Source organism: Acinetobacter sp. AOR01_HL (genome assembly GCF_027855455.1).
In the GTDB taxonomy this organism is placed as follows: domain Bacteria; phylum Pseudomonadota; class Gammaproteobacteria; order Pseudomonadales; family Moraxellaceae; genus Acinetobacter; species Acinetobacter baumannii.
Genome location: NZ_JAKTIM010000057.1, coordinates 57,672 through 115,342 on the forward strand (window position 1 = coordinate 57,672; position 57,671 = coordinate 115,342).

Here is a 57,671-nt window from a genome sequence, read left to right on the forward strand (position 1 = left end):
ATAAAATACGACCTGTGCCGTGACGGTCTAACAACTCATGAATCGCTCTGAAACGTTGCTCAGGTTGGTCTTCAATTGAATGCCCCAACAAACCTTCTAAAGCAGTTAAATGCTCTTGAGTTAAAGGCTCATCCGACATAAGCACTTCTGCAACTTGCGCAGTTTGCTGATATTGAGCTTCTTCATCCAAGAAACGCTCTAAACTGCTAAAGCGCTGTGGATCTAACAAACGTAAGCGCGCAAAGTGACTTTCCACACCCAGCTGTTCAGGCGTTGCAGTAAGCAACAATACACCTGCCGTATTTTCAGCAAGCTCTTCAACCAAGTCGTAACGATCGTTACCACCCTCTTCTTCGCTCCACATCAAGTGATGTGCTTCGTCGACGACGAGTAAATCGAAACCAGCTTCTAATGCTTGCTCACGCAAATCGTCATGGTCCACCATCAAGTCGACGCTGGCAATAATGCATTGCTCAGTTAAGAACGGGTTAAGTTCTGGATCATGCTCTTTGATAGATGCAGTACGGGTTAAATCAAACAGAGAAAATTGCAAATTGAAACGGCGTCGCATTTCAATCATCCACTGATACTGAAGAGAATCAGGGACTAAAATCAGGATACGTTCAGAACGGCCGGTTTTAAGCTGTTGGTGGATAATTAAACCAGCTTCAATTGTTTTACCTAAACCTACTTCATCAGCAAGTAAAACACGCGGTGCGAAACGTTTACCGACTTCATGTGCAATATAGAGCTGATGTGGAATTAAACCCACACGCGCCCCAACCAAGCCGCGTAATGGACTGGTTTGCATTTGCGCCTGCATCAGCATTGCTTCAATGCGTAGGTCATACCACTCTTTATAATCAATCTGGCTTGCGAGCAAACGATCTAAAGGTTTTGATAATTGAATTTGTGCACCAATACGTGTTTCGTTTAGCGCTTTACGTTCTTGCTCGCCATTTTCTAAAGTACGAACCACGTTATAACGCAAAACACCATGACGGTCTTCAACCGACTCAACAATCCACTTCTGGCCTTCTTGGTCTTGAACCTCATCATTTGTGTTAAAGATGATGCGAGAAAGCGGTGCATTGTTGCGTGCATAAACACGCGTTTCATCACTTTTGGGGAATAAAATGCTGACAGATCTTTCATCTACATCAATAAGAACGCCTAAACCGAGCTCAGTCTCTGTATCTGATAGCCAACGTTGACCAATAGCATACTGCTGCAATTTTTCCACCTTTTTCTCAAGTTCGCACTACATATTGTACGATGCAAAGTAGCTTATTTTTGCATCTTTTTATGTAGTCTTTAAAGCAAAATTTTGCAGCAAAAACTAATTAAATTGTTTTGCTACAAAATTACTCATCGAAAGTTTTTACATTAAAACGGTACAGGACAGTTAAAAGTTAATGATTCCCCTGTGACAGGATGATTAAAGCTTAACTGTTTAGCATGCAAGCACAGACGAGGAACAAGTAATTGTTCCGGTGCTGCATACAATGTATCACCTACAATCGGATGTCCCAGATATTGCATGTGTACACGGAGTTGATGAGAACGTCCGGTAATTGGTGTTAATTTGACACGCGTAACCGGTTGTCCCTGAATCTGGAAATGTTCAATCGCCTGCCAATGTGTTAAAGCAGGTTTGTTATGAGAAGCATCGACAATATGTAAAGGTGGTCGACTCGGATCATAGACGACAGGGATATCCACTGTCCCTTCACCCTCTAAATGACCAGCAACTAGCGCTTCATATATTTTCGAAGTTTGACGGTCTTGAAATTGGCGTGCAATCGCACTCTGTCCACGCTTAGATAACCCAAAAACCAAAATACCCGAAGTATCACGGTCAAGGCGGTGAATGAGCAAAGTTCGTGGTTCAATTGCCACCAGTCTTGTCAAAACGCTGTCATGTAAATCACCTTTCCCTGGCACACTCAAGATGTCCGAAGGTTTATGAATCACCATAAAATCATCATCACGATAGATCAGATGTTCACTTAGAAAATCACTCAAAGTTGTATTCCCAAGGCAAGATGAAAAACAAGCGGGCAATAATAAAAAGCTTACGTCCGAATTACAATGCCGTTCGGGTAAATTAACGACAGAATTTGCAAATATTATGAATCACGTTACGGCTAAAGCCGATTAGCGCTTCAATAACTGCATAATATGTTGCAATGTAGGAGTTTGCATCAACTCATCAACAGTTAGGCTCGCACCATTAGCACGCCATAATTCCACCAAATAATTGACTCCCGAAGCGTCTAGACCATAGTTTCTTAAATCTATTTCGGGATGAATTTCCATTGGATGTCGCCCTATCTGTTCAGCAACTGCCAATAAAATTCCTTTATCGGACAAGACCTGTAATGACGGTGCACTTAAAGACCATAAGCGCATTAAAGTCTGCGTGTTTATATGTTGAATATGGTCAAAACTTATTTTTTCAATCCATTGTATATGCTGCTCTAAACTACTCGCCAATATTGCATCATTTACAACAGCTACATAATCGGTAATGGATAAAACAAGCTGCATGACTTGCTTAAATAGCGGTGATAAATTCCCCGCCATAATTACCTGTGCCTGAGTGTTTGATGACAAGTGCTGCCCAAGCTGTAACATGGCCTGTTGAAGTTGAGATGACTGAATCATCATGACCGGAATTTCGAGTGCTTGTGCTCTTTTACTTAATATTTCTAAATGATCGGCTAATTGCTGATGCGCCCAATCAGATATATTTTCAAGATCATCTAGCCCGACTAGGAGCAATATGCTTTGCGTAGATTCAATAGGCCAATTTGAAGTACTTGCGGCTAACTGGATTTTTCGAGGTAAGGGATAAAACATTGTTCTCTACAAATAAAAAATAGCTCAAATTAAAAAGCCCGTTTAAAACGGGCTTTTTTGCTTACTTCATTTCGGCGAAGGTTTCTTTTGCAGCCTGAATGGTAAACTCGATATCTTCATCAGAATGAGCAGATGAAATAAAGCCTGCTTCAAATGCAGACGGCGCCAAGTTTACGCCACGTTTTAACATGCCATGGAAGAACTTTTTGAAAGCTTCAATATCACATGCCAACATAGAGTCAAAGCTTGTGATGTCTTCTTGATCGGTAAAGTAAAGCCCAAACATTGCGCCAGCTTGCTGAGTTTTAAATGGAATACCCGCTTCATCTGCTGCTGCTTGTAAGCCTGCAAGTAACTTTTCAAGTTGAGCAGATAATTTGCTGTAAAAGTCCGGTTGACGTAAATGTTTAAACATTTCAATACCAGCACGCATAGCAAGTGGGTTACCAGATAAAGTCCCCGCTTGGTATACACCCCCTAAAGGTGCGATGCATTCCATGATTTCACGCTTACCGCCAAATGCACCTACAGGTAAACCAGCACCAATAATTTTACCTAAAGTCGTTAAGTCAGGTTTAACGTTATAAACTGACTGAGCACCGCCCAATGCAACGCGGAAACCTGTCATTACTTCGTCAATAATAAATACAGATTTGTATTCATCACACACATCACGAATCGCTTGTAAGAAACCATCAATTGGTTTCACCATATTCATGTTACCTGCGACAGGTTCAATAATGACGCCTGCAATTTCATGACCAAATTTAGCAAAGCATTCTTTTAATGCTGCAATATCATTATATGGCAGCGTTAAAGTGTGTTTAGCGAAGTCAGCTGGTACACCTTTTGATGTTGGTTCGCCCTCACCTTTAGTTAATAAACCAGAACCTGCTTTTACTAACAATGAGTCAGAGTGCCCGTGGTAACAACCTTCAAACTTCACGATCTTGTCACGGCCAGTATAACCACGCGCTAAACGAATAGCAGTCATAGTCGCTTCTGTACCAGAATTGGTCATACGTACCAATTCAATAGATGGCATGATTTCACAAATGATATCTGCCAATGTTGTTTCATGTACGGTCGGTGCACCAAAACTTAAGCCATCTTCTGCTGCTGATTGCACAGCCTTAATAATATCCGGATGAGCATGGCCCAAAATCATTGGTCCCCAAGAGCCAACATAATCTACATAGCGCTTACCATCTACATCCCACAAATACGCACCTTTGGCTTTCTCAATGAAAACCGGTGTGCCTCCAACGCCATTAAAGGCACGTACCGGAGAGTTCACACCACCTGGAATGTGTTTGCTGGCTTGTTTAAATAACTGTTCTTGCTTTGGAGATAAACTCATGGAAATGCTCGTCTTAAATATCTAAAAAATAATTTTGAAAGCTTAAGAAAATAATTGTGCCCACGCTTGTACACGGGCAGGAATTTCAGCAGTTGATCGACCTAATATATCACTAATGACTGCACAGAGGTCAGCTCCGGCCTCAATCACAGGTTTTGAATTTTCAACAGTCAAACCACCAATTGCACAAATAGGTAAATCATATTGAGCCTCTGCTTGCTTAATGACTTCAATACCGACATTGCCTGCTTCTGGTTTTGTGGCAGTTGCATACACAGCACCAAAGGCAATATAAGTTGCGCCATCGGCAATTGCTTTTTGGGCAAGTTCTAATGAGTTTAGGCAAGTACGGCCAATAATCACACCTTCTGGTAACTGTGATTTTGCATCGGTAATTTCACCGTCACTTTGGCCTAAATGCACACCTAAACCAAACTGTGCAGCCAGTTTTAGGTCATCATTAATGACAAAAGGAACCTGATATTTTTCACATAACTGTTTAATCTGTTCAACTTCAGCAGGCTGTTCGGCTTTGTCTATTTTTTTACGGCGGTACTGTAAAATTGCGATTTGACGGGTTGCGAGCGCGGCGTCTAATTTTTCTAATAATAATTGGATTGGGTCATCATTGGTAATGAGGTATAAACCGCGCATACTCTACTCTCGCTTTTTAAAAACTTCGCTAGTATAACGGATTTATAAGTCATCATAAGTACCGATTGATATAGGCTTATCAGTACCAATCGGTATATTAAAAATAGAAATAAAAATTAACTTGGAATTTTATCGTGCTTGCGATCAATTAAACTTAATCGACCAGTCGCAACATCAGAGAGCATTCGCCAATCAGAAATAAAGCTATAAAGTGGCTGTTTAAAGCTCGCAGGTTTATTTTTCTCAAACATAAAATGTCCAACCCATGCACATGCATAGCCAGAAACTAAACCATAGAGTGCGTATTTGGCCTGTTTCTTACGAATAGCTTTTGAAAAAAAGTATAGACCAATGCTACTGCCCACCGCATGTAAGCGCCTACTCATAATGTTACGGTGTTCAGTTAAATAAAAACGATAAAATTCCTGATAGTTTTTAATAGGTAATTCAAACTCTGGCTGAGTTTCATGATTAAAATTTACGGGTGCATTCACGATCATCTTCCTGATTTTTATTTGATCAAAACATCACCTGATTATACACCTAAATAAAAGTGTAGCGTCATATGTTTGATTGTAACTTTCTCTATCAAAAACATTATTTTTAGCGCTAAGCTATTATACTTATTCAAGATAGTTTAAATACCTGATTCAGGGAGATCTGTTATGGTTGAAGTTGAGCTTAAGTTTCAGTTACCTGAATCGAAGAAAAAAACCGTCCAGCAATATTTAAAAAAACATAAAGCACAGTATATTCATTTACAGGCCAAGTATTACGATACGCCAGACCGCCTACTTGCAAAAAATGGTATGGCCTTACGCTTACGTAAAGAAAATGATCTGTGGGTACAAACCTTTAAGGCTGCCGGCCAAAGTCATTTACATCGTGTCGAAGAAGAAGTTTTTTTAGGAAAATGCGAACAAGAACCTGACTTAAACCTTGAGTTATATAAAGACAATAAAGCCGTCACAGATTTGATTACTCAAGCTTTAGGCTCTGAAGTCGAAAAGCTAAGCTTACAGTTTGAGACTGATGTACAACGTACCTATCATGTTTTTGAAGCAGATGACACGGCAATTGAAGTCTGTCTCGATGACGGCGTCGTAAAAACAGCAACAGCACAAAGCAAAATTTGCGAAGTTGAGTTCGAACTTAAACAAGGTGCAGTTAAAACACTTATTCAATTTGCTCAGCAATGGATTAATCGTTATGAACTTTGGCTCGATGTTAGAAGTAAAGCCGAGCGCGGTAATTTACTCGCATTGGGGCAAGCTGCTTCACCGGCTGTTCACGCAAAAAAACTGAACTTAGATAAAAACATTTCAGCAGAACAGGCACTCAAAAAGATTGTAGAAAACTGTTTGGGACAATTCTTGCCTAACATGGCCGCAATTGCCGATGGAGTTGCCGAGGCTGAGCACATTCATCAGGCACGCGTAAGCTTACGCCGTTTACGTAGTGCACTAAAACATTTTTCAGCATGGTCAGACGAGTTAAACCCTGTGTGGGAAGAGCAAATTGCCGAACTATTCCGTCAGCTTGGGGACACGCGAGACGAAGATGCCATTCGTACCGAAATTTTACCTATGATTGTACAGCATGGTTCACCTGAGCTTTTACTTCCGATCTCTGAACAGCCATTAAAAGACCTTGCCACACTGTTTAAATCAGCAGACACCATTAAGCTTATACTTGCCTTATTAGCATTTGCCTATTCAGAAGAAGACAATCAAAATGCCAAAGGAAAATTGAAAAAACAGATAGGAAAAAGCTTAGATAAGTTACATCATCAAGTGGTGAGTAATGCCGATCATTTCACTGAGCTTGAAGTCACCGAACAGCACAGAACGCGCAAGAAAGCCAAACAGCTTCGTTACTGCATTGAGTTTATATCGAGCTTATATCCTCGTAAAAATGTTCAGCAGTTTTTAAAACAATTACAGCCTGTGCAAAATACTTTAGGACTTTATAACGACTTATTTATTGCCAAAGATCTATTTAATAAAGCGGTTGAACACGACCCACATTTTTGGTTTGCATTAGGATGGGTTAAAGCCAAACAACCTTATTTACAAAATCAATCTGCCGAAGCTTTGCAAAAATTTAAACAGGCAAAAACATTTTGGTAAGAATCTTGAAGTCGCGGCAAATATGCCGCGACTTTTTATCTATATTTACCAAATACTTTCCATACACCGTTATCTGCTAATGGATCGCTATAGCTATCACTACGCTGTTTTCTTGGCTTATCACGAGCATCGACGAGTTTAAAGTGTGGCTCTACCCCTAACACAATACCATTGGTATAAAACCGTGAACGCGTATATTCACTTTGACCATATTGAAACACATAAGTCCTTAAATCGATAAATTCACGGTGTGCAACTAGCGCTGCTGTATCATCACTTTGCAACCATTCTTGCATGGTAAATATCTGATCTGTTTCAAACTGCCCACATTTTTCAATAAGACTTGCAACACCTCGGAAAGTTTTTGATTCTTTTGCGCGTGTTTTATTAATCCGAATTCGGTCCACATGAAAAAAGAATAAGGGTAAGTTTAGATGGCTTGGTAAATGAATTGCATCTGGTAATTCATCTTCCATAAAAGGTTGAAAAAGCTCTTGTGCCCTTTCTATTAAATCTTTCCATTGTTGGTAATAGGCCAAAACTTCTTCTTGCAAACCATAATAAATTGGCAACCCTTCTACATGCTCCAAATATTGGGGTGGAAAAATATGCTGGCGTAATAAAGCAATGTCTGTTTTTAGACTTTGAACGGCAATTGCATCTTGCATATTATAACTCCCAATACTTAGGCTATTTACAGACTAAGGCAAAGGTTTTGTTTCCGCAAGGCTTTGCCTATAATAAGCAGCTCTATTTTTGCGGGAATAAGTCATGTCTCAAAAGATTAATGCAACAGATATTACTGAAGAAGAAGCGTTAAATGCTGTTTTCTTTGAGCGTGCGGATGAATTCATTAAACAAGCAAATGATTTTTGTCGCCCGCCAAAAGGCCAAAAGCCAGACCCGGCCGAGCTTCGTGGTCAAGTGAGCGCAGCCATGTTATTTGCAACTGCTCGTTTTAATACATGGGTGGCTGCCAATAATTTTAAAGATGGTAATGAAATGCGTGATGCAAAAGATCAGGTGATGTCTTACCTTCTTCAACAGTTCCAAATGATGCTTGAAGATAACTTTGATGAGTATTGTGAACAGTTCGATAACTACTTACGTTTCCGTAAGAATGAAGATTTTCATACTCACAAACACGACCATTAAAATATTTTACCACTCAAATAAAAAGCCACTTCATGTGGCTTTTTATTTGGCAATTATTTACTGCTTTTGTGCTTGACCATACTGGTCAGCCATAACTTCAACAAGATTTGAAGGTTTAATATATTTTTTAATAACTGCGTTCACATCAGCAACCGTTAACTTTGTTAACTCTTGGTCATGTTTAACACGGTCAAGTAATGTTTTACCTGACTCAAGCTCTAGATTTAACATGCCGTGGATATTACGTTCATCTTCTAAGGCAGTAACACGTTTCTTCATGATATCCGCCTTCGCTGCTGCAAGCTCCTGCTCTGTAATACCATGAGTAATTAAGTCATTTAGAACCTTATGAACTGAAGCAGAAACTTGTGCCGAGCGACCAGCCGTATAATTTGCACTAATGCTTAACGCACCTACATTCGTGTCTCGATCTAATTGCAAACCAGTACCAAAACCATATACCAATGCATTTTTTTCACGAAGCTCTTGAGCCAAACGTGATGAAATTTGAGATTCACCCAAAATGTAATTCATTAAAATTAATGCAGAAGCATCAGGATGGTTTTTCCCAACTGGTAAGGCAAGTACGCTTTGATAACTACCAAACTCACGCTGCTCAGATAAGACATGTACTTGCTGAGCAGGGAAATCAACGTGCTGAATCAAGATTTTTTCATACGGTTGTTTGCTATTCCAGCTTCCGAACTCTTGATTCAATAGCTTTTTCATTTTTTGGGCATCAAATGCACCTGTAATCGCAATTTGCGCATGATTCATGGCAAAGAAATGCTGATAAAGCTCTTTGACTTGCTCTTGAGTCACATTCTTTAATTGTTTTTTAGCCAGCTCCGGTTCAAAGTGATAACGCAAATCACCCGGCTGATATTCTTCTACCAAGCGAGATAATGTTAGACCTGCTACCACATCCGGTTCCGTATAAGGACGATCAAGACTAGATAAGCTTTGAGATTTAATTAAATCAAATTGAGATTGTTCAAATTTAGGATTTTTCATGACCTCTAGAACAAACTTGAAAAACTCATCGAACTTTTCAGTTTTAGATTGAATATTAATGGTCATGCCATTGCCATCGGCACTCGCATAAGCTGCGCCACCTGCATCAATCGATTTATCGGCAATATCTTGCAAGCTATATTTATCAGAACCGCGAAGTAATAAATATGAAGTTAAATCAACAACCGTACCTTTATCGAATAAAGATTTTTCAGTACCAAAATCCATAGTAATGGTGGCATAGGTACGATCATCACGGGTTTCTACAGGGAATAAAGCATACTTCATTCCATTTTTAAGTTTTCCGCGAATGATCTTTTTCTCATTACTCTCGGCATATTGCTTAGACGTTTTTAAAAACTCGGCAACTTCTTGTTGATAAACTTTCGGATCTTTTAAAGGCTCTGCTTTAACATCTGTTTGATCTAATGTTTTAGGCTTATCTTTTGTGTCAAGTTGTAATGCTTTCTTTTGGTCTTCTGGTGTTGGCAAAATATCGCCATCAATACGATGACCTGCAACAAGGAACTGTTTTAAGGTTTGATTTACCTCATTGAGCTTCACTTTATCAATTGAATCTAAATCTTTAAAATATTGGTCCCATTGCCCATCCGCTACAGTGTAATCACTTAAACGGGAACCCAAAGCAACGGCATCTTTATTGACTAACTCACCTTGCGTTTTCATTAAGCTTTTTACACGATTTAGCTCAGTCTCTGTAAAAGGTTTACCCTTTTCAATTCCAGAGAGCAAAGCGCTTTCAACTTTTTTAGGGTCATTTTTTGGTGAATAAATAGCACCTAAAAATACGACGTTAAAATCTTGATCTAGCCATGTTGACGCCTGAACGTCTGTACTAACACCTGTTTCAACCATATTTTGGTACAAATGACCACTTGGCTGCATGGTATACAACATAGGTGCGAAAGCCAGTTCCGGTTGAATTTTTGTGTTTTTACCATCCATATAGATATGGAATTTGGCCAAATCACTGCCCTTTTTCACCACAAACTCACGGTTTTTGAGTTTTGTAGAATCTAACACAGGCACTTGAACAAGCTTAGGCACAGCTCGCGCAGGAATTGGGCTAAAATATTGGTCTATCGTTTTCAAAACATCAGTTTTATCAAACTTGCCTGAAATCACCATGACCGCATTATTAGGCGCATACCAACTGCGATAGAACTGGTTCAACTCAGGCATTTTAATTGACTTAAGCTCAGGTAAATCACCAATCGGTAATCGACCTAGATATTGATTACCATAAGCCGACTTCCACATTTGATCCATCAAGACAGCAAAAGGCTGATCCATACGGACTTCACGTTCACGCTTTACGATTTCAATTTCAGAAGGCACAAATTTTTCTTGTAGAACTAATTTGTCCATGCGCTCAGATTCAAGGTACAGTACTTGATCGAGTGCTGTTTTTTCTGGACGGACAATATTGGTGTATTTGGTTGAATAGTAATCCGTGCTCGCATTCGTCATTAACGTATATTGATCTAAACGGCGTTGGAATTCTTCACCTTTTACATTTTGCGTGCCTTTAAATGCTAAATGTTCGAGTAAATGTGCTAAACCACTTTTACCCTGTGGATCATTTAAAGAACCCGTTAAATAAATGGTATTAATAAAGATTTTATTTTCTTTGTCATTCGGCGCAAGCACTACCCGAAAACCATTATCTAATTTATATTCCTCAACATTTTGCTTACTTTTTACTAATGTTGTTTGTGCAAAAGAGGCAGCACTTAAACCAAAAATACATAGGGAGAGAGTCAGTTGTTTAAACTGCATAAACATATAAATACCAATTAATTTGAATAATAAAAAATCAATAGTTGTGTGACTATAGTAGGAAATTTGAGCTGACTTTCATAGTAAAGATTTGAAAAAAAAGCCGTTTATTTAAACGGCCTTATATTTTAAGGAAAAATTTCGGCTTGCATATAAAGTTTGCCATATCCCGAAATTTCAATACGTTCCTGATTTAAGACATTACAATACAATATGCCTCCACGGCTAGAAGCCTGATAGGCCACAATATTATTTTTAGCGAGTTTCTCTGCCCATAGTGGCGCTATTGCGGTATGAATTGAACCGGTAACCGGGTCTTCATCAATGCCTGCGACAGGTGCAAAATAACGAGAAACACAGTCATATTGATGGTCAGCTTTTGAAGTTATTGCAACATCCATTGCTGTAGTTGTAATTGCAGTCCGTTTACCTAAGGCTTTAAGTAAGTTCATGTCAGGTTGCTCATCTAACACATCTTGCACTGACTCATATTCAACAATGTAGGCTTGAACATTTTGATAAACCGCTTTAAACGGTTTTGTTAATGCTTGACGTAAAATAGCCGGATAATCTTCAACTTGCTGAGCTTTACGAATTGGGAAATCCATTCTGATTTTGCCATCTTCATCTTGATGAACTACAAACAAACCTAAGTTTCGTACATGAAAATTAAGAGTCTTTTTCTCAGTAAAATCTTTAAATAATACGAAAGCACTCGCAAGAGTCGCATGCCCGCAAAAATCCACCTCAACCGTTGGAGTAAACCAGCGTATTTCATAATTTTCAGAGTCTATAATCTTTACAAAAGCAGTCTCGGATAAGTTATTTTCAAGTGCTATCTTTTGCATTAAATCTGCATCTGGCCATTCTTTTTCAACAATCACAGCAGCCGGATTTCCACGAAATAACTCTTTGGTAAAAGCATCGACTTGATACATTTTCATGTTAGTGCTCTCTTTCTTAATAGGCTCATTTTCGAAAATTATCTAAAAGAAAAACAGATACAGTTTTTTAAAAATTAACATCACAGTCACAAGTTACATATATAAAAAAACGGCTCATCCAGAGTGAAGAGCCGTTTAATATTAACTCTTAATGATGTTGAGTTAATTCAATTTCATCTTCGCTATTCATTATAGCTTTGTCGGTCTGCCCCATAAATTGGCTTGTAACTACACCAGCAGTCATCGAACCATTTACGTTTAACGCAGTACGTCCCATATCAATGAGTGGTTCAATTGAAATAAGAAGAGCAACCAATGTTACAGGTAAGCCCATAGCAGGAAGTACGATCAATGCTGCGAAAGTTGCACCACCACCAACACCAGCTACGCCAATTGAACTTAAAGTCACAATACCCACTAACGAAGCAATCCACATTGGGTCTAGGGTGTTAATACCCATAGTTGGCGCAACCATGACTGCGAGCATGGCTGGATATAAACCCGCACAACCATTTTGTCCAATAGTGGCACCAAAAGAAGCAGAGAAACTTGCAATAGACTCAGGCACGCCCAAACGACGAGTTTGCGCTTCAATGCTCAGTGGAATACTTGCAGCACTTGAACGACTCGTAAACGCGAATGTTAGAACCGGAGCAACTTTCTTGAAGAACTTAAGTGGAGAAACACCGGTCAGAGTCAAAATAATGGCATGCACGACGAACATAATCGCCAAACCTAAATAAGACGCCACCAAGAAACCACCTAGGTTTAAGATATCTGCGACATTTGAACTTGCCACAACTTTCGTCATTAGGGCAAAAACACCATATGGTGTAAGCGTCATCACTAAACGAACAAGCTTCATTACCCAAGACTGTAATGTCTGAATAGCCGTCAGAATACGTTGACCTTTTTCTGCGTCATCTTTCATTAGGTTGAGTGCTGCTATTCCTAAAAAGACAGCAAAGATAACCACGCTAATAATTGAAGTCGGATTTGCACCCGTTAACTCAGCAAAAGGGTTACTCGGAATAAAAGAAAGAATAAATTGCGGTACACTTAAGTCTGTTACTTTACCCACATAGTCGGTCTGAATTGCAGTAAGTCGAGCTGTTTCAGCCGCCCCTTGTACCAAACCTTTGGCAGTTAAACCAAACAAGTTCGTCACAAATACCCCAACCAGCGCAGCGATGAGTGTGGTAAATAACAAAGTCCCGATGGTGTAGAAGCTGATTTTTCCTAAAGAAGAAGCTTGGTGTAGCTTCGCTACCGCACCTAAAATCGAAACAAAGACCAAAGGCATCACGACCATTTGTAAAAGTTTTACATAGCCGTTACCAACAATATTAAACCAACTAATAGATTCAGCAAGAATCGGATGGCCACCGCCATAAATCAAATGTAGTCCTAAACCAAACACTACACCTAAAATTAAGCCAGCTAGAACTTTTTTAGATAAGCTCCAGTCCGTTTTACGTGTTTGGGCGAGTAAAAATATTAACCCGACAAAAACCACAATATTGATGATTAAGGGTATATTCATTCCCAAACTCCAAATTATTGCTTGTGTCATCTTTTAAGGGGGCATATTTGACCATAGCCGGCCTATATAAACTACCCTTTTCAACAATTTTCTAGCATGCAGATCATTACCGATCTGAATGAGAATATAAAATGACTTTTAAATACATATATATCACTTTTAAAACATAAGTTACGTTAGATATTTATGTATAAAAATTAAGCGCATTTCTGTATAAATTGTTGCTCAATAAAACAAATAAACTGCTTTAGATTACTGCCCCATGTTTCAGGAGGCTGAGCGACCAAATAAGTAGTGAAATGTGCAGATTCAGTGTTAATTTCAAAACAACTTAATGAGACTTTATCGGCTACTTTATTCAGATATGACTTTGGCAATAAAGCAAAACCGACACCTAATTCCACACAGCTTACAATGCCATCCAGACTGCCCATTTCCATAATTTGCGAAGGTGGCACACTGTGATCATTTAAAAACAACTCAATTGCATGCCGATAGGAACATCCTTGTCGAAATGCAATAAATCGAGTCTTTGCGAGGGTGGCAATGTCGGGAAAATCAATTTGTTGTTTTGGGCAAACCAAAACCAGTTGTTCTTGCCAAACCGGAAAACTATATAGCTCTGGAATCACATATTTAGAAGCGACAAAAGCACAATCGACTTCTCCTTGTTGCACAGCATTTAACAAATATCCTGTCGGGTGAGTTTGAAGTTCAAGCGGCAAATTCGGATGTTGCTGCATACATTCATCAAGCAATTGCGGAAGTCGTATTGCTGCTGTCGTTTCCATACTGCCCAAACGAATAGTTTCATTCGGGTCAATATCACCTTCTCGGAAGATTGTCTTCGCTTTATTATGCAGTGCGATCATTTGCACAGCATAACTATGTAGCTGGTGTCCTGCGTTGGTTAATGTAACGGGGTTATGACGATTTAATAAAATCACACCTAATTCTTCTTCAAGCTTTTTCACGTGGCTCGTGATATTGGATTGAACCGTACACATTTTTTGTGCAGCCAATGAAAAACTTCCACTCTCTGCAACCGCTAAAAAAAACTCTAAAGACTTAAGCAACATGCCACTATCTCAAAACAAGATAATTAATATCATATTAAATCATTTCTAATGATAAATAAACTCGCTTTTAATAATAAAAAAAATTGAGAGATTTCTCATGTCTACGTTCTATCGAATGAGCCTGCTTGTCTTTTTAGCGACTTGCCTAGGAATTGGTATTTTTAGATTTTCCTATACCGCACTCATGCCTATTATGATTGTGCAATATGGATGGACTCATGATTTTGCAAGCTATTTAGGAAGTGCAAATTTATTGGGCTATCTGGTTGGCGCACTATTGGCCCTGTTTAGCATTAAAGAAAAATCTATCCCCGCTTTGATTATAACTTCGGCGGTTTTAGGCAGCTTAAGCCTAATTTGCTGTTCTTTTATACACATGCCTTTGGCTTGGTTTGTTCTCTGGCGCACCATTTCAGGTATCGCAGGTGGCCTACTCATGATTTTGGCACCTAGCTTTGCCATGAAAAATATTGCAATTAGCCAAAGGCTCAAAGTCAATTTTTTAGGGTTTAGTGGTATTGGCGCAGGCGTGTTATCTGCCACCCTCATTATTTCTGCACTTAAAAATATGCCTGTTCAATATGTCTGGGAAATTTTTGCCGCCATTTCCATTATTGGCAGTTTGGTACTTTTTCAGTTATTAAGGCACCCACCTACCGAGTCCGTTCAAACGGCCAATCACGCTCCTCAAAACTTCAAACATTCACGTTTAGGACTGGTCATTATTATTGCTTATATGTGCAGTGCTTTTGCATATATCCCACATTCTTTGTTTTGGATGGACTATTTATCGGGGACGCTACATTTTCCATTGCAACAACGAAACTTATTTTGGGTTCTTTATGGGGTCGGAAGTTGTGTTGGCGCCTTTGTGGCGTATTGTTTAAGCCGCCTTATTGGATATTTGCAGGCAATTAAATGTCTATACGGTGTCTATTGCTTGGCAGTTGCCCTACCATTTTTTTCACATGCTACTGCTTTGCTCACTTTATCGTCCTTTCTTACAGGTTTACTCACACCTGCCACCGTATTTATTAGCTCTTACAGCCTGCTACAGATTTATGAACAGCGTTATCAAAAAATCTGGAGCCTTGCCACCATTGGGTTTGCCAGCACTCAGTTATTAGGTGGCGTTGTTATTAGTACTTTACATCACTTGCATTGGTCTTATGCCCATCTGTTTTTAATGGGTGGCATTGTTTTGTTATTTGCATTGAGCCTTTTAATTCCTATCCGTTCTTCCCTGCCGAACACTCTCGGAGAAACCAAATCGTGAAAACTTTATTCTTTCCTCTCTTTTTGATTATTTTCGTACTCATTATTCAGGCTTTAGACCAAAGCTATCAAAAGAAAATTGGTATCTCTAAGCCCCAGAAGCATCCGGAATTTATGCAATAAAAAAAGGCCCTATATATAAGGGGCTTTTCCATTGAATAATCGTATATTGTCAAAATAAAAATTAATAAATAGATCAGTAGAACAAAACGCATAACAGCTATTTTAGTACGCTTATTAAAAACGCTTAACTGACAAAAAATGTCATATTATGTCAATGTAGAGAGCTATTTTCTGATCTATATTCAGTCAAAATTTATAATTTTTAATACTTAAAATTGAGCAAAACATGAGCAATAACAATTATATTGATGAGCTTTTAAAGCTCTTGGCGATGTTCGCTTTTATCGGTGTTTTATTACTGGCATTTAAATGTCAGACCATCTTTGCACTGGATATGACCACATCATACGAAGTCTCGGTAAGGATTGTTATCTATATTGTCACAGCAGCTATTTTGGGCTTTTTAACACGCAATCATATTGAGTTTACAACACAATTTTTAATTGCCGTTCCATTTGCCTACTTTTGGCTAGAGCCAATTCTTGACTACAAGGCCATTCAAACTATCCCAGATGTTCCGTTTTATCTCTCAGGTCATGGTCAAAGTTTAGGGCTACTCATCGTGATCATATTTTGTTTTGCCCTATGGGTATTTAAAGAAACAAGCTCAAACTCGCTTGAGTCTCAAAATGTCTAAATGAGGATTTTTAGGGAGTTTTATAAAGTTAAAAATCGTCACTGTACTCTATATTTTTATAATATATATTTTAAGCAAATTAATTTATATCAATTAAAAACTCTAAAAATGTTCAATGTATCAAACCCAGCAAATGCCGTTGTTGTAGGTATTATCGCAATAATTGCTACAGTTAGTCTTCTGATATGGAAGTTTAATTTTTATCTCGGTATAGATATATACACCAGTGGAGAGGTGCTATTTAAAACATTATTGTATGCCGCCCTAATAGGACTATTTAGTTACTATTTTCGCCATACAATTAAAATTAGTAATACAGTGATTTTATCATTACCGCTTTTTTTCTTTTGTATTCGGCCTATTCTAAACTACAAAATGACGCATACCATTGGAAATGTACCACTGTATGCAACACATCATGGGCAAGGCTTAATATTGCTGAGTTTAACGATATTAGCATGTATATTGTGGGCCTATACGGCTAATTCTTAGCTAAAATTTTAACGTTTAATATTCATATTTTTTATTATTTTTCAAAATTATAAATCTAAAGACTTTAAAAGCCCTCAATTGAGGGCTTTTCTATGAAAGTTTAATCTTCCATGTGCTGAATTATGGCATCGCCAAATTCTGAGCAACGTAACAAGGTCGCTCCCGGCATTAAACGCTCAAAATCGTAAGTTACGGTTTTAGCTGCAATCGCTCCTGAAATACCTTTAATAATCAGGTCCGCTGCTTCTGTCCACCCCATATCACGGAGCATCATTTCAGCAGAGAGAATAATTGAACCCGGGTTGACTTTATCTTGCCCAGCATATTTAGGTGCAGTGCCATGCGTTGCTTCATACACTGCAATAGCTCCACCAATATTCGCACCTGGCGCAATCCCGATTCCCCCTACTTCTGCTGCTAAAGCATCTGAAATATAGTCACCATTTAAATTAAGAGTTGCAATTACAGAGTAGTCAGCAGGACGCATCAAGATTTGTTGCAAGAAAGCATCTGCAATCACGTCTTTAATAATGATGTCTTTACCATTTTTAGGGTTCTTAATTTTAACCCATGGGCCACCATCGATTAATTCACCACCGAAACGATCTAACGCTAACTCATACCCCCATTCTTTAAAGGCACCTTCGGTATATTTCATAATGTTGCCTTTATGAACAAGAGTCACCGAAGGTTTGTCATTATCTATTGCAAACTGAATAGCCTTACGGACTAAGCGCTGTGTTCCTTCTTTAGAAACAGGTTTAATACCAATACCACATCCTTCAGGGAAACGAATTTTTGTGACCCCCATTTCTTCTTGAAGGAATTTAATGACTTTTTTAGCTTCTTCAGAATCTGCTTTCCATTCAATACCTGCATAAATATCTTCCGAGTTTTCACGGAAAATTACCATGTCAGTTAACTCAGGATGTTGAACGGGTGAAGGGACGCCTTGGAACCAACGCACAGGACGTACACATACATACAAATCCAGTTCTTGGCGTAGTGCAACATTAAGTGAACGAATACCACCACCGACTGGTGTAGTTAAAGGGCCTTTAATAGAAACTACAAATTCACGCAGTGCCTCAAAGGTTTCTTCCGGCATATAAGTACCGTAAATTTTATTGGCCTTTTCACCGCAATACACTTCCATCCATTCAATAGAGCGTTTGCCGCCATAGGCTTTTAAAATTGCCGCATCAACAACTTTTTTCATTGCTGGTGTAATATCTACACCAATACCGTCACCCTCAATGAAAGGAATAATTGGATGATTTGGTACATTCAGTGACAGGTCTGCTTTTACTGTAATTTTATCACCGTCGGCAGGAACCACGATCTTCTGATAACCCATTATGTAGATTCTCCCTTTTATAATATTTAACTAACCAAACAAAAATAATTATCGATAAACAATACTTTCAACTTTTATTAACGCATAATAGCTTAATCGAATTTAACCCTTTTTGAGATTTATGTGGGAAATAAGCAAATTTCGCACTTAAATATAGCTCAATGTTTTTACCGCTTATTTGAAAGAAGAAGTCATTTTTTATGAAAATCGTCATTCTCAACAAACCATATGACGTTCTCTCCCAGTTTCGTAAAGACGAAGCACACATGACGGTCTCTGACTTTGTAGATGACCCGACTTTGCGCATAGCAGGGCGTCTTGATATGGACTCTGAGGGTTTAGTTTTCTTAACTGATCATGGTGGTTTGAATCAGTTCATTACCAACCCGGCGAATAAAAAATACAAAACGTATTTAGTTCAAGTTGATGGCGATGTAACCGAAGAAGCGCTCGAGCAGCTTCGTAAGGGTGTAGAGCTTAATGATGGTATGACTTTACCAGCTAAAGCAATTAAGGTAAGTGAGCCTGAATGGTTATGGGACCGCGATCCTCCTGTACGTTACCGTGCCAGCATTCCAACATCTTGGATTGAAATCTCTATTTGTGAAGGTCGTAACCGCCAAGTCCGTCGCATGACCTCTGCGGTAGGTTTTCCGACTTTACGTCTCATTCGTACAAAAATTGGTACGATTGACTTAGTTCAATTGGGATTACAACCGGGCGAAACCAAAGAAATTGAGCCTCTACTCTACCCAGACTTTAAAGATGTTCCGGCTGAACAACCTTATCGTTCACGTTCATATGTGAAAAAACCAGGTGGCACTGGCGGTAAGCCAATGGTTCGCAAGAACAAAGATGGTTCTGCGAAAAAATCTGGTACAAAGCGTATTTGGCAAATGGATGAAAGTGAAAAACCGCGTCGTAAGACTAACGGTACAACGCGTCCAAATACCAAAGCACCACGTGGTCGTAGCCGCAATAGCCGATAAAAATATTTAAGTTTTAAAGCTCACGTTAGTGGGCTTTTTTTAATGACTTTTATTTTATAAAAATAAAAAGCCGGTGCTTATGCACCGGCTTTTAGCTATGTACTAATGAATTAGTAATTAAGCCTGAACAGTTGAAAGCGCTGCATTAAATGTAGCACTTGGACGCATTACAGCGCTTACTTTCGCTGGGTCAACTGCATAGTAACCACCGATATCAGCTGGTTTACCTTGTACTTGAGCAAGCTCAGCAACGATCTTCTGTTCATTTTCAGCTAATGCTTTTGCAAGTGGAGCAAATTTAGCTTTCAACTCAGCATCTTCGTTCTGTGCAGCAAGTGCTTCTGCCCAGTAAAGTGACAAGTAGAAGTGACTGCCACGGTTGTCAAGTTCGCCTGTACGACGTGATGGAGACTTGTCATTGTCAAGCAATTTACCAGTCGCTTCATCAAGTGTCTTCGCAAGTAACTTCGCACGAGCATTATTTTCTTTAATACCCATTTCTTCTAGAGAAACTGCAAGCGCAAGGAACTCACCAAGCGAATCCCAACGTAAGTGGTTTTCTTCAACAAGTTGTTGTACGTGTTTAGGTGCTGAACCACCCGCACCAGTTTCGTACATGCCACCACCCGCCATAAGCGGAACGATAGACAACATTTTCGCAGAAGTACCAAGTTCCATAATTGGGAACAAGTCAGTTAAGTAGTCGCGTAAGATGTTACCGGTTACAGAAATTGTATCGAGGCCACGAACTACACGCTCAAGTGTGTAACGCATTGCACGTACTTGAGACATGATCTGGATATCAAGACCAGTCGTATCGTGATCTTTTAAGTACTTCTGTACTTTCTTGATCAATTCATTTTCGTGTGGACGATATGGGTCAAGCCAGAAGATCGCAGGCATGCCTGAGTTACGTGCACGAGTTACTGCAAGTTTTACCCAGTCACGAATCGGAGCGTCTTTCACCTGACACATACGCCAGATATCGCCTTCTTCAACATTTTGAGTCAATAACACTTCACCAGTGTCAAGATCAGTAATGTTTGCAATACCTGCTTCAGGAATTTCAAAAGTCTTGTCGTGAGAACCGTATTCTTCAGCTTTTTGAGCCATCAAACCAACGTTTGGTACTGTACCCATTGTTTTTGGATCAAAGTTACCATGCCATTTACAGAAATTGATCATTTCTTGGTAAATACGGGCAAATGTTGATTCTGGCATTACTGCTTTAGCATCGTATTGCTTACCATCAGCACCCCACATTTTACCACCAGCACGGATCATTGCAGGCATAGAAGCATCTACGATGATGTCATTAGGTGAATGGAAGTTAGTGATACCTTTTGCTGAGTCAACCATCGCAAGTGCAGGACGGTGTTCTTGGCAAGCATGTAAATCTTCAATGATTTCTTCACGTAATGAGGTTGGAAGAGTTTCGATTTTCTCGTATAACCCAGCCATACCGTTATTTACGTTAATACCTAATTCGTCAAACAACTTACCGTGTTTTTCGAAAGCTTCTTTATAGTAGATTTTCACACAGTGACCGAAAACGATCGGGTGTGAAACTTTCATCATTGTCGCTTTTACGTGTAATGAGAATAAAATTCCTGCTTCGCGGCAGTCATCAAGTTGTTTCTCGTAGAAGTCGCAAAGCGCTTTTTTGCTCATGAACATTGAGTCAATGATTTCGCCTTCTTGAAGCGCAACTTTTGGCTTAAGAACAATGCTTTTACCACTGTTTGTGATAAGTTCCATTTTTACATTGCGTGGACGGTCAAGTGTCATTGACTTTTCACCGTGGTAGAAGTCACCTTCTTCCATGTGTGAAACGTGAGTTTGCGACCATTGTTTCCACTCGCTCATTGAGTGAGGGTGTTTCTTAGCGTAATTTTTAACGGCAGCAGGAGCACGACGGTCAGAGTTACCTTCACGAAGAACAGGGTTTACTGCTGAACCTAGGCATTTGCCATAACGAGCTTTGATTGTTTTTTCTTCTTCAGTCGCTGGGTTTTCCGGATAGTCAGGAATTGCATAACCTTTAGATTGAAGTTCTTTAATACATGCTGTCAATTGCGCAACAGAGGCACTAATATTTGGGAGTTTGATAATGTTAGTATCTGGATCTTGTGTAAGACGACCTAGCTCAGCAAGGTTGTCGGATACCTTTTGCTCTTCACTTAGGTAGTCAGCGAATTCTGCGAGCACACGTGCAGCTACAGAGATGTCACTTTTAACAATCTCGATACCAGCTGGCTTAGTAAAGGTCTCAATGATCGGCAGTAGCGAATAAGTCGCCAATAATGGCGCCTCGTCAGTCAGTGTGTAAATGATGGTTGACTTTTCACCAGCCATATATAGCCCCTTCCGTTGAATTGAGTTTTGAGGACCGAGCTTTTGGCCCAGTGCCTACGAACCGATATGCTTAAATAAAACCCTGAGAGTATCGGCTCTCATTGGCTTTCAGTCAACGAAATATCCAGTGATAACGACATTTCGCAGCGAAATAATACATAATTTAAATCTATCGATAATAATCTTATACCTAACTTATGGTAATAAATGCGCTTTTACCAACTTTTAGGTATAGAACAGTCTTAAATTACATGAGATATCTTTCAGAGTTCTGACAATTATTATACTTTTCATTCAAAACAAACTCAAAGATAAAGACTCTTTCTATGTTTTGAAGTTAGGAAAAAATAAAAACCGATGCACGAAACATCGGTTTTTTATAAATTAATTAACGGTTATTTAGGCTTTTAACCATTTGTCAGCTTTGCTTTGATCTTCAATAATAAGTTCAACTTCAGTTAAGTTTATGCTGTCACTTGTAACTTCAAACGACAATAACTCATCACGGCGGAAAGCCAAGACTGAGTAATTACCCTTTTGTTTAGCATATTTCTCAATAAGTTTTGTGGTCGCTTTTAGTCCATCAATTGCAATAATGACATCATTAGCAGAAATACCCGCTTTAGCACCAGCTCCCTCACGGTGAGCATTTTGTACTAACACACCTTCAGGCTTATCAGCTAGCTTTAAACCATAAGCTAAAGTCTTATCATTTTTAAGCGTATAACTTAAACCAAACTCAGGAAATAACTGATCAAGTGGTAACTCTTCAGTAGTATTAATCAAATGATTGATTTGCTCTACCCAACTATCGCCTGTTAGCTCTTCACATAAATCAAAAATTGTACGCTCATTAACCTGAACACCGTTTTGCGTATTTTCATACAATCGACGCATTAAGGCATCAAGGCTAGAACCACGTAAACGTAAGCCTAAGTCCAAACACAAGGCAACTAATGCACCTTTGTTATAATAGCTCGTGCCTGCATTATTCGAATTTTCATCTTGACGATAAAATTTAATCCAAGCATCAAAACTTGATTCTGCTACTGTTTGAACAAAACGTCCCGGGTTTTGCAAATAGCGATCAATCTGTGACTTCAACAAATCTAAATAAGACTTTTGGGAAATCACGCCACTACGTAATAAAATTAAATCATCGTAATACGAAGTAAACCCTTCAAAAATCCACAGTAGCGAAGTATAGCCTTCTTGATGCAGGTTGTAGTTCGCAAAATTTTCTGGACGGATAAACTTTACTAACCAAGAATGAAAATATTCATGACTGCATAAACCTAAGAAACGTTGATAATCTTTCGAAGGTTCAGTAGGTTCATTCGATTTCGGCAAATCATCTCGTGGAGTAATCAGACTTGTGCTATTGCAATGCTCTAGCCCACCGTAACTATTCCCTGTTGCCATAGTCATGAAGGTATAGTTTTTAAACGGTGCCGAACCAAACAGATCAATTTCGGCTGCACAAATTTTTTCAATATCCGTTTTTAAACGATCAACATTCGTAGCGTGAGTACCTGAAATTACAAACTCATGTTCAATTCCATGTGTTTCGAAGCTAAAACGCGTTTGATCAGCCAGTTCAAATGGACTATCAATGAGTTGATCATAATGATCAGCTTTTAAAGTAAAACGTCCTTTTACTAAACTTTTTGAAGCTAATCCTGTTGCTAACTGAAAGTGTTTTAATTCATCCGGCAAAAAGACTTCTAATTCACAGGCAGATTGTTCTTGGCCTTCTAAGCCTAAACACACACAGGCAGGGTTAATATATAAACGCGTTTGATCTACATAAGCGCCACGTACTGATAAATCATATGCATAAACATCATATTCAACAGTAATTAACTCGTGATCGGTGTTAAATAAACGCCAGCGATTTTTTTCAGTCTTTTTAATATTGAGCATGCGTCCAGCTTCATCATATGCCTTTACTGCCTCGATGTGCTTAGAAAACTCTCGAATGAGATAACTGCCCGGAATCCACGTTGGTAACCATAGTTCCTGATTTGGATTCGCTAAAAAGCGAATTGTCACGTGAACAAGGTGTTGTTTGTAATCATCGAACTCAATTTGATAATGCAACATAAATTCTTCAATTTAAAAATAAGAACGGTTTCACATTAGATTATCACTTTTTTGTATCGACTTGCGTAGATGTATTTTTTGGCAACAATTCACACTAGCCTTCTACAAAAAAAAGGCATAGCATGCTGGGCATCTGTGTTCCGTATTTGCCAGTAAACGTCAAGGTCACCTAGTGAAATTCTTCCTATCTCTTTTTACGCTGTTTAGTATTTTCTGTACTACTCTTACCAATGCTGCTCTACTTAATATTGCTCCTGAAAGTGTTGAAGCCGCTGCATGGACAATTGTAGATACCCAATCTGGTCAAATTATTGCTGAGCATAATAGTCATGTACAACGTGCGCCAGCCTCTTTAACCAAAATGATGGTGGCCTACATTGCATTAAAAGAGATTAAGGCTGGAAAGTTAAAACTGAACGAAGTCATTACTGCAACACCAGTCGTAAGCGTGGTGCAGTGGGATGAATCACAAATGTACCTCAAAGCGGGCGAGCAAATTTCAGTTGATCAGCTCTTGGCTGGTTTAATTGTTATGTCTGCAAATGATGCAGCTGTGACTTTGGCTGAAAAAATTTCTGGTGATGTGCCTCATTTCGTACAGCGTATGAATCAAGAAGCACAAGCGCTGGGTATGAAAGACACGCACTTTAGTAACCCTGCTGGCATTACAATGCCGGATCATTACACGACAGCTCATGATTTGAGCTTATTAAGTCAGGCAGTGATTCACCAGACCCCTGAATATTTACATTATTCGAAAATGCCGAGCTTTAGCTACAATCAACGTTTTCATCACGCGACGAACCTTGCGCTCAAATACGATCCATCTGTAGATGGCTTAAAAACTGGCTATACCAAAGCAGCAGGTTATAACTTGGCTCTAACAGCTTCACGCCCTTCATTTTCACCGAACTTACCGCAAAGACGTTTACTGGTAATTGTCTTAGGTACACCAAGTGCTGTGAAACGTGCTGAAATTGCAGATAAATTAATGAATCTTGCTTATGCTTATACACGTGATGAAGTAGTTATTCCTGAGCAAAAATTAATTGCTGAATTGCCTGTTATTAAATCAACTTTAAAAATGTTTAAAGTAGAAACTAAGCAGCCAACCATTGTTACGACTTCTTTATATGCTGAGCCAACACCAATTGATTTAAATACGTTTGATTATGCTACACAGCGTATTCAAGTTCTTGATAGCAATCAACAACCTAAAGTTATTGCTCCACTTGAAACAACTCAAACACGTGTAAATATTCAGTTAAATGAGCAAAAGTTAACAGCACCGTTAATGAAAGCGATGAATTTGGCAACAGTTTCAATTTATCAAAACAACCAGCTCATTCGCAGTCTTCAAATTGAAAATGATGTACACATTGAAGAAGCAAATATTTTCCAAAGAATTATGATGTGGTTCTCAAGCCTATTCTCAATCTTTTCATCAAGTGAGCACAGTGCAGCAAAACTCTACCCTATAGATTCGCACTAAAAACATCAAATTGTGCACAGATGCACAATAAATTTTATAAAGAAAAGATGGCATAATTCAGCCATCTTTTTTTATAGAAAAATAATTAGGTGATAAAAATGACCCAAAACTTACATCATATTGTTATTGTCGGTGGTGGTGCTGGTGGTTTAGAACTCGCCACACAACTTGGTGAAACTTTTGGGAAAAATGGTAAAGCCAAAATTACATTGGTTGACCAAAATTTAACTCATATCTGGAAACCATTACTTCATGAAATTGCGGCGGGTTCTTTAAATCCTCACGAAGAGCAAACCAATTATTTTGCCCATGCAGAGAAACACCACTATGAATTTGTGTTGGGAACATTAACAGCAGTAAATAAAGATAAGAAAATAATTGATTTAATTCCCCCTCAAGTCTCTAAAGAACAAAATATCCATATTCAACAACTCAGTTACGATACGCTTGTTTTAGCGCTTGGTTCAGTATCAAATGATTTCAATACACCCGGTGTTCGTGAAAACTGCCATTTCCTCGATAGCCGTAAACAGGCGGATATTTTCCAGCAAGATCTTTTACACCTATATATCGAAGCGCAAAATCAACCCGATCAACGTACATTAAATATTGGAATTATTGGTGCGGGGGCAACAGGTGTCGAACTTGCGGCTGAACTGATTGAAACGACCAAAAACTTTTATCGCTATGGTTTAAAAAAGATCCATCCGAATCAAGTCAAAATTACACTCATTGAGGCCTCAGAACGCATCCTCCCTGCTCTAAGTGAAAAAACAGCTGAACATAGCGCAAAACAGCTTCAAAAAATGGGTGTTGAAATTTTAACTAAACACCGGGTTGAAAAAATTGATGAACACTGTATCTATTTTAGTAATGGTAACCAACTCAACAGTGATATTACGGTATGGGCAGCTGGGGTAAAAGCACCAAAAGTACTTGAAAGTCTTAGCGATTTCGAACGTGATAATATTAACCGCTTAATGGTCTATGCAACGCTGCAGACCTATTCCGATCCTAATGTATTTGCATTTGGTGATTGTGCGCATTGCCAACTTGATGCAAGACACCCGCCTCTCGGACCACGTGCTCAAGTTGCTAGTCAACAAGCGAGCTTTTTAGTCGATGCTATGGCTGCTAGGCTAAATGGCCGATCACAACCGATGTTTACTTTTAATGACAAAGGTTCACTTGTGTCTTTAAGTCGTAATAAAGCGGTTGGAGAATTACTAGGGGATGTCAGTGTCCAAGGATATATTGCTAAAACGATGTATGTATCTTTATACCGTTTACATCAAGCAACAATTCACGGATACACTCAAGCTGGACTACTCACAATGAAAGATTTACTTACAAGACGAGTACGACCAAAAATTAAGCTGTATTGAGTTGAATTTTTTAAGTTCATCCCTATTTAGATAAAAACGCATTAGAAAAAGTGTTAAAGATTGAGATTTTGTAGTCTACAAAATTTATTTTTCACTTTATGATGTACGCTTTAATTGATTGAATGGATCAAAAACATGACTGCAATTGCAAATAACCACGTGGTTTCATTCCACTATAAATTAACAAACGCTGAGGGTGAAACACTTGATCAATCTCAAGGTGAACCACTTGCCTATTTGCATGGCGCAGGCAACATCATTCCTGGTTTAGAAAATGCATTAACTGGTAAGACTGTTGGTGATAAATTCACTGTTAACGTACCAGCTGCTGAAGGTTATGGCGAATATAACCCAGACCTAGTACAAGAAGTTCCTGCTCAAATGTTCCAAGGCGTTGATAACATTCAACCAGGTATGCAATTCCAAGCTCAAACAGATGACGGCGTTCAAATCGTTACTGTTAAAGCTGTTGAAGGCGACAACGTTATCGTTGATGCAAACTTCCCACTTGCTGGTCAAGATTTAACTTTTGAAGTTGAAATCGTAGAAATCCGTGAAGCTTCTCAAGAAGAATTAGATCATGGTCACGTACACGGTGCGGGTGGTCACCACCACTAAGTCTTCTTTTAGAAGATAATAAAAAGCAAAGCTTCGGCTTTGCTTTTTTTATGTCTTTAATTTATATAATATTCATAGAGTTAATTTATTTTTAGGGACTTGCATGTCAAATGCTTATCAGCTCATTTGGTTTCGCCAAGATTTGCGTATACATGATCATGCAGCTTTATGGCACGCCAGCCAGCAAGGACCTTCACTCGGTTTAGTCATCTTATCGCCAGAGCAATGGAAACAACACGCCGATGCTCCAATAAAAATAAGTTTTTATTTACGACAACTCAGAACGCTTCAGAAAGAGTTAGCAGCACTGCATATTCCTCTAGTTATTCAAGTCATTCCCGATTGGAAAGAGATCGCAAACTTTATTTCTGATTTCAGCAAGAAATATAATATTGAAAATGTGTATGCCAATATCGAAATAGGCGTAAATGAATTAAAAAGAGATAAAACGGTACAAGACTATTTAAATCGGCATGGCAAAGAACTATTTTTATTCCATGACCGTACTATTTTTCCTTTACGTTCAATCCGTAACCAATCACAACAACCATATCAAGTATTTAGTGCATTCAAAAAAGCTTGTTATACAAAGCTCGACACAAGCGGTTTACCTCAATGTTATCCGGTCCCTAATAAACAAAATGAAGTACCACTAGATTTTTTACAGGGGAAAAATATTGATTTAGACGAAATTGAAAAACTATTTTGCTCATCTCTCTCAAAAGAACAGCAAGATTTATGGCCTGTTGGCGAACAATACGCATTAGAACAATTAGATCAATTTATTGAAGAATCGGTTTATCACTATAAAGTCGAGCGCGATTTTCCTCATATACAAGGTACAAGTAAGCTTTCGCCTTATTTAAATATTGGTATTTTATCTATTCGACAGTGTTTACAAGCACTCTTTCGTAATCAACATGGCAACTTTCACTTAGTCAATGAAGGCCAACAAACATGGTTAGACGAACTTCTTTGGAGAGAGTTCTACCAACATATTTTATTTGATTTTCCGCATGTTTCTAAACACATCCCGTTTAAAAAAGATACTCAGAAGATTAAATGGAACCATAATCCAGAACATTTAACCGCATGGCAAACGGGTCAAACCGGTATTCCTATTGTTGATGCTGGGATGCGACAACTTTTACAAACAGGCTGGATGCATAATCGAGTACGTATGATTACGGCCATGTTTTTATGTAAAAATCTTTTGATTGATTGGCGCATTGGTGAACAATGGTTTATGCAACATTTAATTGATGGTGACCTCGCCGCAAATAATGGCGGTTGGCAATGGTGTGCCTCAACAGGAACAGATGCCGTACCTTATTTTCGGATTTTCAACCCAATCGCTCAATCAAAGAAGTTTGATCCGGAGGGTGAATATATTCGCCAATGGGTGAAAGAATTGGCTCATTTGGACAATAAAACGATTCATGAACCCTACTCAAGCAAAACCGATCTTGGTTTAAATTATCCAAAACCCATAGTAGATTTAAAAGAAACACGTCTTAAAGCAATTAAAACTTTCAAGAATATTTAGATAACAATTGAGTCTGCTCTGTTTATTTTTGATGAAAAATTAATAACAAGGTTTGACTATACAGTGGCTTTAATCTACAAATAAACATAATAGATACCTAAAAAGGACAGAAACAACAACTACTTCGCAAATCAACACCTTTCATTATAAAAGTATAAAAAAATTAACATTACAAAAAAGGTAGCATAGGCCACATGCAACAAAAACACCCTGGTAGAACACTCGTCTTATGGATTATCGCAGCTCATCTATTTATGGGAATGGTTGCATACGAGTGGCTGCCTGTGAGTTTTAGAGGAAGTTGGATTTTTATTCTTCTTCTTTTAATTTCAGGTGCTTTTTTAGAAGTCGGTTTGTCTTTAATTGTAGGTTTAGTGGCTTTTATTGGAGTTGCCGTATACTTTTTACTCGACTTAGGCGCACAAACACATATTGAACGTCAGTTACTTTTACTATTCATTATTCCCCTAATACCGCTCTTTCTAAGTGCTGTACGCCACAATATTGAAATTAATGTACAGAAATACCGTGATATTCAAAGCTATGACCGAAATTATCGCCGCGATATTTTCCCGCTAAGTGCTTTAAAATACTTTCAGCGTAGTTTTTTTAAATTACTTGATCACCACAATGTACAAGATTATGAAGTATTCGAAATTCGAATTCTTAATCGCAGTCTGATTAAAGAAATGTTAGGCGATGATGTCTGGAAAACAACTCAAAATGAAATGATTAAAATTTTGAGCCAACATGAACCCAACGAAATTGTTTTCCAGTTTGCAGATGATGATCTGGAAAATATTTACAGTATTATGATTCGCCAGCAGAAAACAGAAGGAGACCCTGTATTCTTAAAAAAATTAAAAGAAATTACGACTTTGCGTCTTGAGGTGGAATACAAAATTGTTCCTATTCCACCTGAGGAGATGAGCTAATGTCTAATCTTCTCAATATTTGTGGAATTGTAATCGCCTCTAGCCAATATCCAGATGCCACATTACAACAGTTCTATCGACAATATTATCATTGCGAAATTAAAGCTGAGCAAATAAAAGCCGAGGTTCAAAGTCCTAGTGATCTTTCCATGTTTTTCCCTTACCAAGATACGTGGTGGCCTGTCTTTACAATTGATCAGATCAGCTCTGAAAGTTTCCAAAAGTTTATCCATAACGGAATTAGACCCGGCATTATCTTGCCAGACGAAGTATTCGGTTTTCCTCACTATTTCTTGTTAAAAGAAGCAGTAAGCCAAGGTGCTATTCCTATTGTGCTTTTTAAAACTGAACAACCTCAATATTTTGCCGCAAAAGCAACTTTTTCGACCGCTATTGGTTTACGCCCAATGGCTGCTTTTGTGAGTACGGGATGGGATGAAAATTTAATTTCTCAACCAGCGGGTAGTTATATTATCCAGCTAAATTCAGCAAATTTACCATTACCCTCAAGAGAAGTCAGACAAGGCCAACATTTATTTTACTCGGCCAAGAGTTTTAACGGCCATGTATCAGGTTATGAAATTATTATTAATCCTCCTGCCGACTTACCCCTATCTAATATTCGTTATCCTCAACTCGGTATTTCATGGAAATTTAATAATATTGATTATGAGAGTACTCCTGAACATGTAAGTACGAATCTTATAGGTTATATATTTATTGTTTTAAGTATTGTTGTTGTTCCACTTGACCTGATTTTAACAACAACGTATCCGGATCTACTCGGCACATTTGGTAGCTATATTTCATGGATCTCCTTAGTGGTCGGGGCAATTTTATTATTGCTGCTCATCTCTTCTATTATTAGGAGGGTCCGTAAAAATGGCTCCAATTGATATTCTGTTTTTATTTGGCTTTTTAGGTATTTGGATTCCACAAGCATTTTGGGCATGGTTAAGCTATCAAGCGTGGAAGTATTCCAAAACGGCTGAAAAAGAGCTGCAAAACTTACCAATACCAGAAAGATGGCCAGTCTTAAGTGTTTTGATCCCTGCTTATAATGAAGGCGTTGTGATTGAGGACATTTTGCATGCCATTGCTCAACAGGATTATCCGGCAGAGTCTTATGAAGTCTTACTGATCAATGATGGCTCCAAAGACAACACCCTTGAAATCGCAGAAAACCTCGCAAAAATTTATCCTTGCATAAAAATTGTCAATGTACCCAAAGGTATGGGTGGTAAAGGTAAATCAAGAACGCTTAATAATGGCCTTCCCCATGCCAAAGGTGAGTTAATTGTTGTTTACGACGCCGATAGTACCCCTGAACCCGATTGCGTCCGATTACTTGCCCAAACCTTGTTAGCCGATAAAAAGCTAGTCGCGGTAAATGGCAAAGTCAGAACCCGTAACTGGCAGGATAGTATTTTGACTCGTTTTATTGCGATTGAATTCATCTTTTTCCAATGGATCTTTCAAGGTGGACGCTGGCAACGTTTTGAACTATCAACATTAATGGGAACAAATTATGTCATCTGGCGCGATGCTCTAGAGACTTTGGGCGGTTTTGATGAAAAATCGTTAGTGGATGATACAGAAATGAGTTTCCGAATTTTTATCGGACAAAAACGAATTAAATGGGTTCCCTATGCAATTGGTTGGCAACAGGACCCTCCTTCGTTAAGCGTATTCGTTAAACAGCGCTCACGCTGGACTCAAGGTAATTTTTATGTGACACGCAAATATTTACCCGTAGCACTGAGAACCCCATTCCCAATCGGAATTGAAATTCTAAATAACATTATGTGCTATATCCTTTTTGTACCGGCTTTATTCTGGAGTCATATTACCTTAACGCTTGGCTTACTTGATATTGCAGGTATTTCAGTTCCTGGTCCATTTACACTACTGTGGGGACTCTCATTTTGTCTCTATGTAGCACAAATGTGGTTTACGCTTTCTTTAGAAAAAGTTAAACCAGAACTCTATTTTTATTCTGTCTTATCTTACGTAAGTTACTCACAAATCTTCTTATTTATTGTGTTTAAAGCCGCATTCGACATGCTAAAAAATAAAATACAGGGCAACTCCCTTCAATGGTACAAAACGGAACGTAGCAAGGAGAAAAAATAAATGAAAAAGACTTTTGATCTTTACCAAACAGCTCAAGTGCTCCTTGCCAGCACCAGTTTTTTGCTTGCCATGTCTACTCATGCTTATACATGGAAACTCGACGATATTAGTACCTCGACTAAATATACAGTCGAGCCTCACTTTTTCTATATTGGAAAAGGTGCTGAATGGCAAAACATTCAGTTTTCGAGTGACTACTCAACTGAAAATGACACAACAGTACTCGTCAAATATGACGATAAGCTCATTTATAACACTACGCTTAATGGTGATGGCCAATTCAAATTTAATATTCCTGCCAGCCAGAGCGGTTTTCACCGTTTAGATTTTATTATTCAACAATATGCAAAACCAACGACGCTTAACCAAACAAAAGAAACATTCTGTACAGAAGATATTGATCACTTAACTTATTTGAGTAATTCTCAACTCGACTTTACGCCTGTTCGAAATGAGTACCGTTTAAAAGATCTACCAGACGCTTTATTTAACCCTCAGGCTAGACGACCTACACCTTTTGTCGGGATCTTAAAATATAACCGTAAAGAAATTACCGAAGCCTCTATGTTGGGCCGATTAGTAAGTTCGTGGAGCTCCGTAACGCCAATTGAATGGGTTGATTCAGGCCAAACCAATCTAAATCCTGAAACGAACTTTATTATTGAAGTGATTCGTTCGGCAAGCCCACTCAAAGGAGGAGCCTTAGTACAAATTGCTAAACCGGCTGAAGGTGTACCGACGCTATCTATTACTTATCACACACCACAAGAGCTTACCGCTGCCATTAACGGGCTAATTAATCCAACTTATGTGCAACAGCTTGATACGGGTAGCGCTATTTTTCCAACTACAATTTCAGCACCAGCTTGGGCGCAATTTAAAAAAATTGATACGCTTGCAGATCTAGGTATTCAGGATTTTCGACTAAATCATGCCGAAAAGAATTTATTTCTTGATTTTCCGGCAGTATGGCAACCTACTGATATTCTGCAAGGGCAAATCGCACTTCGTATTCAAAGTGGACTATTACAAGGTTCAAACATTACAGCATGGATTGATGGAGGACTTGCAGGAAGTATGAAAACGGCGGATCTCGCATCCGACCCTGTAAACCGACAGTTCAACATCTTTGCCAAGGAAATTTCAAATACAACCAACTTTAGCTTAAAACTTGAAAACTCGGTTATTGCTAATTCTCAATGTTTACCCAATGCTCACGGCTCACTCTGGGTTGATACCGCCAAATCAACCGTCAAACTTCCCCATAAACTAAAAAATGGTGTTGCCGCTCTTTCAATGACCTTAGCCACCAAGCCAACAATCGCAATTGATGACCAATCCGGGGCATTAAATATTGCCATTATTTTAGGACAAGTCGCTAAAAACATGCTGCTGACACAGGCACCAATGCCAGTGAACCTAGTACGCTTCTCTCCGACCTCCCCACAAGCAGTGAATGTGAGAGTGAACAAAGAGATTTATCAGCAACAAGTCTTAATGCATCAAAATATTATTTATGCACCCGCAGCAGCGAATGGCTTTATCGTAAGTTATAACAATAACCGCTTCGATGTAATTACAGACTCTGAAAACGGTGCACAAACCTTTATGCATTTATGGGGAAAAATACAGCATAAAATCCCAAATAATGTGACCAAAATGCTGGTTTCTGAAAACGGCAATATGTATGTTCTTCAAAAATTAATTGTGGGTAATCAAAAAGCGCCATTAGTTCAGCAATCATCATTCTTTTTATTAGTTGTGATTATCTCTGCAATTATGATAATAGTGATCTTCTTGTGGTATTGGTTACGACGTAATAATGAAAAAACAGATACCAATTAAAATAACTGCTTTTATTATTTTAATTATATGTAGTGTAGTGGGTTATGCGGGGTTGTTCAAAAATCATGGGCAACCTCCCATTATTGAGGGTATTTTCTGGCAACCTGACAATGATACTACTCCTCCTAAAGGAAACTGGCATTACTTAGGAATAAATACTTTTGTTCCCCAATGGTCAGTCGTTGAATCTAAATCTTGGTGGAAAAACTCCAATCTTCCTCAATGGGAAAAAGCCATTGATTTACAAAAAATTAAACAGCAACCTTGGGCCAAAAATCTTATATTGGGGTTAGCAGGTGAATATAATGAACACGAAGCGCGTGCTAATGTCGTTGCTTTGGGTGAAAAATCTGCACAAATTATTCAAGAACAAAATGATACATCTTTAAAAGGCTATTATTTTCCAGTAGAAGCCGACCCAACATGGCTAAGAGTAAGTACCTTAGGACATGTTTTGGAAAAATTACCCTCTCCTATTTGGGTTAGTGTTTATAGTGGTGAAAGTGAACCTGAAAACTACGATTTATGGGTTAAAAGCTGGCTTCCTCAACAAGCAGGCGTTTTTTTCCAAGATGGTGTAGGTGTCGGAGTACGAACTCCCGAACAAGCTAGACGTATTTTAGATCAACTTGAACAGACACTTGGAAAAGATAAAACAGTTATTGTTTTAGAAGCATTTCGAACCAAGAAAAATGGTCAATTTCGTGCAGCCTATCCTTGGGAAATTATCTCTCAAATTAAGGCGTATGAAGGGAAAAAAATTTATATTTTTGATGGTCCCCACTATATGGGCCGATGGTCCGTTTATATTGTCGGTCTATGGTATCGACTCGTTTATGGCAGCACACCCGCCACCATAAACGAACCAGAAAACTCAAAATAAATGATCTCTAGTTATAAGTTCTGGCAATTTCATCTAATATTCGCTGGGCAGCACATCCATCACCAAACGGATTTTCAACATGAGCCATTTTTTGGTAATGCTGCGAATCCGTTAAAAGTTTCTCAGCCTCTTCAATAATTTTCTGCTGATTTGTTCCAACCAATACCCCTGCTCCCACCTCTACCACTTCTGGGCGTTCAGTCGTGTCTCTTAAAATTAAGACAGGCTTATTAAATGATGGGCTTTCTTCTTGCAAACCACCAGAGTCCGTTAAAATAAAGGTGGAGCGGTCGATAACGGCCAATAAACTCGGATAATCGAGTGGCTTCACAAGATGAATTTGAGCATGATTTTTAAATTTATCGTGCACTACATTATGTACAGCAGGATTTAAATGTACAGGCCAAATAAAATGTAAATCAGGATGCTGTTTTGCTAAATACTCAACAGCATTACAAATATTCTGAATTCCTTCGCCAAAATTCTCACGGCGGTGAGCAGTTATAAGTACAACTTTATCATTTTGTTTTAATTCAATTCCGTAAGGCTCAAGTTGATTTTTCAAACCTGTCTTTTCAGCTATGAGTTTCCTTCCTAAATACACAGCATCGACTACCGTATTCCCTGTCACTGTAATCAACGAAGGTGGAATCTGCTCATTTAACAAGTTACGCTTTGATTGTTCTGTAGGGGCAAAATGCCATTTGGTAATACGAGAAACTAACTGGCGGTTACCTTCTTCAGGAAATGGATGATCTAAATCATAAGAACGTAAACCCGCTTCGACATGGGCAACAGGAATCTTCATTGAAAATGCAACTAGCCCAGCGGCTAACACGGTTGTAGTATCACCTTGAATAACAATTGCATCTCTTTTTTGACCATCTGTATAGATATTTTCAAGTTGCGTTAAGCCATGAATTAAAAGCTGATTCAGGCTTTGTCCAGCATTCATAATTTTAAGACGATGATCAATTTCAACCCCAAAGAAATCTATCGCATCTCGAACTAATTCATCATGTTGTCCTGTAAAAATAACTTCTACCTGAAATCGTGCATCTTGTTTTGCTAATAAAATTACCGGAGCCAACTTTATGAGCTCTGGACGAGTACCAAATACAATTGAAATAAAAATTTTCTTCATTATTAGAAATCCTTATAAAAAACAAGTTCTACACGAGTATTGTTGTAATGATCTTTTGTATTAACCGGTACGTCTTTAAAATAATTGCCATATAGACGTTCAACCCGTAGTTTTATCGGTTGATAATTAAAAGGCTGCCATGAAATGCCTGGGCCATATTCAAATAAATTATTGTAATATTCATCTTCGCTATCCGCTAAGCCATGCAATTTCACATAAGCCTGCACAGTCCCACTCTCACCCTTATAGAGATTTAAACCTGTGCGTAAGCGTAAGTCCCCAATAACGTTATAATCCTCTCTCGAATAAGTCGCGACATTGCCATATAAGTCAGTAAAATAATTATCTAAACAAAGTGAATGATCGCAGTTTGATTGTGAATACCATTCTTGATAACCCGTTACACCGCCTACAACACTCTCACGAAATCGCTTTCTATTTCTATCAATCAAGTCATAACTTCCACCAACTTCGACATAGGCTCGCACAGGAATGGAAGTCCACGGTTGATAATTTGCCCCCACCCCTAAAGTGGCTGCATTTTCATCAATAATTTCAGGTCGGACCCCACCTTGTGATTGAGTATCGCGGTTTAAATTAAGAAAGCCATATACTTGGGCTCGCCCGTTATCGATGTTTTTGCCATACCTCATTTTTAAAGGAAAAATAACATCGTCATACCGTGACTCATAAGACGGTGCAAAATAAATATCTCTAAAATATGGTTTAACTTCTCCCCCACTTAAATTTTTAACTGCCTGAGTTGCTTTAGCAGCAATTTCAGGGTCTGAAGAGGAACTTAACTCTTTAAATAAAACCAATGCTTCACGATCTTTTTTCTGCTGATTCAGCAAATAAGCTTCTTGTAATTTTAAGGTGTCATCTTGAGGAGCTAAATTTCTTGCTTGCCTTAAGCTTTGTAAAGCTTCTTTCCTTTTTTCAAGCCGAATCTGTAAATAAGTAAGACTTTTCCAGACTTTAATATCGGTTGGTGTCAGTTTACTAAGCTCAACTAATATTTTTTCTGCTTCTTGCGGTTGAGACTGTTCAATTTTATAAAATCTATCCCATTTATCATAAATAGGGTTACCGGGCTTATATGCAGGGTCGACTTGCTCTTGTGCATAAACTGAGCTTATACCGATCATTCCCAAAGAAGAGATCACTGCTCCCATCAGTAATATTGAATGTGTTATAGAGTTTATTGTTTTGATATTTTTCATTTTCACCTCTACAGTAAATTAGACTTATTAAGGAGGGCAAGTCTTTGGAATGATCAATAAATATTATAATTAAAAATAATAAGTTACATCGTTAAGTTAGGTTAAGGATGTTTTAAAATAATTGTTTAATCTCCATTTTTATTATTGATCTATTCTGTCTTATCCCTAAATTTCCTATAATAATGACATATTTTTTGACCAATAAATTGTAAAATTTCATAGCATTTATAAAACATTAATAAGGAAAAACACATGGCTTTTCCACATCATACAGAGCATCATGCCATTCAACGCTCAGGTTGGCTAAGAGCCTCAGTATTAGGCGCTAATGATGGCATTATTTCAGTGACTAGCTTAATTATGGGGATGGCTGCAAGTGGGGCAAGCTCACATACTCTATTTATCACTTGTATTGCTGGACTCATTTCAGGCGCAACCTCAATGGCTGCCGGAGAATATATTTCGGTTAAATCTCAAGAAGATATTGAAAAATCAGATTTAGCTATTGAGGCAAAAGAATTAAAAAAATACCCTCAAAAAGAATTGGATGAATTAACTCAAATCTATATTTCTAGGGGACTTTCAAAAGAACTAGCAAAGGAGGTGGCTATTCAGCTTACGACTCATGATGCTTTGGGTGCACATGCCCGAGATGAAATCGGTATTCATGAAAATACGGCGGCAAACCCAATTCAAGCAGCACTCTCCTCAGCAGCATCATTTTCATTTGGGGCATTTTTCCCCATGCTTGCCATTTTGTTTAGCCCAGAGCATTTAATTATGCCAAGTGTGCTTATTACAGGTATCGCGGCATTAGCAATTTTAGGTGCCCTTTCGAGTTATTTTGCAGGCACGTCTAAAATCAAAGGTAGTTTACGTATTACCTTATGGGGTATTTTAGCGATGGCTTTTTCAAGCTGGATTGGTTCTTTATTTAATGTCACTCCTTTATAAGAGAGTTTTTTTAAATAAGACTCTTAATATTTAAAAATTAAATAGCCAATATTATTTGCTCTTCATTCTATTTTCACGTTATGGTGAAGAGAAAGAATTGAGGTGAATAAAATGAGCCTATTACAACAACTTGCAATCAAACATCCAATTTTTCTGGCTCCAATGGCGGGCGTCTCTACTCCTGAATTAGCAGCCGAGGTTTCAAATCAAGGAGGCCTTGGATCATTAGGCTTAGGAGCAAACACACCGCAAAGTGCACGTGAACAAATTTTAAAAACTCAAGCGCTCACGGAAAACCCATTTCAAGTTAATTTTTTCTGTCATCAATCGACTGAGCTTAATGTAGAAAAAGCAAAACAATGGCTTGAGTACCTACGTCCTCATTTTGAAAAATTCGGTGCTCAACCGCCCCAAGAATTACACTGTATCTATCCAAGTTTTTTAGACAATGATGATTTTTTAAATGTTGTTTTAGAAACTAAGCCAAAAGCAGTAAGTTTTCACTTTGGTATTCCGCATCCGCATCAAATTAAAGCTTTAAAAGAGGCTGGTATTTTGACTATGGTTTCGGCAACTAATTTGATCGAAGCTCAAGCTATTGAGGCTGCGGGTATCGATATTATTATTGCCCAAGGGATTGAGGCAGGCGGACATAGAGGGATTTTCAACCAAACTTTTGATGGGGCAATTAAAACTAGTGACTTGGTTCAACTAATTGTACAGCACTGTACACTTCCGGTTGTCGCCGCAGGTGGCATAATGACTGGCTTACAAGCCAAACATATGTTGGGCTTAGGTGCAGCCGCAGTCCAATTAGGGACAGCATTTGTTCAATGCCAAACTTCAAATGCTTCTGCCGAATATCGCAAAGCCCTATTTAGTAAACCTGTAACACAGATTAGTGCTAGTCTTTCTGGGCGCCCTGCTCGGGGGATACTCAACCATTGGCATACAAAAATTGATTCACCTACCCGCCCTGTACAACCTGAATATCCTTATACCTATGATTTAGCAAAGCAACTAAATGCTCTTGCAAGCAAACACCAAGATTACGGTTTTGGTGCTTTTTGGGCAGGAAGTAACGTTGCACAAATACGTGAACTTGAAGCACCTGATCTGGTTAATCAACTGGTCGTTGAAATGCTAGACAGTGAATAGATAAAAATTCCAAGCAACCAGTCTCTATACTGGTTGCTTTATTTTAGTGAGTATCTAATAAATTAACCTGTTCAACCTGAACATCGCTCATCAAATTACCTTCAGCAAGCAATTGATTAAAATAGCTCTCAACAACTAAAGCTTGTTCAGCAGTCGTTTCAACTTTATACATATTTTGTCGAAACTCATTACTTGAGCGTAAACCTTTGGTGTACCAAGCAATATGCTTACGAGCAATACGACAACCGGAGTATTCACCATAAAACTGATATAACTCAGACAAATGCCCTAAAAGCACTTCTTTAACTTCTTCAATATCCGGAGCAGCAAGGTGTTCACCAGTTTTTAAGTAATGGGCAATTTCACGAAAAATCCACGGTCGACCTTGTGCAGCCCGCCCAATCATAATTGCATCCGCCCCAGTATAGTCCAGTACATATTTTGCTTTCTCAGGACTATCAATATCACCATTAGCAATCACAGGAATATGGATTAATTCTTTAACATGCTTAATCAATTCATAACGGGCGGTATTTAAATACATATCTTCACGCGTACGGCCGTGTAGTGCTAATGCAGCGATGCCAGCCTCTTCGGCACGCTTAGCCACCCGTAGAATATTCTCTTGGCCATTTAAAAATCCCAAACGGGTTTTTAAAGTTACCGGAACATCAACTGCTGCAACGACTGCATCTAATATTCGAGCTACCAAATCTTCATCTTGTAATAATGCTGAACCCGCTAATTTATTACATACTTTCTTTGCAGGACATCCCATATTGATATCAACAATTTGCGCGCCATTTGCGACTTGGTAACGAGCCGCTTCAGCCAACTGTTCTGGATCGGAACCAGCAATCTGTGCAGAAATTGGAGCTAACTCTCCATCAAAATTAGCACGATAAAGACTTTTTTTAGTCATACGTAAAGTCTTGTCAGCAGTCATCATTTCACTGACTGCATGACCCGCACCGAAATACTTGCACAGCGTTCTAAATGGACGGTCAGTTACACCGGCCATAGGGGCAACAATTAAATTATTTGACAGTTGATAGGGACCAATATACATATATATTCATACAATTGATGATCGGCATAGTATACTTCATCCGCTTGATCAGCTCATCTTTTTATGCAGGTGTCCTCCTCTCCATGAACAAACCGTTGTCTTCCCGTTTTTTATTTAAATCATTCGGTATGGTTGCCGTATGCATGAGTTTAGCTGCTTGTGGAGATAAAGCCTGGTGGTCAAATAATGATGAGCCTGAATTAGAAAGCCAGCAAATCAAACGTCTCATCCCATCTCGTGTGCATGACCGTGAGTCATGGGCTAAAGATATTGATGACATTATGAAAGACTTAGACATTCCTAAAACCAAACAAAATGTCTGTAGTATTGTGGCGGTCGTTGATCAAGAATCCAATTTTGTCGCCAATCCTCAAGTGCCAGGATTAGGACAAAAAGCGGTTGAGGAAGTCAGTACACGTTTAAATGAAAAATTTGAAGATAAGCTTGGCAAAACCATTGGTGGAACAATTGCAGGTTACTTTGAAGAAGTACTAAGAACCCAACCCTCTCCTGACAATAACTATATGAGTCAGATGCGTAAAGTTAAAACCGAGAAAGACCTTGATTTACTTTACCGAGAAATTTTCGACTTTATGGCCAAACACTATCACGTGAGTGCTTTAACTGGCGCAGCTAAATTAGTTGGACAAGATATTGGCGAAAAAATGAATCCGATCACTACATTGGGTTCAATGCAAGTTCATATTAACTATGCCAAAGCAAATAAGCGCTCGAGTATGAATACTGCTGCACTACGCGATGACTTATATACCGAGTATGGTGGCCTATATTATGGAATTCACCGCTTAATGGTTTATCCGGCAGATTATGATAAAGCCATTTATCGTTTTGCAGATTACAACTCTGGTATGTACTCTAGTCGTAATGCAGCTTTTCAAAAAATGCTAAAAGAACTCACCGACAAGGATATAAGTCTTGATGGCGATCTACTCCTTTACACAAAAGATGGTGATCCACGCGCAACTCAAAGCGAGTCAGAAAAAGAACTAATTACCGTATTTGCTAGTAATAATGTTTTAGTTACACCAAGACAGATTCGTGATGATCTAAAATTAGAAAAAGAGAAAAAGTTTGAGAGTACTCAAACTTATATTGCACTGACTAAACTTTATAAATCAAAAACTGGCAAAGAGCCGCTCTATGCAATTATGCCGCAAGTGGTGATTTCTGGGCCTAAACTAAGTCGTGACTATAATACTAACTGGTATGCAACCCGCGTAAACGGACGATATGAAACATGTATGCAACGAGCGAAACGAATAAGACTATAAAAAATCTCGCCCTGTTCGATTTTGATGGAACCTTGTGTAGTAAAGACAGTTTTACAGGGTTCATCTTTTATGCGTTGTCTAAACGTCATATTGTGAAGCAAGGCTTGAAAATCCTGCCATGGATTCAAGCCTATTATCTTAACTTTTATCCAGCCCATGCGATGCGTGCTAAGCTATTTCGTAGCATGTTCAGAGATACTCCTGCAATTGAATTGCAAAGACTAGGCGAAGAATACGCACAAGAACTCGTCTCTGCACTTTCACCTGAAATTTTTGCACAATTACAGCAACACCAGCTATTAGGTGATCAGGTGGTATTAGTTTCTGCTTCCATTGATATCTATCTTGCTCCACTTTGCAAATTACTAGGTATCGAATTAATTTGTACAGAGACTCAAATTAAAAATGGCATGATGACAGGTTACTACTCAACTCCGGATTGTAGTAGTGAGCAAAAGAAGATAAGAATACATGAGCAATATACTCTAAAACATTATCAGCGAATCTATGCGTATGGAAATAGCTCAGAAGATTTAGACATGCTTAGTCTTGCTACACATCCTTTTATGGTCGGTGAAGATCGAATCTTGCCCTCATTAACCCCACAAAAAAAGCTCGCATGATGCGAGCTTTTTTAATTTAGAACAACTTAGTAAATTGCCATATGATCGCGATGAATCATTTCTAATGAACGGGCTTCACCAAGTACTTGGTAAACTTTGTCTGAAGAAAGACCTTTAATAATTTCAGCAGAACGAGAGCTAAAATTCACTCGCCCAACCGCAACACGTTTACCTTGTTTATCGACACATTCAACCACATCACCACGATCAAAATGTCCTTCAACAGTTTTTACCCCAACAGGCAATAAACTGCGATGTTTCAATTTAATCGCTTCAACTGCGCCATCATCAATTACAAGACGACCCGCTGTTTGTAAATGTGCAGCAAGCCATTGCTGATGTGCTGTCATACGGTCTTTATCAGTCGTAAACAACGTACCCAGCATCTCACCCGCCATCACTCGTGACAACACATTGTCGCTTTCACCACTAGCAATCAATGTCGGGCAACCTGACTTGGCAGCTAAACGTGCAGCACGAACTTTAGTGACCATGCCACCTCGCCCAAGCACACCACCACCACCAGCCATTTCAAATAAAACATCATCCATGGCACGCACAGTTGATAATAACTTTGCGTCAGGGTTATGACGTGGGTCTGAATCAAACATACCTTGCTGATCTGTTAAAATAATTAATAAATCAGCATGTACTTGACCAGCAACCATAGCTGCGAGTGTATCGTTATCACCAAAACGAATCTCATCGGTAGATACAGTATCGTTTTCATTAATGACCGGAATAACACGCCAATCAATCAAGTTCTGCAATGCATCACATGAATTTAAGTAACGACGGCGGTCTGCCAAATCATCATGTGTTAACAACACCTGAGCAGTTCGGATACTATGATTTTCAAGCACACTAGACCAAGTATGAATTAGGCCCATCTGCCCAATTGCGGCACATGCTTGAAGACTGGGTAGATCGGTGGGTCGACTCGCAAGCTTCATACGAACCATACCTTCTGCCACAGCTCCTGAAGACACTAAAATAATTTCGTGTCCAGCATTGTGTAAATCTGCAATCTGTTTCGCCCAATGCGAAATAGCGTCCAGATCTAGACCCTGCCCATTTGCCGTGAGTAAAGATGATCCGATTTTAACAACGATTCGTTTACACTCACTGAGCTTACGTTGCCCATCGACCACTTCTATCATGTTTTCCTCGGTTTTTTAGTCACGAATGTAGATGCTTTCTACATCACCATCGTCTTCATCGTCATCGAAGTCATCATCATCGTCCATCATGCTTTCAAGGCGTTGTGCCTTACGCATAGCACGGTATGCTTCCTTCGCTGCAATGGTCTGTTCACGTGTTTCAGCTTCAAGCTGTTCACGGAATGCTCTTACTTCTGCTGCGTACTCAGGATCTTCAACTTCACGTTCACGTTGTTGTTCAATCTGATCCATGAGGTAATAAACAACTTCTTTGGTTCCTTCTTCGAGTAAACCCGAGGTCTTAAAGACAGGACCTGTCCATTGCAACTCATCTAGAATATGCTGACACCATTCTTCACGGCTTTCTTCAGCAATCTGATCAAGTTTATTAAGTACTAATACAATTGGTAACTTCGCCAAAGTAGGAGAAAACTTGGCAAGTTCATTCATAATTGCTTTAGCATTATGGGCCGGGTCTGAACCATCAATTGGTTGTACATCAATAATGTGCAAAAGAATACGTGTACGTGCTAAATGCTTAAGGAAACGAATACCTAAACCTGCACCTTCTGCTGCACCCTCAATAAGTCCCGGAATATCTGCCATCACAAACGAGCGGTGACGGTCAGCATCTACTACACCTAGGTTAGGAACCATAGTGGTAAATGGATAATCTGCTACTTTTGGTTTCGCGGCACTTACTGCACGAATAAATGTTGATTTACCAGCATTTGGCATACCTAATAAGCCAACATCTGCTAATACTTTCAACTCAAGGCGAATTTCACGGAACTCACCTTTTGTACCTGTCGTACATTTACGTGGAGCACGGTTGGTTGATGATTTAAAGTGAGTATTTCCTAAACCACCTTCACCACCGCTTGCAACCATGACTCTTTGGCCGTCTTCTACCAGATCGCCAATAATATCGCCTGAATCTGTATCAACAATTGTTGTACCAACGGGTACTTTTAAAACCACATCTTCACCACCACGTCCGGTACAGTTAGCACCTGCACCGTTTTTACCACGCTCAGCGCGGAATTTACGGGTGTAACGGTAATCGACTAGGGTACTTGTATCATCATCTGCTTGAATATAGATACTTCCACCACGTCCGCCATCACCACCATCTGGGCCACCAAATGGTACAAATTTTTCACGGCGAAAACTGGCTACGCCATTGCCACCGTCGCCAGCCTCTACGGTAATGACTGCTTCATCAACAAAGCGCATTTGCCAATCCTCTAAAAACTCTAAAACCGCCTATTCTGCCATATTTTCAGAAAATTCTCGAATAGAAAATCGAGAGAATTCTACTTTCCTGCTGCTTATTTTATTTCTTTTTATCAGGATATAAACCTACAGCAAGCCATGGTCTATTTTTATTGATTAATTACCTAAGGATGAACATTACGTAAAGGTAAATCCATCTTCATGTCCAAATTAGCTTTAGTGTGCTGAACAGAGTTATACATAATGGCATTAAAGCTTGAGATATTCCCCATTTCCATTGCATCGTTAACGTTCAAACTTGGGTTAAACTGATGTTTAATTGGCAAATTTATAGATTCATCAAACTCAAAATAAACCGGACCATTAAAAGCAATTTTAACCGGAATGGTATAACTACGTTTTAACTGAAATGGAATATCAAGTTTAATCGGGATATTTAATTTTAATGGAAACCTTGGTAATAACTTATTTTTGTAAATTAAATCAGTGGTTGTTTCTAAAGGCATCACCTGATCGACTTTTAATGTTGTCGCATAATCAACACTTACTGTAATTGGAGTCTCGACTTCAAACTCTAAATCAGCCAAGTATCTTCCTTTTAATGGAACTGAAATCTGACGGTCAATATCAATAGATGTGTCTAATTTACCTATCGATTGGACTTGCAAATTATTGCCAACATGTATTTTAGTTTCTAATGATTCTGGTAATCGAATATCTGACTCATGTGCTGAAACCACAACTGAAGCCTGTATGTTTAAATAAAACCAAAATAAGATTGCCGTGAGTATCATAATCAGAAAGAAACTGATTAATATACTTTTTAATGAGCCAAACATAAGCCATTCACCTATTTTGTCTGGTTCTGAACAGGTGAAGAGTTATCTTCGCCAGATTTAACGCGATTCAGGCTCATGCTCGATAGTGGTATTTTTAACTCACCATGCTCGATTTTAACTGGCAAGGTATTTTTTACATCTACCGACGCATTTAAAGCTGTTTTCACAGGGACATTCAAACTTCCCTGAATTGGAATATTTGTTTTTAATTGAGCATTTAATGGAATATGAAGATTTTCTTTTAAGACCGTTTTTACTGGCGCATCAAACTTCAAATGAACTTTTTGATCGAGTGGAACTTGAATATCAATAGGTACATCTAACTGTAAAGGAATATTACCTTTTAATGGCAAAGTAATATCTTTACCAAGCACTCTCACCTGAACTTTCGTGTCAATTGGCAAACTTTGATCAACTTTTAAAGTTTCTTTAACTGGAATAACCGTACTAATCGGCACCATATTATCGAAATAGACACGTGGTGTTAAAGTCTGCGTCAAAGGAATATTTAACTTCTCATTAATAGGAATATTAGCATTCACTCGCCCTTTAACATCGACATTTAAAGCATCTTTTACTTTAACTTGCACCTGTAATGGCTCTTGTAAATCGATCGCTACTGCTTGGTTTTTCAACGGAATATAAATATTAAAATGTTTAAACACCCAAATGGCGATAAGTACACCACATATATTCGCGATGATAATAAAAAAGAAGACGATCAATAATCTTTTAAACTGCTGCAATTCCAATCCCTTACTATTTCTTTTTGTTCCTTAAACCGTATTCTCATTGATTTCTAAAAAATAATCAGCATATATTTTGTACGGTTGTAAAAAAACCCAGTCTAAACTGGGTCTTTTTGTCACATTCTTTTATCTAACGTTAAAACAGATTAAGCGTTAGTTTCTGCAGGAATTTTTTTATAGCTTACGCCACACATTTGCTCAGCAATACGTAATACTTGGCAGCTATAACCTACTTCATTATCGTACCAAACATATGCAGTTAAGCGGTTACCAGAAGTAATCGTTGCTTGAGCATCATATACACCAGCAGTACGAGAACCGATAAAGTCGCTTGATACCACTTCTGTAGAGTTGGTATAACCGATTTGACCTTGAAGGTTAGAGTTGATTGAAATTTGACGAATGTATTCGTTCACTTCTTCACGATCAACTTCTTTATCAAGCGTTAAGTTTAAAATCGCAAGAGATACGTTTGGTGTTGGAACACGTACAGAGTTACCAGTTAACTTACCTTTTAACGCAGGCAATGCTTTAGCAACAGCTTTAGCAGCACCAGTTTCAGTAATAACCATGTTCAATGTAGCAGCACGACCACGACGATCAGCTTTGTGGTAGTTATCGATTAAGTTCTGGTCATTTGTAAATGAGTGAACTGTCTCAACGTGACCATTAAGAACTTTATATTTGTCATCCAATACTTTAAGGATTGGAGTGATCGCATTTGTTGTACAACTTGCAGCAGAGATGATTTTGTCTTCATCTAAAATGTCAGAGTTGTTTACACCAAATACAACGTTTTTCATTTCGCCTTTACTTGGTGCAGTTAATACAACACGTGCAACACCTGGGCATTTCAAGTGTTGGCTTAGGCCTTCAGCATCACGCCATTTACCAGTGTTGTCGATTAAAAGCGCGTTTTCAATACCGTATTGAGTATAGTCTACTTCGCTTGGGCTAGACGCATATATCACTTTAATGAAGTTACCGTTAGCGATAATTGCTTCGTTTTCTTCATCAACAGAAATTGTACCTGCAAAAGTACCGTGAATAGAGTCACGACGAAGTAAAGAAGCACGTTTAGCCAAGTCACCGTCAGAAGACTTACGAACAACAATCGCTTTAAGGCTTAAACCACGACCTAAACCTGATTGGCTAATGATTAAACGAGCCAAGATACGGCCAATACGACCAAAACCGTAAAGAACTACATCTTTAGGTTGTTCAGAAGTTGCGCTACCTTTAATTGACTCAACAGCTTGAGCAACAAAAGCGTCAACATCACCGCCTTTTTCTTTATATTCAACTGCAAGTTTACCGATATCAACTTCTGCAGAACCGATATTTTCAACTTTTGCTAAAGCTTCTAAAATTGGGAAAGTATTTACTACAGAAAGCTCAACATCTACAACACGTGTACGACGGTGAGTTTTCAAAATTTGGATAACAGAACGGTTAATTAAAGAGCGACCGTAAACAGATACGACAATATTTTTTTCACGGTATAATTGACCGATTAATGCAATCATACGTTCCGCGATTTCTTCACGGTTTTTCCAACGGCCTTGGTGTTCAGCGTGCAGGGCGATGATAGTGTCTTTGCTCACAGATACGTCCTCTAATTAATTATATCTAGGCGTGATTTTTAAAACCCAGTAATTGTAATGGAATTATTGGCAAGAATGAATCAAAAGCTGACGTTAGTGGCTAGATTTTCCCAAAATTCATCATAAATTCATAAAATACCTATAATTATTTTTTATTATCTTATTGTTTAAAGCCGCTAAATTTTTGCTTTTTCTTACTTTTTAGATTTTGATGCTCTAATCGTGAGCATCATTTTTTAATCTTTTTTGATATTTTTCGATATTTAATTGCAAATTTTTGGCTTTTTGCTGCTGTTGGTAAAGATGAAAAGCCCCTTCTAAAACCAATACAAAAACGGCACACCAAATTGGAAGATAAGTAAACCATTCTTCTTTACCAATACTTTCCCCTAACACTAAAGATGCTAAAGCAAGTAACACCGGTTCAAGATATCCAAGCAGACCAAACACAACCAAAGGTAAATAACGGCTTGCCAATATATAACACCCCAAGCCTATAGCACTAAGCACACCTAACCCCGCAATAACCAACCCGAGTGTCGGCTGATCGAGGAACTTACTATATGGCAATAACCCTGTATGTGTCAGATAGATTGCAACTGGCATAATAATCAGAAGGTCCCACCAAAAGCCCCCTAAATTATCCGTTTTAATTTTCTTACGTAACAAGAAATAAGCGGAATAACCTATAGCCACTAAAGCAGTTTCCCAAGCAATACTTCCTAGTCGAAAAATCTCATGCCCTACACCAATAATTGCAAGAACAATAGCGACCCACTGAAACTTCGATATTTTCTCTCCATATAAGACACTACCCGCTAAAACCAAAACAAGCGGTAACAGGAAATATCCCAAAGAAACTTGCAAACCACGTCCATGCATAGGCCCCCATAAAAACAGCCATAACTGCACCGAAGTCAAAACGGATGTTGTAATGAGTAATAGAAGTAAAGAAGGTTTCGCTAAAATACGTTGATATATATTTTTAATATGGCTTAAATCACCACTCCACCACATAAATAAAGTTAAAAATGGCAAAGTCGCAATAATACGCCATCCGAAAGTCTGTTCACTATCAAGCTGGCCGAGTAATTGAGTATAAAAATAAAGAACACCAAAAGTTAATGATGCCATGACAGACAAAATCACGCCCTTTAACATCACTAACCTCTTTATACTTTAAGAAAAATAAAGCGATACAATACTTGATTTATCCACTATAAAAAAGAAAAAACCATGCGAAAACATGGTTTTTTCTTAAGCAGCATATATTTATTCTTTATGCTCGGTATGAATAATATCTCGAATATCAAATCCTAATGTTTTTGCATAATTTAGATATTCATCAACCACTTCTTTGTGTGGATGTGGCGTTCTAGATAAAACCCAAAGATATTTTCGGGAAGGTTCGCCTACCAAAACTGTTTGGTAATCTTCATCGAGCTTTAAAATCCAGTAGTCTCCACGAATTATCGGAATCCATCTTACAGCTTCGGGTAAAAAGCTTACCTTTAATTTCGTGTTATACGGCGGATTAACTACAAAAGCCTCACCGATAGATTGCTGTAATTGCTTTTGATTATCGTAGCAGCGGTTATCTACAACTATGTTTCCATTTTCATTTAAGGTATAGGTTGCAGATACATTGTAAGCACATTTTTTTTGGAAAAAAGCAGGTTTACGCGCGACTTCATACCACACACCTAAATAACGGTCTAATTCAACCTTATCGACTGTAGGTAGAGGCTTCTGCTGGGCATAGGCATATGTTCCGACAGCTAAGCCAGTCAGAACAATACCGCCCAATGCAATTTTTGCCAAGCGCCAACTGGCTTGCGGAACATTATTTCGAAATGCCATTGTTGCCCTCAACTCTTTGTTGTGAATACAAAATAACTTAAATATCTACAGTAGCTTGTTTTTTAAACAAATCATGTAGTGTTATGTATCCATTTATTGCAACATTTGCGCTTTTAAACGAACAATTTCATCACGAATACGCGCCGCTTGCTCGAATTGTAAATCCTTCGACGCCTTTAACATTTCTTTCTCTAGCTTAGTAATGTGCTTACTAAACAATTTAGGGTCAGAAAGAATATGTCGTTCATCTGCGCTAAGTGCTTGTGCCTGCTCTAGTACTTTCTCATCAATCTGATCATCAGAAAGTACTTCACCCGTATCAATTTCTTTCACAGCCTGACGAACTGCACTACGTGGCGTAATACCATGCTGCTCATTAAACTCGATTTGTTTTGCACGTCGGCGCTCTGTCTCATCAATTGCCTTTCGCATAGAATCAGTGATTGTATCAGCATATAAAATTGCTTTACCTTTCACATTTCGCGCAGCACGACCAATCGTCTGAATAAGCGAACGCTCAGAACGTAAGAAACCTTCTTTATCAGCATCTAAAATAGCAACTAAAGAAACTTCCGGCATATCTAAGCCTTCTCGCAGCAAGTTAATACCCACTAGTACATCAAATACGCCTGTACGTAACTCATGAATAATTTTGACACGCTCAACTGTATCAATATCCGAGTGCAGATAAGCAACCTTAACGCCATATTCTTTTAAATAAGAAGTTAAATCTTCCGCCATACGCTTGGTTAAAGTCGTTACCAATACACGCTCATTTAAGTTTTTACGAATATTAATCTCAGACAAAACATCATCGACTTGGGTAAGTACAGGACGAACTTCAATTTCAGGATCAATCAAGCCTGTTGGTCGAACAACCTGCTCAACCACTTGTTCTGATTTTTCCAGCTCATATCTAGCTGGTGTGGCACTCACAAAAATAGTCGTTGGAACAATACGCTCCCACTCTTCAAATTTCATTGGGCGGTTATCAAGCGCACTTGGTAAACGGAAACCGTAATTCACCAAGTTTTCTTTACGCGAACGGTCACCTTTATACATTGCGCCAATTTGAGGAACCGTTACATGCGACTCATCGATAATAAGTAAGGCATCTTCTGGTACATAGTCAAATAAAGTCGGTGGTGCTTCACCTGCCGGTCGTCCCGATAAATGACGTGAATAGTTTTCGATACCATTGGTGTAGCCTAACTGCTGCATCATTTCCAAATCATAACGAGTACGTTGCTCGATACGCTGCGCTTCGAGTAACTTGTCATGTTCACGGAAGAACTTAAGCTGGTCTTGCAATTCATCCTTAATAGTATCGATAGCACGTGTTAGGTTGTCTTTTGGCGTCACATAATGGCTTTTCGGGTAAATCGTGACACGTGGTACTTTGCGAACCATCTTACCGGTCAGCGGATCAAACCAGCGAATTGAGTCTACTTCGTCATCAAAGAGTTCAATACGAATCGCATGTTGGTCGGATTCTGCCGGGAAAATATCAATAATTTCACCACGGATACGATACGTACCACGTAAGAATTCAAGCTCATTACGCGTATATTGCATTTCAACCAAACGGCGAATAATTTCGTCTCGACTTACTCGGTCACCTTGGACCACATGCAATAACATTTGCATATAAGCATTTGGGTCACCCAAACCATAAATGGCCGAAACAGAAGCAACAATAATCGCATCACGACGTTCTAACAAAGCACGCGTTGCCGATAATCGCATCTGGTCAATATGGTCATTAATTGCCGCATCTTTTTCAATAAATGTATCTGATGACGGAACATAAGCCTCGGGTTGATAGTAGTCGTAATAACTTACGAAATACTCAACTGCATTGTTTGGGAAGAAAGCTTTAAACTCACCATAGAGCTGGGCTGCCAAGGTCTTATTATGCGCCATCACAATCGTCGGACGCTGAGTTTGGGCAATCACATTTGCCATGGTATAGGTCTTACCTGAACCGGTCACACCTAGCAGTAACTGATTACGAAAACCCTTTTCGATACCATTCACCAGCTTTTCAATTGCCTGTGGCTGATCACCCGCTGGCTGGTAATGAGTGACCAAATCGAAAGGTTGATTTTCGTTCACAGTTCTCTCTCTTTATAAAAAATTTGAATTTATCGTCTAGCAAATTAATGGGGATTTTTTCCCTAATTTAAAGTCTATAGTGAGATTAATCTATATCGAAAATATTAAGCATCTTGATACTTGACCAATGCTGTAAACGGTTGCAACATGGACTTATCCATTAGATAAAAAGCATAACCATGACCTATCAATATCATGATGAAAGTATTGTAACCGAACTCCCTGAAGATACCGTGTTTGTCTTCGGTAGTAATATGGCTGGACAACATGGTAGTGGAGCCGCACGTGTTGCCAGTCAGCATTTTGGGGCTGTAGAGGGTGTAGGACGTGGCTGGGCTGGTCAGAGCTTTGCAATTCCAACATTAAATGAACATATCCAACAAATGCCACTCTCCCAAATCGAGCATTATGTTGAAGACTTTAAAGTTTATGCAAAAAATCATCCTAAAATGAAATACTTTGTGACAGCTTTAGGATGTGGAATCGCAGGTTATAAGGTTTCCGAAATCGCTCCTCTTTTTAAAGGCATACATCACAATGTGATTTTTCCTGAATCGTTTAAACCGTATGTGGAAGAAGATGCTGTTTCACAGTTCCCAACACTCACTCAAAAAATGGTTCAAAGTTTCATTAATGATGAAGTTATTTTCTACTTTAATCACGGCAGTGAATCTTTTGAAGATGCTTTAGATAAAACGGATTTATCACGTGCTGAAAAAGCGATAGCGCTTATTGTGCTTAATGAGGAATTGTATCCTCGTGACCGCTATGGCAGAGGCCGTGACCACGAATTGAGAGATATTTTAGGTAAGCTCAATGGTAAGATTTTTAATATTCATGGTAACTCAGAAGGTGCAATGATTTTCGTAAGTGTAATTGTTGCGCTTATGGAACTTTATGATTTTGATGAGCAAGATTTTATAAAATTATGGCGCGGTGAGAAAAATATCGACCACCCTATTAACCGTTAATTTACTTTGATATTTTATGAGTGAAGCAGATAAATTCTGCTTTCTCATTATTTTATTTTACTTATATTTAATATTTTTATTTTAATTATTCTAATAGATTTAAATCGATTATTTTTCCAAATCTTAGTTTTTCTCATTATACTTTAAGACAAACTGAATACTTAAAAGAAACGCATGGAAACTTTAGATTCTTCAATTTTTGACCTCACCCCAATTCCAATGTGGATTGAAGACTTTAGTGAAGTTAAGCAGTTATTTGACTTATGGAGAAATCAAGGGGTTGAAAACTTATATGAATTTCTAAGTCAAAATGAAAATCTAGTGGTTGAATGTGCTCATAAAATTAAAATTATTAAGGTCAACCAAAAAGTATTAGACCTTTTTGAAGCAAAAAACCAAGAAGAGTTATGTGCCAACTTAAATCTTATTTTTAAAAAAGAAATGTTTGAAGCTCATATTCATGAACTCGAAGCCTTATGGAATGGCAAAACTCATTTCTCGAGTACCACTATAAATTACACGCTCTCTGGTAAGCGTATTGATGTACAACTACGTGGAGCAATTTTACCGGGTTCTGAAACTACGTTTGACCGTATTTTAATTACCACCGAAGACATTACTCCGTATCAAAATGCACTTCGTCAGGAAGAGAAAAATCGACGCCTAGCAGAATCAATGTTTATCTACTCCCCGACTTCGCTGTGGGTTGAAGATTTTAGCCGTATTAAAAATAGAATTGATCAGCTTAGGCTATTAGGAATTGAAGACTTTAGAACTTTTTTAGATGTACATCCTGAATTTGTTCGCCAATGCATAGAAGACATTTTAATTTTAGACGTCAATCAGTCGACTCTCGATTTATTTAAAGCACCAGATAAAACCACTCTGTTAAAAAATACCCATAAAATTTTTGCCAAAGAGATGGTGGAAACTTTTAGAGAACAGCTGATTGAACTCTGGCAAGGAAATATTCACCACAAGCGTGAAGCCGTTAACTATGCGTTAGATGGCCAAATTAGAAATGTCTTATTGCAATTTACCGTATTCCCCGGTTATGAAGAGACTTGGGGATTGGTACAGGTTGCACTTACAGATATTACTGCACGAAAGAAAGCCGAAAATTATCTAGAATATTTAGGCCAGCATGATGTACTGACCAAACTTTATAACCGAGCTTTTTTTACAGAAGAGCTTAATCGTTTAAATCGCAGTATTATCCGCCCTGTTTCTTCAATTTTTTTAGACATGAACGGCTTAAAGGAAACCAATGATCAACTTGGCCATGATATTGGTGATGGTTTATTACGTCGAGTAGGTAATATTTTAAATCAGGCAATTATGAATACTGCTTATACAGCTTCTCGAATCGGTGGTGACGAATTTGTAATTTTAATGCCTGGTGCAGATGAAGCGAATGTTTTGATGATGCTGCAAACCATTCAGGAGCTTTTTAATATAGATAATCAATATTATTCAAGTCACCCTATTAGTATTGCGATTGGGCACGCCACAACAAAAGAAAATGAACAAGTTGAAGATATGCTAAAACGCGCAGATCATCATATGTATCAAAAGAAAAAAAGTTATTATCAAGAAATTCTTCTACGATAAAAAAACAGGCATATTGCCTGTTTTTTATTTAAATTAGCGCTTACCCATAGAACGACGAGTACCACGCGGTGGCATCCAAGTTCTATCTGCATATTGTTCAGGTTTCGGACGTACTTGGTTGTGTACAGCATCGCCTGCTTGGTTACTTTCATTCGGCATTGGAAATGGCAATTTCACCAAAGCCTTTTTCTGTTTTGGCTGTTGCTCAGTCATGATTCATTCTCGATATTTCGATTGCGGCTTATTATAAAGGATTTTTCTTGTTTCTTTCGAAAAAAGCTTCAATTGAATAAAACCGCAACAAGATCTTTCCTAAATTAAACTTTTTTACATCTAAAAATCCCCACATCCGCAAATTGCTTAATTTTTGCGATAAGATAGTGTGCTTTTTATTTTTAATCCCATAAGAGGAATATTGCCGTGGACGTACGTCTTTCTGATCGTGTCAATGCTATCAAACCGTCCCCTACACTTGCTGTAACTAATAAAGCTGCTGAGCTTAAAGCTGCTGGCAAGAACGTGATTGGTTTGGGTGCTGGCGAGCCAGATTTTGATACCCCTCAACACATCAAAGATGCTGCAATTGAAGCGATTAATAATGGTTTCACCAAATATACGGCTGTAGATGGTACTCCTGGGTTAAAAAAAGCAATTATTGCTAAATTAAAGCGTGATAATAATCTTGATTACCAACCTAACCAGATTTTGGTTTCTTGTGGCGGTAAGCAAAGCTTCTTTAACTTGGCACTAGCATTATTAAACAAGGGTGATGAAGTGATCATCCCTGCGCCATTCTGGGTAAGCTATCCAGATATGGTCATTATTGCTGAAGGTACGCCTGTTATCGTGAAATGTGGCGAAGAGCAACGTTTCAAAATTACACCTGAACAATTAGAAGCAGCGATTACTCCTAACACTCGTTTAGTGGTATTAAACAGCCCATCTAACCCGACAGGTATGATTTACAGCAAAGCTGAATTAGAAGCTTTAGCTGAAGTTTTACGTCGTCATCCACAAGTATTTGTTGCATCTGACGACATGTATGAACCAATTCGTTGGGAAGATGAGTTCTACAACATTGCAACTGTTGCACCTGATTTATATGACCGCACGATTGTTTTAAATGGTGTTTCTAAAGCATATGCAATGACAGGTTGGCGTATTGGCTATGCAGCCGGCCCAGCAAAAATCATTGGTGCAATGAAAAAAATCCAGTCTCAATCAACTTCTAACCCGACTTCAATTTCGCAAGTTGCTGCTGAAGCTGCGTTGAATGGTCCACAAGATGTTTTAAAACCAATGATTGAAGCGTTTAAACGTCGTCATGACTTAGTGGTTAATGGCTTAAACGACATCAAAGGGATTTCTTGCTTACCTGCTGATGGTGCTTTCTACGCGTATGCAAACATTCGCCCTCTTATTCGTGCAAAAGGCTTAAAGTCTTGCACAGAATTCTCTGAGTGGTTACTTGAAGAAACTGGCGTAGCAGTCGTTCCTGGTGATGCATTTGGTTTAGGCGGTTTCATGCGTATTTCATATGCAACAGCTGACGAAGTACTTGTTGATGCGTTAGCACGTATCAAAAAAGCTGCTGAATCAATCGAAGGTGTTGATGCTGCGATTGCATCTATCGAAGCTGAAAAAGCTGCTAAATAATTTGAAAATATAAAAAAGGCCTCAAAATTGAGGCCTTTTTATAATTAAAATTATTCTAAATTAAATAAAGCTGACACCTCAGCCTCAGTCAGTTTTTTTGTATCATTCTGAAAATTATAAAAATCAGGTTTTGAATCAATAAAAATTTCCATATCTAATTTCAAGTCTTTTACTGGTTCATTTAAAGAAAACACATTGATATTGCAGTAACTTTGATCTTTTGTTCTCCAAAAAATTGTTGTTCCACAAGCATTACAAAAGCCTCTTTCCCCCCATTCAGAAGAGTTAAATACACTAAGATGCTTTTGCTGAATAAACTTTAAACTACCTTTAACTACATCAACTGTCATAATGACACCACTGGTTTGTCTACGACACATCGAGCAATGGCAAACATGTACATCATGATTTTTTAACTCAACTTCGAAAGTTGTTTCACCACATAAACACTGTCCGTTCATTATTATTTTCCACAAAAAGTTTATATTTTTAGGGTTATAAAATATTCTGCTCAACCAAATTTTACAAGTTTATAAACTATAAGTGATCTATCTTTCTATTCACTCCAACTTGACAATAATTAATTTAACGCCTAATTTAACATCAAGTTCCATTTTAGAACTTTAATAACTGAAGGACTCAAAAAATGAAAAATCCTATGGAAATGACAGGCCTCGAATTTTTACAAGCCATGATTGAAGGTCATATTCCACCTGCCAGTATTAGCAAAACTATTCCGATGCAACCTACTGAGATTTCAGAAGGATCTGTAACTTTCAAAGCACAAGCAGATCATAATCACCTAAATCCTTTAGGTGGTGTACATGGTGGTTTTGCTGCAACTGTTCTAGATTCAGTGACTGGCTGTGCTGTACATACAATGCTACCTGCTGGTGTGGGTTATGGAACCATAGATCTTAATGTGAAAATGTGCCGCCCTCTTCCACAAAATCAGGTTTTAATTGCCACAGGTAAAGTGATCAATTTAAGTAAAAATTTAGGTATTTCCGAAGGAAAAATTACTGATGAAGAAGGCAAACTTTATGCTTATGCAACAGCAACCTGCATGATTATTCGACCATAAAAACCAAGGCAGCTTTAAACGGCTGCCTTTTTTATTAAGTAAGGAATATCTGGGCGGTCACAAGTTTTCGCAACCACATAAGGTGCCCAAATATTCTTAAGTTGAAGCTCTATCACTTCATGATGCTGAGTAGACCAGGCTAAAACTTTATTTTTACCTAGGAATAATTCCCCTTCGAGCTGGAAAATATAGAGAGGTTTAGATTGATCTAATACCTTGGAACACTTTAAAACTTTCAACGAAGTATGCACATCCCATTTTGAACTAAACCAGAGTTGTAGTAAGTCACCTAAATACAAATCTTGTTTTTTAAATGGAAAAGCATCGATCCATGCATCTTCTACAGGTGTGTAATAAGATTCTGGTTGATTTAAAATATTGAGATAATTGCGTTGATAAAAATCAAAATTAGAAAAAATAGAAGCAACAGTAAGTGTTTTCATACTTATCTCCGATTTAGCCATTTTAGTGCTGGCAAGTTGGTTTAAATCCACACTGTTTGGATTACTCCAAACGCTTGTTCTTTTCTGAATCTAGCAATTGAATTTTCAAAGTGCAAGTAATTTATGATCTCACCTTTCAACTGGTCAAATAAAAAGCATACAACACAAAAAT

At 38.4% G+C, this 57,671-nt stretch carries 53 protein-coding genes (2 of these 53 cut by a window edge); 24 read left to right on the forward strand and 29 right to left on the reverse strand.

Going from position 1 to position 57,671, the window contains the following annotated elements; genetic code table 11:
• From rapA to MKL62_RS18045, 6 genes are all read right to left on the reverse strand, one after another.
• Positions 1-1,243: the 5' end (the start) of an RNA polymerase-associated protein RapA gene (rapA, locus tag MKL62_RS18020; protein ID WP_000413578.1), read on the reverse strand. Its footprint begins 1,595 nt before the window's first position; 1,243 of the gene's 2,838 nt are visible here — the first part of the coding sequence; its start codon is at positions 1,241-1,243; its stop codon lies off the left edge, out of view.
• A 143-nt stretch (positions 1,244-1,386) separates the two neighbouring features.
• On the reverse strand, positions 1,387-2,025 hold the full coding sequence (locus MKL62_RS18025; protein ID WP_001279312.1) for an RluA family pseudouridine synthase: 639 nt from the start codon (positions 2,023-2,025) through the stop codon (positions 1,387-1,389).
• A 132-nt stretch (positions 2,026-2,157) separates the two neighbouring features.
• Positions 2,158-2,862: a phosphopantetheine-binding protein gene (locus tag MKL62_RS18030; RefSeq protein WP_005128156.1), complete on the reverse strand. Its 705-nt coding sequence runs from the start codon at positions 2,860-2,862 to the stop codon at positions 2,158-2,160.
• A gap of 61 nt (positions 2,863-2,923) precedes the next feature.
• Positions 2,924-4,222 carry a glutamate-1-semialdehyde 2,1-aminomutase gene (gene hemL / locus MKL62_RS18035; protein WP_005128155.1) on the reverse strand — a complete coding sequence of 433 codons (1,299 nt, stop codon included), beginning with the start codon at positions 4,220-4,222 and terminating at the stop codon, positions 2,924-2,926.
• Between the two features lie 42 nt (positions 4,223-4,264).
• Positions 4,265-4,876, reverse strand: a complete 612-nt coding sequence (gene thiE, locus MKL62_RS18040; protein WP_005128154.1) for a thiamine phosphate synthase — start codon at positions 4,874-4,876, stop codon at positions 4,265-4,267.
• Between the two features lie 116 nt (positions 4,877-4,992).
• Positions 4,993-5,376 carry an Mpo1-like protein gene (locus MKL62_RS18045; protein ID WP_000636741.1) on the reverse strand — a complete coding sequence of 128 codons (384 nt, stop codon included), beginning with the start codon at positions 5,374-5,376 and terminating at the stop codon, positions 4,993-4,995.
• 165 nt (positions 5,377-5,541) lie between these two features.
• Between MKL62_RS18045 and MKL62_RS18050 the strand changes: the two genes are divergently transcribed.
• Positions 5,542-7,005 (forward strand): CYTH and CHAD domain-containing protein, encoded by a 1,464-nt coding sequence (locus MKL62_RS18050; protein ID WP_005128153.1) that lies wholly within the window; start codon positions 5,542-5,544, stop codon positions 7,003-7,005.
• A gap of 35 nt (positions 7,006-7,040) precedes the next feature.
• On the opposite strand, the gene MKL62_RS18055 is transcribed toward MKL62_RS18050, so the two are convergent.
• A complete protein-coding gene (locus tag MKL62_RS18055; RefSeq protein WP_005128152.1) occupies positions 7,041-7,673 on the reverse strand; it encodes a hypothetical protein in 633 nt (210 codons plus the stop codon).
• Between the two features lie 103 nt (positions 7,674-7,776).
• Between MKL62_RS18055 and MKL62_RS18060 the strand changes: the two genes are divergently transcribed.
• Positions 7,777-8,160 (forward strand): DUF3144 domain-containing protein, encoded by a 384-nt coding sequence (locus tag MKL62_RS18060; RefSeq protein ID WP_000078676.1) that lies wholly within the window; start codon positions 7,777-7,779, stop codon positions 8,158-8,160.
• Between the two features lie 57 nt (positions 8,161-8,217).
• On the opposite strand, the gene MKL62_RS18065 is transcribed toward MKL62_RS18060, so the two are convergent.
• The 4 genes from MKL62_RS18065 to MKL62_RS18080 form a co-directional block, all read right to left on the reverse strand.
• On the reverse strand, positions 8,218-10,980 hold the full coding sequence (locus tag MKL62_RS18065; protein ID WP_005128151.1) for a M16 family metallopeptidase: 2,763 nt from the start codon (positions 10,978-10,980) through the stop codon (positions 8,218-8,220).
• 122 nt (positions 10,981-11,102) lie between these two features.
• Positions 11,103-11,918, reverse strand: a complete 816-nt coding sequence (locus MKL62_RS18070) for a PhzF family phenazine biosynthesis protein (RefSeq protein WP_005128147.1) — start codon at positions 11,916-11,918, stop codon at positions 11,103-11,105.
• A 148-nt stretch (positions 11,919-12,066) separates the two neighbouring features.
• Positions 12,067-13,461 (reverse strand): L-cystine transporter, encoded by a 1,395-nt coding sequence (locus MKL62_RS18075; RefSeq protein ID WP_001025080.1) that lies wholly within the window; start codon positions 13,459-13,461, stop codon positions 12,067-12,069.
• A 197-nt stretch (positions 13,462-13,658) separates the two neighbouring features.
• A complete protein-coding gene (locus MKL62_RS18080; protein ID WP_030423606.1) occupies positions 13,659-14,540 on the reverse strand; it encodes a LysR family transcriptional regulator in 882 nt (293 codons plus the stop codon).
• A 97-nt stretch (positions 14,541-14,637) separates the two neighbouring features.
• On the opposite strand from MKL62_RS18080, the gene MKL62_RS18085 reads away from it, so the two are divergent.
• The 4 genes from MKL62_RS18085 (at position 14,638) to MKL62_RS18100 (ending at position 17,067) form a co-directional block, all read left to right on the forward strand.
• Complete coding sequence (locus MKL62_RS18085; RefSeq protein WP_005128146.1) at positions 14,638-15,816, forward strand: YbfB/YjiJ family MFS transporter; 1,179 nt, start codon at positions 14,638-14,640, stop codon at positions 15,814-15,816.
• On the forward strand, positions 15,813-15,938 hold the full coding sequence (locus MKL62_RS18090) for a hypothetical protein (protein ID WP_000853581.1): 126 nt from the start codon (positions 15,813-15,815) through the stop codon (positions 15,936-15,938). Before MKL62_RS18085 ends, MKL62_RS18090 begins: the two co-directional genes overlap by 4 nt.
• 226 nt (positions 15,939-16,164) lie before the next feature.
• On the forward strand, positions 16,165-16,575 hold the full coding sequence (locus tag MKL62_RS18095; RefSeq protein WP_000069673.1) for a hypothetical protein: 411 nt from the start codon (positions 16,165-16,167) through the stop codon (positions 16,573-16,575).
• On the forward strand, positions 16,576-17,067 hold the full coding sequence (locus tag MKL62_RS18100; RefSeq protein WP_005128145.1) for a hypothetical protein: 492 nt from the start codon (positions 16,576-16,578) through the stop codon (positions 17,065-17,067).
• Positions 17,068-17,167: 100 nt separating this feature from the next.
• On the opposite strand, the gene icd is transcribed toward MKL62_RS18100, so the two are convergent.
• Positions 17,168-18,424 carry an NADP-dependent isocitrate dehydrogenase gene (gene icd, locus MKL62_RS18105; protein ID WP_000542119.1) on the reverse strand — a complete coding sequence of 419 codons (1,257 nt, stop codon included), beginning with the start codon at positions 18,422-18,424 and terminating at the stop codon, positions 17,168-17,170.
• A gap of 200 nt (positions 18,425-18,624) precedes the next feature.
• On the opposite strand from icd, the gene MKL62_RS18110 reads away from it, so the two are divergent.
• Entirely contained in the window at positions 18,625-19,413 is a 789-nt protein-coding gene (locus MKL62_RS18110) for an rRNA large subunit pseudouridine synthase E (RefSeq protein ID WP_000706554.1), read from the forward strand.
• 117 nt (positions 19,414-19,530) lie between these two features.
• On the opposite strand, the gene MKL62_RS18115 is transcribed toward MKL62_RS18110, so the two are convergent.
• Positions 19,531-21,768 (reverse strand): NADP-dependent isocitrate dehydrogenase, encoded by a 2,238-nt coding sequence (locus MKL62_RS18115; RefSeq protein WP_000896679.1) that lies wholly within the window; start codon positions 21,766-21,768, stop codon positions 19,531-19,533.
• 399 nt (positions 21,769-22,167) lie between these two features.
• A complete protein-coding gene (locus tag MKL62_RS18120) occupies positions 22,168-23,871 on the reverse strand; it encodes a M61 family metallopeptidase (RefSeq protein ID WP_005128144.1) in 1,704 nt (567 codons plus the stop codon).
• Between the two features lie 172 nt (positions 23,872-24,043).
• Here MKL62_RS18120 and MKL62_RS18125 point away from each other — a divergent pair, with 172 nt between their 5' ends.
• The 9 genes from MKL62_RS18125 (at position 24,044) to MKL62_RS18165 (ending at position 34,708) form a co-directional block, all read left to right on the forward strand.
• A complete protein-coding gene (locus tag MKL62_RS18125; RefSeq protein WP_000667907.1) occupies positions 24,044-25,363 on the forward strand; it encodes a D-alanyl-D-alanine carboxypeptidase PBP6B in 1,320 nt (439 codons plus the stop codon).
• A 98-nt stretch (positions 25,364-25,461) separates the two neighbouring features.
• On the forward strand, positions 25,462-26,748 hold the full coding sequence (locus MKL62_RS18130; protein ID WP_005128143.1) for an NAD(P)/FAD-dependent oxidoreductase: 1,287 nt from the start codon (positions 25,462-25,464) through the stop codon (positions 26,746-26,748).
• A 135-nt stretch (positions 26,749-26,883) separates the two neighbouring features.
• Positions 26,884-27,366, forward strand: coding sequence for an FKBP-type peptidyl-prolyl cis-trans isomerase (locus MKL62_RS18135; protein ID WP_000123995.1), 483 nt, complete (start codon positions 26,884-26,886; stop codon positions 27,364-27,366).
• A gap of 103 nt (positions 27,367-27,469) precedes the next feature.
• Positions 27,470-28,912 (forward strand): deoxyribodipyrimidine photo-lyase, encoded by a 1,443-nt coding sequence (gene phrB, locus MKL62_RS18140; protein WP_005128142.1) that lies wholly within the window; start codon positions 27,470-27,472, stop codon positions 28,910-28,912.
• Between the two features lie 194 nt (positions 28,913-29,106).
• Positions 29,107-29,847 carry a hypothetical protein gene (locus MKL62_RS18145; RefSeq protein WP_005128141.1) on the forward strand — a complete coding sequence of 247 codons (741 nt, stop codon included), beginning with the start codon at positions 29,107-29,109 and terminating at the stop codon, positions 29,845-29,847.
• Entirely contained in the window at positions 29,847-30,743 is an 897-nt protein-coding gene (locus tag MKL62_RS18150) for a hypothetical protein (RefSeq protein WP_005128140.1), read from the forward strand. The genes MKL62_RS18145 and MKL62_RS18150 overlap by 1 nt, the downstream gene beginning before the upstream one ends.
• The gene (locus MKL62_RS18155) at positions 30,730-31,980 is read left to right on the forward strand and encodes a glycosyltransferase family 2 protein (protein WP_005128139.1); all 1,251 of its coding nucleotides are present in this window, start codon (positions 30,730-30,732) and stop codon (positions 31,978-31,980) included. The genes MKL62_RS18150 and MKL62_RS18155 overlap by 14 nt, the downstream gene beginning before the upstream one ends.
• Positions 31,981-33,825, forward strand: a complete 1,845-nt coding sequence (locus MKL62_RS18160) for a hypothetical protein (protein ID WP_005128138.1) — start codon at positions 31,981-31,983, stop codon at positions 33,823-33,825.
• Positions 33,803-34,708, forward strand: coding sequence for an alpha-amylase family protein (locus MKL62_RS18165; protein ID WP_002047066.1), 906 nt, complete (start codon positions 33,803-33,805; stop codon positions 34,706-34,708). Before MKL62_RS18160 ends, MKL62_RS18165 begins: the two co-directional genes overlap by 23 nt.
• A gap of 7 nt (positions 34,709-34,715) precedes the next feature.
• Here MKL62_RS18165 and wecB read toward each other — a convergent pair whose 3' ends face one another.
• On the reverse strand, positions 34,716-35,852 hold the full coding sequence (gene wecB / locus MKL62_RS18170) for a non-hydrolyzing UDP-N-acetylglucosamine 2-epimerase (protein WP_005128136.1): 1,137 nt from the start codon (positions 35,850-35,852) through the stop codon (positions 34,716-34,718).
• A gap of 2 nt (positions 35,853-35,854) precedes the next feature.
• Positions 35,855-37,075: a tetratricopeptide repeat protein gene (locus MKL62_RS18175; RefSeq protein WP_001986306.1), complete on the reverse strand. Its 1,221-nt coding sequence runs from the start codon at positions 37,073-37,075 to the stop codon at positions 35,855-35,857.
• A 252-nt stretch (positions 37,076-37,327) separates the two neighbouring features.
• Between MKL62_RS18175 and MKL62_RS18180 the strand changes: the two genes are divergently transcribed.
• Positions 37,328-38,029, forward strand: a complete 702-nt coding sequence (locus MKL62_RS18180; protein ID WP_000885356.1) for a VIT1/CCC1 transporter family protein — start codon at positions 37,328-37,330, stop codon at positions 38,027-38,029.
• Positions 38,030-38,140: 111 nt separating this feature from the next.
• Positions 38,141-39,187, forward strand: a complete 1,047-nt coding sequence (locus MKL62_RS18185) for an NAD(P)H-dependent flavin oxidoreductase (protein ID WP_000055195.1) — start codon at positions 38,141-38,143, stop codon at positions 39,185-39,187.
• A 43-nt stretch (positions 39,188-39,230) separates the two neighbouring features.
• Here the strand turns inward: MKL62_RS18185 and dusB are convergent, their stop codons facing one another.
• Positions 39,231-40,256, reverse strand: coding sequence for a tRNA dihydrouridine synthase DusB (gene dusB / locus MKL62_RS18190; protein ID WP_002047059.1), 1,026 nt, complete (start codon positions 40,254-40,256; stop codon positions 39,231-39,233).
• Positions 40,257-40,339: 83 nt separating this feature from the next.
• Between dusB and MKL62_RS18195 the strand changes: the two genes are divergently transcribed.
• Entirely contained in the window at positions 40,340-41,548 is a 1,209-nt protein-coding gene (locus tag MKL62_RS18195) for a DUF1615 domain-containing protein (protein WP_001039857.1), read from the forward strand.
• On the forward strand, positions 41,515-42,171 hold the full coding sequence (locus tag MKL62_RS18200; RefSeq protein ID WP_005128133.1) for an HAD-IB family hydrolase: 657 nt from the start codon (positions 41,515-41,517) through the stop codon (positions 42,169-42,171). The genes MKL62_RS18195 and MKL62_RS18200 overlap by 34 nt, the downstream gene beginning before the upstream one ends.
• Before the next feature lie 26 nt (positions 42,172-42,197).
• On the opposite strand, the gene proB is transcribed toward MKL62_RS18200, so the two are convergent.
• From proB to uvrB, 8 genes are all read right to left on the reverse strand, one after another.
• Positions 42,198-43,331 (reverse strand): glutamate 5-kinase, encoded by a 1,134-nt coding sequence (proB, locus tag MKL62_RS18205; RefSeq protein ID WP_000573844.1) that lies wholly within the window; start codon positions 43,329-43,331, stop codon positions 42,198-42,200.
• A 15-nt stretch (positions 43,332-43,346) separates the two neighbouring features.
• Positions 43,347-44,567 (reverse strand): Obg family GTPase CgtA, encoded by a 1,221-nt coding sequence (gene cgtA, locus MKL62_RS18210; protein WP_005128131.1) that lies wholly within the window; start codon positions 44,565-44,567, stop codon positions 43,347-43,349.
• 164 nt (positions 44,568-44,731) lie between these two features.
• On the reverse strand, positions 44,732-45,406 hold the full coding sequence (locus MKL62_RS18215; RefSeq protein WP_000468065.1) for a hypothetical protein: 675 nt from the start codon (positions 45,404-45,406) through the stop codon (positions 44,732-44,734).
• Between the two features lie 11 nt (positions 45,407-45,417).
• Positions 45,418-46,152 (reverse strand): hypothetical protein, encoded by a 735-nt coding sequence (locus MKL62_RS18220; RefSeq protein ID WP_001183838.1) that lies wholly within the window; start codon positions 46,150-46,152, stop codon positions 45,418-45,420.
• A gap of 149 nt (positions 46,153-46,301) precedes the next feature.
• Positions 46,302-47,759, reverse strand: coding sequence for a glyceraldehyde-3-phosphate dehydrogenase (locus MKL62_RS18225; RefSeq protein ID WP_000031228.1), 1,458 nt, complete (start codon positions 47,757-47,759; stop codon positions 46,302-46,304).
• A 216-nt stretch (positions 47,760-47,975) separates the two neighbouring features.
• On the reverse strand, positions 47,976-48,923 hold the full coding sequence (gene rarD / locus MKL62_RS18230; RefSeq protein WP_014466252.1) for an EamA family transporter RarD: 948 nt from the start codon (positions 48,921-48,923) through the stop codon (positions 47,976-47,978).
• Between the two features lie 108 nt (positions 48,924-49,031).
• Positions 49,032-49,619 carry a lipocalin family protein gene (locus MKL62_RS18235; RefSeq protein ID WP_000885644.1) on the reverse strand — a complete coding sequence of 196 codons (588 nt, stop codon included), beginning with the start codon at positions 49,617-49,619 and terminating at the stop codon, positions 49,032-49,034.
• Between the two features lie 93 nt (positions 49,620-49,712).
• The gene (gene uvrB, locus MKL62_RS18240; RefSeq protein WP_001004983.1) at positions 49,713-51,734 is read right to left on the reverse strand and encodes an excinuclease ABC subunit UvrB; all 2,022 of its coding nucleotides are present in this window, start codon (positions 51,732-51,734) and stop codon (positions 49,713-49,715) included.
• Between the two features lie 179 nt (positions 51,735-51,913).
• On the opposite strand from uvrB, the gene MKL62_RS18245 reads away from it, so the two are divergent.
• Together MKL62_RS18245 and MKL62_RS18250 are read left to right on the forward strand one after the other, a co-directional pair.
• Complete coding sequence (locus MKL62_RS18245) at positions 51,914-52,705, forward strand: A1S_2505 family phage non-structural protein (protein ID WP_000222202.1); 792 nt, start codon at positions 51,914-51,916, stop codon at positions 52,703-52,705.
• Positions 52,706-52,879: 174 nt separating this feature from the next.
• The gene (locus MKL62_RS18250; protein WP_005128129.1) at positions 52,880-54,316 is read left to right on the forward strand and encodes a sensor domain-containing diguanylate cyclase; all 1,437 of its coding nucleotides are present in this window, start codon (positions 52,880-52,882) and stop codon (positions 54,314-54,316) included.
• 33 nt (positions 54,317-54,349) lie between these two features.
• Here MKL62_RS18250 and MKL62_RS18255 read toward each other — a convergent pair whose 3' ends face one another.
• On the reverse strand, positions 54,350-54,529 hold the full coding sequence (locus MKL62_RS18255; protein ID WP_000139632.1) for a hypothetical protein: 180 nt from the start codon (positions 54,527-54,529) through the stop codon (positions 54,350-54,352).
• Positions 54,530-54,736: 207 nt separating this feature from the next.
• Here MKL62_RS18255 and MKL62_RS18260 point away from each other — a divergent pair, with 207 nt between their 5' ends.
• Complete coding sequence (locus MKL62_RS18260) at positions 54,737-55,972, forward strand: pyridoxal phosphate-dependent aminotransferase (protein WP_000383200.1); 1,236 nt, start codon at positions 54,737-54,739, stop codon at positions 55,970-55,972.
• A 50-nt stretch (positions 55,973-56,022) separates the two neighbouring features.
• On the opposite strand, the gene MKL62_RS18265 is transcribed toward MKL62_RS18260, so the two are convergent.
• On the reverse strand, positions 56,023-56,433 hold the full coding sequence (locus tag MKL62_RS18265) for a GFA family protein (RefSeq protein WP_001014260.1): 411 nt from the start codon (positions 56,431-56,433) through the stop codon (positions 56,023-56,025).
• Between the two features lie 185 nt (positions 56,434-56,618).
• Here MKL62_RS18265 and MKL62_RS18270 point away from each other — a divergent pair, with 185 nt between their 5' ends.
• On the forward strand, positions 56,619-57,056 hold the full coding sequence (locus MKL62_RS18270; protein ID WP_000795395.1) for a PaaI family thioesterase: 438 nt from the start codon (positions 56,619-56,621) through the stop codon (positions 57,054-57,056).
• 14 nt (positions 57,057-57,070) lie between these two features.
• Here the strand turns inward: MKL62_RS18270 and MKL62_RS18275 are convergent, their stop codons facing one another.
• Together MKL62_RS18275 and MKL62_RS18280 are read right to left on the reverse strand one after the other, a co-directional pair.
• A complete protein-coding gene (locus MKL62_RS18275; RefSeq protein ID WP_000855167.1) occupies positions 57,071-57,499 on the reverse strand; it encodes a hypothetical protein in 429 nt (142 codons plus the stop codon).
• A 41-nt stretch (positions 57,500-57,540) separates the two neighbouring features.
• Positions 57,541-57,671, reverse strand: partial view of a hypothetical protein gene (locus MKL62_RS18280; RefSeq protein WP_085941198.1) — the 3' portion only. 4 nt of this gene lie beyond the right edge of the window; only the last 131 of its 135 coding nucleotides appear in the window; the start codon falls outside the window, past its right edge; the stop codon is at positions 57,541-57,543.

Excerpts from the sequence above, each read along its gene's own strand:
- MKL62_RS18030 (WP_005128156.1), bottom strand. The coding sequence starts at position 2,862 with ATGTTTTATCCCTTACCTCGAAAAATCCAGTTAGCCGCAAGTACTTCA.
- hemL (WP_005128155.1), bottom strand. The coding sequence starts at position 4,222 with ATGAGTTTATCTCCAAAGCAAGAACAGTTATTTAAACAAGCCAGCAAA.
- thiE (WP_005128154.1), bottom strand. The coding sequence starts at position 4,876 with ATGCGCGGTTTATACCTCATTACCAATGATGACCCAATCCAATTATTA.
- MKL62_RS18045 (WP_000636741.1), bottom strand. The coding sequence starts at position 5,376 with ATGATCGTGAATGCACCCGTAAATTTTAATCATGAAACTCAGCCAGAG.
- MKL62_RS18050 (WP_005128153.1), top strand. The coding sequence starts at position 5,542 with ATGGTTGAAGTTGAGCTTAAGTTTCAGTTACCTGAATCGAAGAAAAAA.
- MKL62_RS18055 (WP_005128152.1), bottom strand. The coding sequence starts at position 7,673 with ATGCAAGATGCAATTGCCGTTCAAAGTCTAAAAACAGACATTGCTTTA.
- MKL62_RS18060 (WP_000078676.1), top strand. The coding sequence starts at position 7,777 with ATGTCTCAAAAGATTAATGCAACAGATATTACTGAAGAAGAAGCGTTA.
- MKL62_RS18065 (WP_005128151.1), bottom strand. The coding sequence starts at position 10,980 with ATGTTTATGCAGTTTAAACAACTGACTCTCTCCCTATGTATTTTTGGT.
- MKL62_RS18070 (WP_005128147.1), bottom strand. The coding sequence starts at position 11,918 with ATGAAAATGTATCAAGTCGATGCTTTTACCAAAGAGTTATTTCGTGGA.
- MKL62_RS18075 (WP_001025080.1), bottom strand. The coding sequence starts at position 13,461 with ATGAATATACCCTTAATCATCAATATTGTGGTTTTTGTCGGGTTAATA.
- MKL62_RS18080 (WP_030423606.1), bottom strand. The coding sequence starts at position 14,540 with ATGTTGCTTAAGTCTTTAGAGTTTTTTTTAGCGGTTGCAGAGAGTGGA.
- MKL62_RS18085 (WP_005128146.1), top strand. The coding sequence starts at position 14,638 with ATGTCTACGTTCTATCGAATGAGCCTGCTTGTCTTTTTAGCGACTTGC.
- MKL62_RS18095 (WP_000069673.1), top strand. The coding sequence starts at position 16,165 with ATGAGCAATAACAATTATATTGATGAGCTTTTAAAGCTCTTGGCGATG.
- MKL62_RS18100 (WP_005128145.1), top strand. The coding sequence starts at position 16,576 with ATGAGGATTTTTAGGGAGTTTTATAAAGTTAAAAATCGTCACTGTACT.
- icd (WP_000542119.1), bottom strand. The coding sequence starts at position 18,424 with ATGGGTTATCAGAAGATCGTGGTTCCTGCCGACGGTGATAAAATTACA.
- MKL62_RS18110 (WP_000706554.1), top strand. The coding sequence starts at position 18,625 with ATGAAAATCGTCATTCTCAACAAACCATATGACGTTCTCTCCCAGTTT.
- MKL62_RS18115 (WP_000896679.1), bottom strand. The coding sequence starts at position 21,768 with ATGGCTGGTGAAAAGTCAACCATCATTTACACACTGACTGACGAGGCG.
- MKL62_RS18120 (WP_005128144.1), bottom strand. The coding sequence starts at position 23,871 with ATGTTGCATTATCAAATTGAGTTCGATGATTACAAACAACACCTTGTT.
- MKL62_RS18130 (WP_005128143.1), top strand. The coding sequence starts at position 25,462 with ATGACCCAAAACTTACATCATATTGTTATTGTCGGTGGTGGTGCTGGT.
- MKL62_RS18135 (WP_000123995.1), top strand. The coding sequence starts at position 26,884 with ATGACTGCAATTGCAAATAACCACGTGGTTTCATTCCACTATAAATTA.
- phrB (WP_005128142.1), top strand. The coding sequence starts at position 27,470 with ATGTCAAATGCTTATCAGCTCATTTGGTTTCGCCAAGATTTGCGTATA.
- MKL62_RS18145 (WP_005128141.1), top strand. The coding sequence starts at position 29,107 with ATGCAACAAAAACACCCTGGTAGAACACTCGTCTTATGGATTATCGCA.
- MKL62_RS18150 (WP_005128140.1), top strand. The coding sequence starts at position 29,847 with ATGTCTAATCTTCTCAATATTTGTGGAATTGTAATCGCCTCTAGCCAA.
- MKL62_RS18155 (WP_005128139.1), top strand. The coding sequence starts at position 30,730 with ATGGCTCCAATTGATATTCTGTTTTTATTTGGCTTTTTAGGTATTTGG.
- MKL62_RS18160 (WP_005128138.1), top strand. The coding sequence starts at position 31,981 with ATGAAAAAGACTTTTGATCTTTACCAAACAGCTCAAGTGCTCCTTGCC.
- MKL62_RS18165 (WP_002047066.1), top strand. The coding sequence starts at position 33,803 with ATGAAAAAACAGATACCAATTAAAATAACTGCTTTTATTATTTTAATT.
- wecB (WP_005128136.1), bottom strand. The coding sequence starts at position 35,852 with ATGAAGAAAATTTTTATTTCAATTGTATTTGGTACTCGTCCAGAGCTC.
- MKL62_RS18175 (WP_001986306.1), bottom strand. The coding sequence starts at position 37,075 with ATGAAAAATATCAAAACAATAAACTCTATAACACATTCAATATTACTG.
- MKL62_RS18180 (WP_000885356.1), top strand. The coding sequence starts at position 37,328 with ATGGCTTTTCCACATCATACAGAGCATCATGCCATTCAACGCTCAGGT.
- MKL62_RS18185 (WP_000055195.1), top strand. The coding sequence starts at position 38,141 with ATGAGCCTATTACAACAACTTGCAATCAAACATCCAATTTTTCTGGCT.
- dusB (WP_002047059.1), bottom strand. The coding sequence starts at position 40,256 with ATGTATATTGGTCCCTATCAACTGTCAAATAATTTAATTGTTGCCCCT.
- MKL62_RS18195 (WP_001039857.1), top strand. The coding sequence starts at position 40,340 with ATGAACAAACCGTTGTCTTCCCGTTTTTTATTTAAATCATTCGGTATG.
- MKL62_RS18200 (WP_005128133.1), top strand. The coding sequence starts at position 41,515 with ATGTATGCAACGAGCGAAACGAATAAGACTATAAAAAATCTCGCCCTG.
- proB (WP_000573844.1), bottom strand. The coding sequence starts at position 43,331 with ATGATAGAAGTGGTCGATGGGCAACGTAAGCTCAGTGAGTGTAAACGA.
- cgtA (WP_005128131.1), bottom strand. The coding sequence starts at position 44,567 with ATGCGCTTTGTTGATGAAGCAGTCATTACCGTAGAGGCTGGCGACGGT.
- MKL62_RS18215 (WP_000468065.1), bottom strand. The coding sequence starts at position 45,406 with ATGTTTGGCTCATTAAAAAGTATATTAATCAGTTTCTTTCTGATTATG.
- MKL62_RS18235 (WP_000885644.1), bottom strand. The coding sequence starts at position 49,619 with ATGGCATTTCGAAATAATGTTCCGCAAGCCAGTTGGCGCTTGGCAAAA.
- MKL62_RS18245 (WP_000222202.1), top strand. The coding sequence starts at position 51,914 with ATGACCTATCAATATCATGATGAAAGTATTGTAACCGAACTCCCTGAA.
- MKL62_RS18250 (WP_005128129.1), top strand. The coding sequence starts at position 52,880 with ATGGAAACTTTAGATTCTTCAATTTTTGACCTCACCCCAATTCCAATG.
- MKL62_RS18255 (WP_000139632.1), bottom strand. The coding sequence starts at position 54,529 with ATGACTGAGCAACAGCCAAAACAGAAAAAGGCTTTGGTGAAATTGCCA.
- MKL62_RS18265 (WP_001014260.1), bottom strand. The coding sequence starts at position 56,433 with ATGAACGGACAGTGTTTATGTGGTGAAACAACTTTCGAAGTTGAGTTA.
- MKL62_RS18270 (WP_000795395.1), top strand. The coding sequence starts at position 56,619 with ATGAAAAATCCTATGGAAATGACAGGCCTCGAATTTTTACAAGCCATG.
- MKL62_RS18275 (WP_000855167.1), bottom strand. The coding sequence starts at position 57,499 with ATGAAAACACTTACTGTTGCTTCTATTTTTTCTAATTTTGATTTTTAT.